This window comes from Bhargavaea beijingensis, assembly GCF_900101985.1.
GTDB classification, from domain to species: Bacteria; Bacillota; Bacilli; order Bacillales_A; family Planococcaceae; genus Bhargavaea; species Bhargavaea beijingensis.
Window position 1 is genome coordinate 1 of sequence record NZ_FNAR01000001.1, and the last position, 57345, is coordinate 57345.

62 protein-coding genes (1 of these 62 only partly in view) are annotated in these 57345 nt (G+C 54.5%); 56 read left to right on the top strand and 6 right to left on the bottom strand.

Annotation, left to right across the window (positions count from 1 at the left end; translation table 11 throughout):
• Positions 1 to 567 precede the first annotated feature (567 nt).
• The 11 genes from BLT01_RS00005 to BLT01_RS00055 all read left to right on the top strand — a co-directional run bounded on the left by BLT01_RS00005 (position 568) and on the right by BLT01_RS00055 (position 13197).
• Entirely contained in the window at positions 568 to 4248 is a 3681-nt protein-coding gene (locus BLT01_RS00005) for a nitrate reductase subunit alpha (protein ID WP_092092588.1), read from the top strand.
• On the top strand, positions 4238 to 5824 hold the full coding sequence (gene narH, locus BLT01_RS00010; RefSeq protein WP_092092594.1) for a nitrate reductase subunit beta: 1587 nt from the start codon (positions 4238 to 4240) through the stop codon (positions 5822 to 5824). The genes BLT01_RS00005 and narH overlap by 11 nt, the downstream gene beginning before the upstream one ends.
• Entirely contained in the window at positions 5817 to 6383 is a 567-nt protein-coding gene (narJ, locus tag BLT01_RS00015) for a nitrate reductase molybdenum cofactor assembly chaperone (protein WP_092092598.1), read from the top strand. Before narH ends, narJ begins: the two co-directional genes overlap by 8 nt.
• On the top strand, positions 6376 to 7056 hold the full coding sequence (gene narI, locus BLT01_RS00020; protein ID WP_092092602.1) for a respiratory nitrate reductase subunit gamma: 681 nt from the start codon (positions 6376 to 6378) through the stop codon (positions 7054 to 7056). The genes narJ and narI overlap by 8 nt, the downstream gene beginning before the upstream one ends.
• A 51-nt stretch (positions 7057 to 7107) precedes the next feature.
• A complete protein-coding gene (locus tag BLT01_RS00025; protein WP_092092607.1) occupies positions 7108 to 7563 on the top strand; it encodes a GAF domain-containing protein in 456 nt (151 codons plus the stop codon).
• 29 nt (positions 7564 to 7592) lie between these two features.
• A complete protein-coding gene (locus tag BLT01_RS00030; protein ID WP_092093879.1) occupies positions 7593 to 8624 on the top strand; it encodes a sensor histidine kinase in 1032 nt (343 codons plus the stop codon).
• A gap of 8 nt (positions 8625 to 8632) precedes the next feature.
• Positions 8633 to 9280 carry a response regulator transcription factor gene (locus BLT01_RS00035; RefSeq protein ID WP_092093883.1) on the top strand — a complete coding sequence of 216 codons (648 nt, stop codon included), beginning with the start codon at positions 8633 to 8635 and terminating at the stop codon, positions 9278 to 9280.
• Positions 9281 to 9402: 122 nt separating this feature from the next.
• Positions 9403 to 9930: a hemerythrin domain-containing protein gene (locus BLT01_RS00040; RefSeq protein WP_092092611.1), complete on the top strand. Its 528-nt coding sequence runs from the start codon at positions 9403 to 9405 to the stop codon at positions 9928 to 9930.
• 183 nt (positions 9931 to 10113) lie between these two features.
• Positions 10114 to 11631 (top strand): nitrate/nitrite transporter, encoded by a 1518-nt coding sequence (locus BLT01_RS00045; RefSeq protein WP_092092612.1) that lies wholly within the window; start codon positions 10114 to 10116, stop codon positions 11629 to 11631.
• Between the two features lie 33 nt (positions 11632 to 11664).
• On the top strand, positions 11665 to 12684 hold the full coding sequence (locus BLT01_RS00050) for a ThiF family adenylyltransferase (protein ID WP_092092616.1): 1020 nt from the start codon (positions 11665 to 11667) through the stop codon (positions 12682 to 12684).
• A gap of 18 nt (positions 12685 to 12702) precedes the next feature.
• On the top strand, positions 12703 to 13197 hold the full coding sequence (locus tag BLT01_RS00055; protein ID WP_092092619.1) for a MogA/MoaB family molybdenum cofactor biosynthesis protein: 495 nt from the start codon (positions 12703 to 12705) through the stop codon (positions 13195 to 13197).
• A 115-nt stretch (positions 13198 to 13312) separates the two neighbouring features.
• Here BLT01_RS00055 and moaC read toward each other — a convergent pair whose 3' ends face one another.
• The gene (gene moaC / locus BLT01_RS00060; RefSeq protein ID WP_092092622.1) at positions 13313 to 13801 is read right to left on the bottom strand and encodes a cyclic pyranopterin monophosphate synthase MoaC; all 489 of its coding nucleotides are present in this window, start codon (positions 13799 to 13801) and stop codon (positions 13313 to 13315) included.
• Between the two features lie 72 nt (positions 13802 to 13873).
• Here moaC and BLT01_RS00065 point away from each other — a divergent pair, with 72 nt between their 5' ends.
• Genes BLT01_RS00065 through moaA form a run of 6 tightly spaced genes read left to right on the top strand, consistent with a single transcriptional unit; the run spans position 13874 to position 17880 of the window.
• Entirely contained in the window at positions 13874 to 15118 is a 1245-nt protein-coding gene (locus tag BLT01_RS00065) for a molybdopterin molybdotransferase MoeA (protein ID WP_092092625.1), read from the top strand.
• Positions 15106 to 15630, top strand: a complete 525-nt coding sequence (gene mobB, locus BLT01_RS00070; protein ID WP_143020567.1) for a molybdopterin-guanine dinucleotide biosynthesis protein B — start codon at positions 15106 to 15108, stop codon at positions 15628 to 15630. Before BLT01_RS00065 ends, mobB begins: the two co-directional genes overlap by 13 nt.
• Positions 15617 to 16057 carry a molybdenum cofactor biosynthesis protein MoaE gene (locus BLT01_RS00075; protein ID WP_092092630.1) on the top strand — a complete coding sequence of 147 codons (441 nt, stop codon included), beginning with the start codon at positions 15617 to 15619 and terminating at the stop codon, positions 16055 to 16057. Before mobB ends, BLT01_RS00075 begins: the two co-directional genes overlap by 14 nt.
• On the top strand, positions 16054 to 16287 hold the full coding sequence (moaD, locus tag BLT01_RS00080; protein WP_092092634.1) for a molybdopterin converting factor subunit 1: 234 nt from the start codon (positions 16054 to 16056) through the stop codon (positions 16285 to 16287). The genes BLT01_RS00075 and moaD overlap by 4 nt, the downstream gene beginning before the upstream one ends.
• Complete coding sequence (gene mobA / locus BLT01_RS00085; protein WP_092092638.1) at positions 16287 to 16847, top strand: molybdenum cofactor guanylyltransferase; 561 nt, start codon at positions 16287 to 16289, stop codon at positions 16845 to 16847. Before moaD ends, mobA begins: the two co-directional genes overlap by 1 nt.
• A gap of 16 nt (positions 16848 to 16863) precedes the next feature.
• On the top strand, positions 16864 to 17880 hold the full coding sequence (gene moaA / locus BLT01_RS00090) for a GTP 3',8-cyclase MoaA (protein ID WP_092092642.1): 1017 nt from the start codon (positions 16864 to 16866) through the stop codon (positions 17878 to 17880).
• A 222-nt stretch (positions 17881 to 18102) separates the two neighbouring features.
• On the opposite strand, the gene BLT01_RS00095 is transcribed toward moaA, so the two are convergent.
• Both BLT01_RS00095 and BLT01_RS00100 read right to left on the bottom strand, forming a co-directional pair.
• Entirely contained in the window at positions 18103 to 18351 is a 249-nt protein-coding gene (locus BLT01_RS00095) for a hypothetical protein (RefSeq protein WP_092093888.1), read from the bottom strand.
• 62 nt (positions 18352 to 18413) lie between these two features.
• The gene (locus BLT01_RS00100) at positions 18414 to 19259 is read right to left on the bottom strand and encodes an aminoglycoside N(3)-acetyltransferase (RefSeq protein ID WP_092092647.1); all 846 of its coding nucleotides are present in this window, start codon (positions 19257 to 19259) and stop codon (positions 18414 to 18416) included.
• Positions 19260 to 19349: 90 nt separating this feature from the next.
• Between BLT01_RS00100 and BLT01_RS00105 the strand changes: the two genes are divergently transcribed.
• From BLT01_RS00105 to BLT01_RS00200, 19 genes are all read left to right on the top strand, one after another.
• Positions 19350 to 20777 carry an aldehyde dehydrogenase family protein gene (locus BLT01_RS00105; protein WP_092092652.1) on the top strand — a complete coding sequence of 476 codons (1428 nt, stop codon included), beginning with the start codon at positions 19350 to 19352 and terminating at the stop codon, positions 20775 to 20777.
• Between the two features lie 942 nt (positions 20778 to 21719).
• Positions 21720 to 22940, top strand: a complete 1221-nt coding sequence (locus BLT01_RS00115; protein ID WP_092092662.1) for an ABC transporter permease — start codon at positions 21720 to 21722, stop codon at positions 22938 to 22940.
• Positions 22937 to 23602, top strand: coding sequence for an ABC transporter ATP-binding protein (locus BLT01_RS00120; protein WP_092092667.1), 666 nt, complete (start codon positions 22937 to 22939; stop codon positions 23600 to 23602). Before BLT01_RS00115 ends, BLT01_RS00120 begins: the two co-directional genes overlap by 4 nt.
• A gap of 427 nt (positions 23603 to 24029) precedes the next feature.
• Positions 24030 to 24428 carry an immunity protein YezG family protein gene (locus tag BLT01_RS00125; protein ID WP_176764969.1) on the top strand — a complete coding sequence of 133 codons (399 nt, stop codon included), beginning with the start codon at positions 24030 to 24032 and terminating at the stop codon, positions 24426 to 24428.
• On the top strand, positions 24376 to 24903 hold the full coding sequence (locus tag BLT01_RS00130; protein ID WP_176764970.1) for an immunity protein YezG family protein: 528 nt from the start codon (positions 24376 to 24378) through the stop codon (positions 24901 to 24903). The genes BLT01_RS00125 and BLT01_RS00130 overlap by 53 nt, the downstream gene beginning before the upstream one ends.
• On the top strand, positions 24884 to 25297 hold the full coding sequence (locus tag BLT01_RS00135; protein WP_092092681.1) for an immunity protein YezG family protein: 414 nt from the start codon (positions 24884 to 24886) through the stop codon (positions 25295 to 25297). The genes BLT01_RS00130 and BLT01_RS00135 overlap by 20 nt, the downstream gene beginning before the upstream one ends.
• 174 nt (positions 25298 to 25471) lie before the next feature.
• On the top strand, positions 25472 to 27115 hold the full coding sequence (locus BLT01_RS00140; protein WP_176764971.1) for a T7SS effector LXG polymorphic toxin: 1644 nt from the start codon (positions 25472 to 25474) through the stop codon (positions 27113 to 27115).
• A gap of 12 nt (positions 27116 to 27127) precedes the next feature.
• Positions 27128 to 27541 carry an immunity protein YezG family protein gene (locus tag BLT01_RS00145; protein ID WP_092092690.1) on the top strand — a complete coding sequence of 138 codons (414 nt, stop codon included), beginning with the start codon at positions 27128 to 27130 and terminating at the stop codon, positions 27539 to 27541.
• Between the two features lie 207 nt (positions 27542 to 27748).
• Positions 27749 to 28147, top strand: coding sequence for an immunity protein YezG family protein (locus BLT01_RS00150; protein ID WP_092092694.1), 399 nt, complete (start codon positions 27749 to 27751; stop codon positions 28145 to 28147).
• A gap of 28 nt (positions 28148 to 28175) precedes the next feature.
• Entirely contained in the window at positions 28176 to 28586 is a 411-nt protein-coding gene (locus BLT01_RS00155; protein ID WP_092092699.1) for an immunity protein YezG family protein, read from the top strand.
• 68 nt (positions 28587 to 28654) lie between these two features.
• Positions 28655 to 29062, top strand: a complete 408-nt coding sequence (locus tag BLT01_RS00160; protein ID WP_092092705.1) for an immunity protein YezG family protein — start codon at positions 28655 to 28657, stop codon at positions 29060 to 29062.
• Entirely contained in the window at positions 29059 to 29469 is a 411-nt protein-coding gene (locus tag BLT01_RS00165; protein WP_092092709.1) for an immunity protein YezG family protein, read from the top strand. Before BLT01_RS00160 ends, BLT01_RS00165 begins: the two co-directional genes overlap by 4 nt.
• A gap of 15 nt (positions 29470 to 29484) precedes the next feature.
• Entirely contained in the window at positions 29485 to 29895 is a 411-nt protein-coding gene (locus BLT01_RS00170; RefSeq protein WP_092092714.1) for an immunity protein YezG family protein, read from the top strand.
• Between the two features lie 21 nt (positions 29896 to 29916).
• Positions 29917 to 30324, top strand: coding sequence for an immunity protein YezG family protein (locus BLT01_RS00175; protein WP_092092718.1), 408 nt, complete (start codon positions 29917 to 29919; stop codon positions 30322 to 30324).
• A 51-nt stretch (positions 30325 to 30375) separates the two neighbouring features.
• Entirely contained in the window at positions 30376 to 30879 is a 504-nt protein-coding gene (locus BLT01_RS00180; RefSeq protein WP_092092722.1) for a GNAT family N-acetyltransferase, read from the top strand.
• A gap of 139 nt (positions 30880 to 31018) precedes the next feature.
• Positions 31019 to 31843, top strand: coding sequence for a M55 family metallopeptidase (locus BLT01_RS00185; RefSeq protein WP_092093892.1), 825 nt, complete (start codon positions 31019 to 31021; stop codon positions 31841 to 31843).
• Complete coding sequence (locus BLT01_RS00190; RefSeq protein WP_092092726.1) at positions 31840 to 32763, top strand: S66 peptidase family protein; 924 nt, start codon at positions 31840 to 31842, stop codon at positions 32761 to 32763. Before BLT01_RS00185 ends, BLT01_RS00190 begins: the two co-directional genes overlap by 4 nt.
• A gap of 188 nt (positions 32764 to 32951) precedes the next feature.
• Positions 32952 to 33680 carry a gamma-glutamyl-gamma-aminobutyrate hydrolase family protein gene (locus BLT01_RS00195; protein ID WP_092092731.1) on the top strand — a complete coding sequence of 243 codons (729 nt, stop codon included), beginning with the start codon at positions 32952 to 32954 and terminating at the stop codon, positions 33678 to 33680.
• Entirely contained in the window at positions 33667 to 34593 is a 927-nt protein-coding gene (locus BLT01_RS00200; RefSeq protein WP_092092736.1) for a dipeptidase, read from the top strand. Before BLT01_RS00195 ends, BLT01_RS00200 begins: the two co-directional genes overlap by 14 nt.
• A 98-nt stretch (positions 34594 to 34691) precedes the next feature.
• Here BLT01_RS00200 and BLT01_RS00205 read toward each other — a convergent pair whose 3' ends face one another.
• Positions 34692 to 35054, bottom strand: a complete 363-nt coding sequence (locus BLT01_RS00205) for a DUF3899 domain-containing protein (protein ID WP_092092740.1) — start codon at positions 35052 to 35054, stop codon at positions 34692 to 34694.
• A gap of 130 nt (positions 35055 to 35184) precedes the next feature.
• On the opposite strand from BLT01_RS00205, the gene BLT01_RS00210 reads away from it, so the two are divergent.
• The 16 genes from BLT01_RS00210 (at position 35185) to glsA (ending at position 50627) form a co-directional block, all read left to right on the top strand.
• Entirely contained in the window at positions 35185 to 36837 is a 1653-nt protein-coding gene (locus BLT01_RS00210; RefSeq protein WP_092092744.1) for a peptide ABC transporter substrate-binding protein, read from the top strand.
• A gap of 94 nt (positions 36838 to 36931) precedes the next feature.
• Positions 36932 to 37864 carry an ABC transporter permease gene (locus tag BLT01_RS00215; protein ID WP_092092749.1) on the top strand — a complete coding sequence of 311 codons (933 nt, stop codon included), beginning with the start codon at positions 36932 to 36934 and terminating at the stop codon, positions 37862 to 37864.
• Entirely contained in the window at positions 37861 to 38913 is a 1053-nt protein-coding gene (gene opp3C / locus BLT01_RS00220) for an oligopeptide ABC transporter permease (RefSeq protein WP_092092753.1), read from the top strand. The genes BLT01_RS00215 and opp3C overlap by 4 nt, the downstream gene beginning before the upstream one ends.
• Positions 38914 to 38924: 11 nt before the next feature.
• Positions 38925 to 40004, top strand: coding sequence for an ABC transporter ATP-binding protein (locus BLT01_RS00225; protein ID WP_092092758.1), 1080 nt, complete (start codon positions 38925 to 38927; stop codon positions 40002 to 40004).
• The gene (locus tag BLT01_RS00230) at positions 40001 to 41044 is read left to right on the top strand and encodes an ABC transporter ATP-binding protein (protein WP_092092763.1); all 1044 of its coding nucleotides are present in this window, start codon (positions 40001 to 40003) and stop codon (positions 41042 to 41044) included. The genes BLT01_RS00225 and BLT01_RS00230 overlap by 4 nt, the downstream gene beginning before the upstream one ends.
• A gap of 351 nt (positions 41045 to 41395) precedes the next feature.
• Positions 41396 to 41875: an acyl-CoA thioesterase gene (locus BLT01_RS00235; protein ID WP_092092768.1), complete on the top strand. Its 480-nt coding sequence runs from the start codon at positions 41396 to 41398 to the stop codon at positions 41873 to 41875.
• A gap of 208 nt (positions 41876 to 42083) precedes the next feature.
• Positions 42084 to 43037, top strand: coding sequence for a hypothetical protein (locus BLT01_RS00240; protein WP_092092773.1), 954 nt, complete (start codon positions 42084 to 42086; stop codon positions 43035 to 43037).
• 142 nt (positions 43038 to 43179) lie between these two features.
• Positions 43180 to 43914, top strand: coding sequence for a sulfite exporter TauE/SafE family protein (locus BLT01_RS00245; RefSeq protein WP_092092776.1), 735 nt, complete (start codon positions 43180 to 43182; stop codon positions 43912 to 43914).
• Between the two features lie 163 nt (positions 43915 to 44077).
• The gene (locus BLT01_RS00250) at positions 44078 to 44878 is read left to right on the top strand and encodes a hypothetical protein (RefSeq protein WP_092092779.1); all 801 of its coding nucleotides are present in this window, start codon (positions 44078 to 44080) and stop codon (positions 44876 to 44878) included.
• Positions 44879 to 45238 carry a GntR family transcriptional regulator gene (locus tag BLT01_RS00255; RefSeq protein WP_092092783.1) on the top strand — a complete coding sequence of 120 codons (360 nt, stop codon included), beginning with the start codon at positions 44879 to 44881 and terminating at the stop codon, positions 45236 to 45238.
• Positions 45235 to 45957, top strand: coding sequence for an ATP-binding cassette domain-containing protein (locus BLT01_RS00260; RefSeq protein WP_092092787.1), 723 nt, complete (start codon positions 45235 to 45237; stop codon positions 45955 to 45957). The genes BLT01_RS00255 and BLT01_RS00260 overlap by 4 nt, the downstream gene beginning before the upstream one ends.
• A complete protein-coding gene (locus tag BLT01_RS00265) occupies positions 45941 to 46870 on the top strand; it encodes an ABC transporter ATP-binding protein (RefSeq protein ID WP_092092790.1) in 930 nt (309 codons plus the stop codon). The genes BLT01_RS00260 and BLT01_RS00265 overlap by 17 nt, the downstream gene beginning before the upstream one ends.
• Positions 46848 to 47825, top strand: coding sequence for an ABC transporter permease (locus BLT01_RS00270; RefSeq protein ID WP_092092794.1), 978 nt, complete (start codon positions 46848 to 46850; stop codon positions 47823 to 47825). The genes BLT01_RS00265 and BLT01_RS00270 overlap by 23 nt, the downstream gene beginning before the upstream one ends.
• Before the next feature lie 139 nt (positions 47826 to 47964).
• A complete protein-coding gene (gene murI / locus BLT01_RS00275) occupies positions 47965 to 48759 on the top strand; it encodes a glutamate racemase (RefSeq protein WP_092092797.1) in 795 nt (264 codons plus the stop codon).
• 83 nt (positions 48760 to 48842) lie between these two features.
• Positions 48843 to 49397 carry a M15 family metallopeptidase gene (locus BLT01_RS00280; protein WP_092092802.1) on the top strand — a complete coding sequence of 185 codons (555 nt, stop codon included), beginning with the start codon at positions 48843 to 48845 and terminating at the stop codon, positions 49395 to 49397.
• A gap of 300 nt (positions 49398 to 49697) precedes the next feature.
• A complete protein-coding gene (gene glsA, locus BLT01_RS00285; RefSeq protein WP_092092807.1) occupies positions 49698 to 50627 on the top strand; it encodes a glutaminase A in 930 nt (309 codons plus the stop codon).
• Between the two features lie 151 nt (positions 50628 to 50778).
• Here glsA and BLT01_RS00290 read toward each other — a convergent pair whose 3' ends face one another.
• The gene (locus BLT01_RS00290) at positions 50779 to 51606 is read right to left on the bottom strand and encodes a helix-turn-helix domain-containing protein (protein WP_176764972.1); all 828 of its coding nucleotides are present in this window, start codon (positions 51604 to 51606) and stop codon (positions 50779 to 50781) included.
• On the opposite strand from BLT01_RS00290, the gene BLT01_RS00295 reads away from it, so the two are divergent.
• Together BLT01_RS00295 and BLT01_RS00300 are read left to right on the top strand one after the other, a co-directional pair.
• Positions 51568 to 54099: a hypothetical protein gene (locus BLT01_RS00295; RefSeq protein WP_176764973.1), complete on the top strand. Its 2532-nt coding sequence runs from the start codon at positions 51568 to 51570 to the stop codon at positions 54097 to 54099. The genes BLT01_RS00290 and BLT01_RS00295 overlap by 39 nt on opposite strands.
• A 13-nt stretch (positions 54100 to 54112) precedes the next feature.
• On the top strand, positions 54113 to 54988 hold the full coding sequence (locus BLT01_RS00300) for a lantibiotic dehydratase C-terminal domain-containing protein (RefSeq protein WP_176764974.1): 876 nt from the start codon (positions 54113 to 54115) through the stop codon (positions 54986 to 54988).
• A 244-nt stretch (positions 54989 to 55232) separates the two neighbouring features.
• Here the strand turns inward: BLT01_RS00300 and mscL are convergent, their stop codons facing one another.
• On the bottom strand, positions 55233 to 55622 hold the full coding sequence (gene mscL, locus BLT01_RS00305) for a large conductance mechanosensitive channel protein MscL (protein WP_092092826.1): 390 nt from the start codon (positions 55620 to 55622) through the stop codon (positions 55233 to 55235).
• Between the two features lie 214 nt (positions 55623 to 55836).
• Here mscL and BLT01_RS00310 point away from each other — a divergent pair, with 214 nt between their 5' ends.
• Both BLT01_RS00310 and BLT01_RS15480 read left to right on the top strand, forming a co-directional pair.
• Positions 55837 to 56058, top strand: coding sequence for a WYL domain-containing protein (locus BLT01_RS00310; protein WP_092092830.1), 222 nt, complete (start codon positions 55837 to 55839; stop codon positions 56056 to 56058).
• 161 nt (positions 56059 to 56219) lie between these two features.
• A protein-coding gene (locus BLT01_RS15480; protein ID WP_092092834.1) for a M28 family peptidase crosses the window boundary here: on the top strand, positions 56220 to 57345 show its 5' portion. It continues 221 nt past the right edge of the window; the window shows 1126 of its 1347 coding nt (coding positions 1-1126); the start codon lies at positions 56220 to 56222; its stop codon lies off the right edge, out of view.

The window sequence follows — 57345 nt, forward strand, 5'->3', positions numbered from 1 at the left end:
ACTCATGGTCACCCACAGCATGGACGAAGCCTGCCGCACCGCGGACCGCATCGTCCGGATCGAAAAAGGCCGCATGACCGAACTCCCGATACCTGAAGCTTCCCTTTGAAGAAGGGAGGCTTTTTTTATTGCCAGTTGCGCAGAATGGGCGGGAGGGTGCAACTTGGGGAGGCGATTTGCAATAAGGGTTCTGACTTTGCCACATAGACTTGCGACTTGCCACATGGACTCCGAAGTTGCCACATGAACTGCAAACTTGCCACATGGACTCCGAAGTTGCCACATGAACTGCAGACTTGCCACATGGACTCCGAAGTTGCCACGTGAACTGCAGACTTGTCACATGGCCCCGCGACTTGCCACAAGACCGGCCCCCCGGTTATCTTCCTGACAATTCTGCCCCGCCTGCAAAATTCCGCTTTTCACCGCTCGATAAAGGGAAATCCCGCCCTCCGATAGGTCTTTCCCTAATGGAATGGGGGCTGGCGGAGACGGATAATGAAACTATCAGAATAGTATCACCAGTATTCTGCCCAATTGTCCTGTCCAAAAAGGAGTGTCGGATAAATGAAAAAGAGAAGATATGGCCTGAACTTCTTCAAGCCGGTGGAGAGCTACTCAGGGAACTGGTCGATCCTGGAGGCGAAAAGCCGGGATTGGGAGAACATGTACCGCCAGCGCTGGTCCCATGACAAAGTCGTCAGGACGACGCACGGCGTCAACTGCACCGGTTCCTGCAGCTGGAAGGTGTTCGTCAAAAACGGCGTCATCACTTGGGAAAACCAGCAGATCGATTATCCGTCCTGCGGGCCGGACATGCCGGAGTTCGAGCCGCGCGGCTGTCCCCGGGGGGCCACATTCTCGTGGTATGAGTACAGTCCGCACCGGGTGAAGTACCCGTACATGCGCGGCCGCCTCTGGAAGCTGTGGCGCGAGGCGCTTGCGGAACACAACGGCCATCCGATCGATGCGTGGGCAAGCATCGTCGAGAATCCGGAAAAGGCGATGAGTTATAAGCGTGTCCGGGGCAAGGGCGGCCTCATCCGCGTCGCCTGGGACGATGCGTTGCAGCTGATTTCGGCGCAGCTGATCTACACAATCCGGAAATTCGGCCCGGACCGGATTGCCGGCTTCACCCCGATTCCGGCCATGTCGATGATTTCCTACGCGTCCGGCGCAAGGTTCATCTCACTTCTCGGCGGGGAGATGCTGTCGTTCTACGATTGGTATGCGGACCTTCCGCCGTCCTCGCCGCAGATCTGGGGCGAGCAGACGGACGTGCCGGAGTCGTCTGATTGGTACAACGCGGGCTACCTCATGATGTGGGGCTCGAACGTGCCGCTCACGCGGACACCGGATGCGCATTTCATGACCGAGGTGCGCTACAAGGGGACGAAGGTCGTTTCGGTCGCGCCGGACCTTGCCGCGAACGTGAAGTTCGCGGACAACTGGCTCGCGCCACACCCGGGCACAGACGCCGCGCTCGCTCAGGCGATGACCCATGTCATTCTGAGCGAGTTCTACCAGGAACGGAAAGAGAAGATGTTCATCGACTACGCGAAGCAGTACACGGACATGCCATTCATGATCCTGCTCGATCCGCATGAGGACGCCCTGAAGGCCGGGCGCTTCCTCCGGGCGAGCGATTTCGGCAGCGATACGAAAAACGCCGAGTGGAAACCGGTCATTTTCGACGAGGCGGGGGGCGAGTTTGTCGTTCCGAACGGGACGATGGGCCAGCGCTGGGAAAAGGACGGCAAGTGGAACCTCATCCTCGACAAGGAGGACGGCACGCGCATCGAGCCGGCACTGTCCGTCGAGGGCCACGGCGAAGAATGGAAGGAAATCGACTTCCCGTTCTTTGATGACTCCGGCGACGGCACGTTCCGCCGTGTCATCCCGGCGAGGAAAGTGCGGCTTGCGGACGGCACGGAGCAATACGCGGCGACCGTCTATGACCTGATGATGAGCCAGTACGGCGTGCGCCGGACGGACAGCCCGTACGACGCAAAAGGTTATGACGACGCAGAATCGCATTACACGCCGGCCTGGCAGGAGCGCATCACCAGTGTCAAGGCCTCGGTCGTGACGCAAATCGCCCGCGAGTTCGCGCAAAACGCTCTGGACACGGGCGGCCGCTCGATGATCATCATGGGCGCCGGAATCAACCACTGGTTCAACTCCGACACAATCTACCGATCGATCCTGAACCTCGTGATCCTCACTGCTTCCCAGGGCGTGAACGGCGGAGGCTGGGCGCACTACGTCGGACAGGAAAAATGCCGGCCGATCGAGGGCTGGTCGACGCTTGCCTTCGCAAAAGACTGGCAGGGGCCGGCCCGGCTCCAGAACGGGACTTCGTTCTTCTACTTCGGCACCGAACAGTGGCGCTACGAGGAAGGGGACACCGAATCGCTAAAGTCTCCGCTCGCAGACAAACTGGACTACCGCCACCCGGCCGACTACAACGTCATGGCCGCGCGGCTCGGATGGCTGCCGAGCTATCCTCAGTTCAACAAAAACAGCCTGCTGTTCGCCGAAGAGGCGGCCCGCGAAGGCAAGACGACAAATGAGGAAATCATCGAACGGGCGGCGGATCAGATCAAGAGCCGCGAAGTCAAGTTCGCAATCGAGGACCCGGCAGCGCCGGAAAACTTCCCGCGCACGATGTTTGTCTGGCGCTCGAACCTGATCTCAAGCTCCGCCAAGGGCCAGGAATACTTCATGAAGCACCTGCTCGGCACGGCTGATGCGCTAATGGCGCGGCCGAACGAGGACGTGAAGCCGGAAGAAATCATCTGGCGCGACGAAGTGGAAGGCAAGCTCGACCTGCTTGTCTCGCTCGACTTCCGGATGACGACGACACCGCTCCACTCGGACATCGTGCTGCCGGCGGCGACCTGGTACGAAAAGACCGACCTGTCTTCGACCGACATGCATCCGTTCGTCCACCCGTTCAACCCGGCGGTTAATCCGCTCTGGGAATCCCGTACCGACTGGGACATTTTCCGCGGGCTGGCAAAGGTGTTCTCAGGGATGGCGGAGACCCATCTGCCGGGCGTCTACAAGGACCTTGTCAGCACGCCGCTGAACCATGACTCGGAAAGCGAGATTTCCCAGCCGCTTGGCCTTGTCCGCGACTGGGCAAAGGGAGAAGTGGAGGCGGTCGTCGGCAAGACGATGCCGAACCTGAGCATCATCGAGCGTGACTACACGAAGATTTACGACAAGTACATCACGCTGGGTCCGAACCTGCAGGTCGGCAAGACCGGCGCGCACGGCGTCAGCTTCTCTGCAGCCGAAGAATACGAAGAGCTGAAGCGCATCAGCGGTGTCTACCACGACGAGTCGATCAAGAGCGGCCTGCCGAAGCTCGAGACAGCGCGCCAGGCTGCCGACGCGGTGCTTCATCTGTCGTCCGCGACAAACGGGCGCCTGTCGCAGAAAGCCTACAAGGAAGCGGAAAAGCTTTCCGGCGTGGAGCTGGCCGACATCTCGGCGGAACGCGCGGCGGAGCGGATCACATTCCAGAGCATTACCGCACAGCCGCGGGAAGTCATCCCGACTCCGGTATTCAGCGGATCCAACAAGTCCGGGCGCAGATACTCGCCGTTCACGACGAATATCGAGCGGCTCGTGCCATTCCGGACGCTTACCGGCCGCCAGCACTTCTATATCGACCATGAGATCTTCCTCCAGTACGGTGAGGCGCTCCCGGTCTACAAGCCGACGCTTCCGCCGATGGTGTTCGGACCGAGGGACAAGGAAGTGCGGGGCGGCAAGGATTCTCTCGTCCTCAGGTATCTAACCCCACACGGCAAGTGGAACTTCCACTCCATGTACCAGGATAACCTGCACATGCTGACGCTGTTCCGCGGGGGGCCGGTCGCCTGGATGAACAACGAGGAAGCGGCGGAGCACGGCATCTCGGACAATGACTGGATAGAAGTGTATAACCGGAACGGCGCGCTCACTTGCCGGGCGGTCACGAGCCACCGGATCCCGCGCGGCACATTGCTCGCCTACCACGCACAGGACCGGCATATCCAGACGCCGGGGTCGGAAATTACGGACACGCGGGGCGGCAGCCATAATGCGCCGACGCGCATTCACATGAAGCCGACGCAGATGGTCGGCGGCTATGCCCAGCTCAGCTACGGATTCAACTACTACGGGCCGATCGGAAACCAGCGTGACGAATACGCCATGATCAGGAAGAAAAGGGAGGTCAACTGGCTTGAAGATTAAAGCTCAGATTGCAATGGTGATGAACCTGGACAAGTGCATCGGCTGCCATACGTGCAGCGTCACTTGCAAGACGACGTGGACGAACCGGAAAGGCGCGGAGTACATGTGGTTCAACAACGTGGAGACCAAGCCGGGAATAGGCTATCCGAAGCGTTGGGAGGACCAGGAAGTGTACAAGGGGGGCTGGCAGCTCCGCAACGGCACACTGGAGCTGAAGTCGGGGAACCGCCTGTCGAAGGTGGCGCTCGGGAAGATCTTCTACAACCCGGATATGCCGGAGATGCGCGACTTTTACGAGCCGTGGACCTACAACTACGACCATCTCGTCACCGCGGGCGAAGGCGAGCACCCGCCGGTCGCGCGCGCCTACTCGGCAGTCACGGGCGAGAAGATGGACCTTGAGTGGGGCTCCAACTGGGAGGATGACCTCGCAGGAGCCGATGTGACCGGGCCGCTGGACCCGAACATTCAGAAAATCGAGGAAGAGATCAAGTTCAACTTCGAGAAGTCGTTCATGATCTATCTGCCAAGGCTTTGCGAGCACTGCCTGAACCCGAGCTGCGTGGCCTCCTGTCCGGCAGGCGCAATCTACAAGCGTGACGAGGACGGCATCGTGCTCGTCGACCAGGAAGCATGCCGAAGCTGGCGCTATTGCACGACCGGCTGCCCGTACAAGAAGGTCTACTTTAACTGGCAGACGAACAAGGCCGAGAAGTGCACATTCTGCTTCCCGAGAATCGAGGAAGGCCTTCCGACGGTCTGCTCGGAAACGTGCACCGGCCGGATCCGCTACCTGGGCGTCCTGCTGTATGATGCGGACCGGGTGCTGGAGGCGGCATCTACACCGGACGAGAAGGACCTGTATCGCGCGCAGTGCGACCTGTTCATGGACCCGCACGACCCGGAAGTGATTGAGCAGGCGCGCCGCGACGGCATCACGGAGGACTGGATCGAGGCCGCTCAGAACTCGCCGGTCTATAAGCTTGCAATCGAGCACCAGCTTGCATTCCCGCTCCACCCGGAATACCGCACGCTCCCGATGGTCTGGTATGTTCCGCCGCTTTCGCCGATCATGAACTACTTCGAGGGCAAGGATTCAATCAAGAACCCGGACATGATCTTCCCTGCGATCGATGAAATGCGCACGCCGATCCAGTATCTCGCGAACATGCTGACGGCGGGTGACACGGAGACGGTCAAGGGCTCGCTCCAGCGCATGGCGATGATGCGCCAGTACATGCGGGCACTGTCGTCGGGCAAAGAATTCGACGAGTCGCGGCTTGAGCGGGTCGGGCTCACCGCGCTCCAAACGGAAGAAATGTACCGCCTGCTCGCAATCGCGAAGTACGACGACCGATTCGTCATCCCGACTTCCCACAAGGAAAACCGGATGAACACGTACGACATGCAGGGTTCTGCGGGCTTTGGCGGCGACACGATGGGCCTCGGCGCGATGGGCACCGGCGGCGACGGCTGCGACGGCTGCGGCCCGGCAAGCCCGGGCGCCGGCGTGGCTGCAAAGACCGGAAAGGAGATTTACGAAGAGAACTTCTACGGGGGAATCTGGCGTGATTGATAACCGGAAGCTGTATACGTTCAAAGATTCATTCGGATTCTTCGCCAATCAGCTGACGTGGCCGGACAAGCGGAACTTCCATCCGGACCACGCCGGGGAGGAGATCGGCCCGGACCATCCGGCGAGGGCCCACGTCCTCCGGTACTGGGAAGAGATCCAAAAATTCAGCCTCGACGAACTGAGGGAACTATACACCGCGACCTTCGACTTCGAAGAGGACTGTGCGCTGTACATGACCTGGTTCAAGTTCGAGGATGCCCGTGAGCGCGGCCAGATGCTCGCGAAGCTGAAGGTGCTCTACGAAATGTACGGCCTCGAGATGCCGGACGAGGAGCTGTCCGACTATCTGCCGATCATGTGCGAGTTCCTGTATGCCGCCGAGTGGCTGGATGACCCGCGCACGCCCGACAGTTTCCGGATCCTGATGGGGGTCCTTGAAGACGGCACCTACCACCTGATGAAAGCACTCGAGAAGGAGGAAAGTCCGTATTTCCACCTCATCAAGGGGCTGCGGGAAACATTCAAAGCGTGTTTAGAGGAGGCGCCGGCTCATGGTTGACCAGTTTTTGTGGGTGATATTTCCGTATATCTGCATCGCGATCTTTGTCGTCGGGCATATCTACCGCTATAAAGTGGACAAATTCCACTGGACCGCGAAATCCAGTGAATTCATCGAGAAAAAGCAGCTGATGGTCGGGAGCCTCCTGTTTCACCTTGGGATCATCCCGGTCATCCTGGGCCATATCTCGGGGCTCGGTATCCCGAAGGAATGGATGCGGGCTCTCGGCGTCAACGACCATATGTATCACCTCGGCGCCATCTGGATCGGCGGTTTCTTCGGATTCGTCACGCTTCTCGGGATGTTCATTCTGACGTTCCGCCGGTTTTCGATCAAGGCCGTCCGGAAGCTTAGCTCGGCAAGCGACATGGTCGTCAACACGCTCTTGCTGATCATCGTGTTCATGGGGATGTACGCGACGATTGTGACGAACGCCGTGAATCCCGCATTCGACTACCGGGATACAATTTCCGTCTGGTTCCGTGACCTGTTCCTTCTGCGGCCAGACCCGTCGTACATGATGGGTGTTCCGGTGTCGTTCCAGATTCATATCCTGGCCGCATTCCTCATTTTCGCGCTTTGGCCGTTCACGCGCCTCGTGCATGTCTGGAGCGTCCCGCTGTCGTATGTCGGCAGAAGTTACATCCTGTACAGGAGGCACAAGGTGAATTAAGCTGAAAGGAAGAATGAACGCCGATCCGGCGGGAAACGGGAGAGGTCCGCGATGAATGAACCGACAATCTACCAGAATGTGATCGACAGGCTCCGGGAACAGCTCGGTTTCGATTTTATGGCACTGGCGATGGAAGACGCTCCGAGCGGCTTTTCGGTCCGCTGGCGGGTGGCTTCAGGGAACCTGAACAACCGATACCGCCGGATCGTCCTCCGGTCCGGCAGGGGCATTGCCGGCACCGTTTTCAAGACGGGAAAGCCGCTGCTCGTGCCGCATGTCGATCCCGGCAGGCATGTGCCCATCGTGCTTGACTATCCGATCGTGAATACCGAAGGGCTGACGAGCATCGCCGCGGTGCCGCTTTACGACAGCGGCCGCGTAAAAGGCGTCCTGCTGGGCGGCTACCGGGGCGGCCGCGCGGAAATGACGGAAGCGCTTTGCCTGGAGATGGCAGCAGCATCGGCTTCCGTTCCCGGGTTTGACGGGAAGGAGCTGGTGAGCCGGTGAGCGTAAAGCAGGACCTGCTGAATGAGCTGATGCTGAAGATGTTCGACAAAAGCAGCGAAGCCATCCTGTTTTTTGACGGAGAGGGCAGGGCACTTGCCGCGAACCCTGCGGCGGAAAAGATTCTCGACCGCGACGTGCTGAGGGCGCTTCTCGACGGCAAGGAAGGCGCGCTCTGCCGCGCCTGTGCCGGGTATGTGGATGAGAGCGGCCAGGTGACTTGTGAGAACTGCTATTTCCATCACCCGGAGCGCAGCGATTTCACGTCGTTCCAGCTGTACCTGAACACGAAGGGACAGGGCCTTGTGCCATACGCCTCATCCTTCCATACCGTCGATGCGGAAAATGACATCCGGGTATTCATGCTGCGCGACATGACACGGCAGCAGCGAATGCAGGAAAAGGCTTATCAGAACAAAATGATGAAGCATATCATCGACGCACAGGAAAACGAGCGCAGAAGGATTTCCCGGGAACTTCACGACGGGGTCGCACAGGAGCTCATGAGCGCGGTCGTCGACCTCCGTGTTCTCAAGTACATGACGGGTGACGCGGATGTGCTCGCCAAGGTGAAAGAAACCGAGGCATCGTTGTCGAGGCTCCTGGAAGATATCCGGAATCTGTCAGTTGAGCTGCGCCCGGCCGCCCTTGACGATCTTGGCCTCGATGCGGCGTTCCGCTCGCATTTCAAGCGTCTTGAAGAAATGTTCGGCCTCCTTGTTGACTACACATCCGACCTGCCGGTGAAGCGGTATGAAAACGAAATTGAGACGGTCGTCTACCGGGTATGCCAGGAGGCCATCCTGAACGCAATCAAGTACGCGGATGTGGACACGGTGTCGGTCACGCTTAAAGGTGAAGGGAGCCGGCTGCTTCTGACGGTCCGCGATTCAGGCACAGGGTTCACTCCGGGGGATCAGCCTCAGGGAACGGGACTCGGACTGTACGGCATGAAAGAGCGCGCGGAACTGGTCGGCGGCACGCTTGAGGTGGAGGCTGCTCCGGGCGCCGGCACGACAATCCGGCTGAGCGTTCCGGCGTTGCCGAGAAGGGAGGCCCGCTGATGGATAAGGTGTCAATTGTCATTGCGGACGACCACGCCGTCGTCCGGAGCGGCTTCTCGATGATCCTTAACTTCCAGAAAGACATGGAGGTTGTTGCGACGGCGGCAGACGGCCTTGAAGCCTATAAGATGGTCGCGAGGCACCAGCCCGATCTTCTGATCATGGACCTCAGTATGCCGCCGGGGGAAAACGGGCTGATTGCGACCGGCAAGATCAAAGAGGACTTCCCGGACACGAAAATCCTGATTTTGACGATGCACGACGACGAGGAGTATCTGTTCAACGTCCTGAAAAGCGGCGCGTCCGGATACATGCTGAAAAATGCGCCGGATGAGGAGCTGCTGCACGCCATCCGGACGATCCGGCGCGGCGGCACATACATCCACCCGAAGATGGCGACCTCACTCGTGCGCGAATTTGTCAAAGCCGACCCTGCCACGGCGCCGGACGACCCATACGAACTCCTGTCCAAGCGTGAGCTGGAGATTCTCCCGCTTGTCGCCAAAGGATACCGCAACAAGGAAATTGCCGAAATGCTCTACATCTCCGTCAAGACCGTGGAGGCGCACAAAGCGAAGATCATGGAGAAGCTGGGCCTGAAAAGCCGCCCGGAACTCGTGGAATTCGCCCTCAGGAAAAAGTTGCTGAACTTCTGACGGTTAAGGCGGTTTGCCGGTTTAGCCGATCAGTTTTCTGCAGGGAAGGCGCCGGGCAAAAAGAGTGTTCCGGACCGGAGCGCAGCCATAGTTTCTAGACAAACAGGCAGGAGGCATCCCAGATGGCAAACGGACAGCTGCAGTTTACGGAGCCGGCGGTGAGGCTCCTGGAAAACGAACACCGCTACCTCATGCACCTCGCGGAGGAATGGCACGCCATCGTCCTCCGGTTCGAACGGGAAGAAGACATGGACCGGGCAACGGCGCTTGCCCTTCTTAACGAACTGAAAGCGAAACTCGTCGAATTCCTCGACCCGCTGAAAAACCATACCGACAAGGAAGAAGAACATTTCTTCCCTGTCCTCGGAAGCTATATCGGCTTTGAGCAAGGGCCGATTGTCGGCATCCAGGAAGAGCACGGGGAGATCGACGCCTATATCGGACACTTTTTCCACCACACGCGCGGTGATCTCTCGGAACTGACCCTGGACCAGATCAGAAAAATTGTCGGCGATGCCGGTGAGGCGTTTGAGGTGATCACGGTCCATTTCGTGAAGGAGGAGACGGTCCTATTCCCGATGGCCGAGCGGCTGCTCCGGGCGGACGATCTTGACGCGCTCGCCGAAAAACTGAACACGCTTATCGTCTGATGGGCAAAAGCCGCTGTCACAATTTCGTGGGCGGCTTTTTTCTCATACAGGGATTCCCCCGAGAGGGACAGGGAAGCCCCTAATTAACCGCGCAAGAGCAGGCATTTAAAATAGAATTATAGAAAATGATGTCGATAAACTTGCAGCACCTGCAGTCAAAACTCTATCGAGTAGGTGAAACAGATGATCAAGAAGATTCAGTTGCCGCTCCAGACGGCAAACCTCGTGGTCGGTTTCATGGTATGGGTGATTTTGTCTTCGCTTATTTCATTTATCACGCAGGACATCAGTGTGCCGCCGGAGCGCCTGGCGATTGTCACCGCAGTGCCGGTCGTGCTCGGCTCGATCTTGCGCATGCCGTTCGGCTACTACGCCAACTTTGTCGGCGCGCGCACCCTGTTCATGTGGAGCTTCATTCTCCTGCTGTTCCCGGTCTGGTACATCAGTGAGGCGGACACTTTCACGGATTTGATCGTCGGCGGCCTGATCCTCGGCGTCGGCGGTGCAGTGTTCTCTGTCGGGGTCACTTCGCTGCCGAAGTACTATCCGAAGGAAAAGCACGGACTCGTCAACGGGATCTACGGGGCGGGGAACATCGGGACGGCGATCACGACCTTCGCCGCGCCGATTATCGCCGGCCAGATCGGCTGGCAGCCGACGGTCAAGCTGTTCCTCATCCTGCTGGCCGCATTCGCCCTTCTGAACTTCTTTTTCGGTGACCGCAATGAACCGAAGCCGGACGTCCGGCTGTCGATGTTCGAGCAGATCAAAGGGATATCGGGCAATCCGAAGCTCTGGCTGTTCTCACTGTTTTACTTCATCACGTTCGGCTCGTTTGTCGCCTTCACCGTGTACTTGCCGAACTTCCTCGTCGGGAATTTCGGGCTTGACAGCGTGGATGCCGGCATCCGGACGGCGATCTTCATCGCGGTCGCGACATTCCTGCGTCCGGTCGGCGGCTTATTGGCCGACAAGTTCCAGCCGATGTTCCTGCTGATCGCGACGTTCTCCGTCTACACGGTCGCGGCAATCATCCTGGCGTTCTCGCCGTCGATCGGACTGTACACGGTCGGCAGCATCGCCATTGCCATCAGTGCAGGGATCGGCAACGGGGTCATCTTCAAGCTTGTGCCGTTCTACTTCGCCAAACAGGCGGGGATCGCCAACGGTTTCGTTTCGATGATGGGCGGCCTGGGCGGATTTTTCCCTCCGATCCTCCTCTCGATCATCTATTCGATGACCGGTGCCTATTCGATCGGATTCATGCTGTTGTCCCAGGTGGCGCTCGCCAGCCTCATCCTGGTCGTCTGGCTGTACTACTCTGACCGGCTGTCGCTGCAGGCGGAAGTATTCCGCTCGACCGGCCAGGGCGTGCTCGTGACGGATGCCGGCGGCAAAATCCGTGCGGTCAACCCGATGTTCACGAAGCTGACGGGGTATACGGAAGAAGAGGCGCTCGGCAACAATCCGAACATGCTGTCTTCCGGCCGTCAGCCGCAGGAATTTTACAGGAACATGTGGAAGCAGATAAAAGAAGAAGGCATGTGGCAGGGTGAAATCTGGAACAGGAAAAAGAACGGGGAAGAGTACCTGCAATGGCTGAACATCGCGGCCGTCAGAGACGAGACCGGCGAACATGTGCGCTATGTGGGAACCTTCAGCGACATCACGAAAGAACACGGACAGAATTTCCGGCGATGACCGGACCCTGTCCGGAAACAGGGGGCAGCTGACGTGGACGGACGGTATTCGAGGCAGACATTATTCGGGCCGATAGGGGAAAGCGGACAGGAGCGCATGGCGTCGGCCAAAGTGACGGTCATCGGCTGCGGCGCGCTCGGCACCGCCATCGCCGAAACGCTCGTGCGGGCCGGCATCGGGGAACTCATCCTGGTCGACCGCGACTATGTTGAGCTTTCCAACCTTCAGCGCCAGACGCTGTTCACCGAGGCGGACGCCGCGGATATGCTCCCGAAAGTAATCGCCGCAAAAAAGCATCTGACGGAGATCCGGAGCGGTGCCGCCATCCGGACGTATCTCGTCAACGCCGACGGGTCGCTGATGGAGACCCTCGCGTCGGAAAGCGATCTGATCATGGACGCGACGGACAACTTCGAGACCCGCCTCCTCATCAATGACGCTGCACACAAACACGGCATCCCGTGGATCCACGGGGCGTGCGTCCGTGGCTCGGGGACGGTCTATCCGTTTATCCCGGGCCGCGGCGCGTGCTACCGCTGCCTGCTGCCGATGATGCCCGCCACGGGTGCGACATGCGACACGGCGGGCATCATCCCGCCGGCCGTATCCGCAACAGCCGCGATCCAATGCGCGGAAGCGATGAAATGGCTGACCGGAAACGCAGCGGCCCTGCGTACAAAAGTGCATCATTTCGACTTGTGGGAAGGCACGCATCTGGATATCGGCGTTTCCCGGATCCGCGACCCGGAGTGCGCCACCTGCGGCAAGTCGCCGGCGTTCCCGGAGCTGGGTCCCCGGCGGGCAGGGGACGCCGCGGTTCTGTGCGGACGTGATGCTGTTCAGATTCTCCCCGGTCCGGAACGCGCCGTGTCTCCGGATATCGGTGAGGAAATCGGGCGCCGGCTTGATCCGGACGCCCGCCGGACGCCATATTTTACAGAATTTCGGGCTTTCGGCCGCCGGTTTGTCCTGTTCAGGGACGGCCGGCTGCTGATCCATGGTGCCCGGACGGCGGATGAGGGGAGAACCCTGTATCACCGCCTGTTCGGCTGAAGGAAAGGGGGAAGCCTGTTGGCACACGGACAAGAACCGAATGAGATCAGGATTGCGATTCTTACGGTGAGCGATACGAGGACAGAAGACAACGATACCGGAGGTGCGCTTATTGAGCACTTCGCGGAACTTGCCGGCCTGGCTGTTGCCGGCCGCGGGTGGGTGGCGGATGACACCGGAAAAATCCGCAACGTAGTGACCGCGGTGCTCGCCGACCCGGACATCGACGCCATCATCACGACGGGCGGCACCGGCATCGCCGAGCGCGACGTCACGATCGAGGCGATCCGCCCGCTTTTGTCCAAGGAACTCGACGGCTTCGGCGAACTGTTCCGCTACTTGAGCTTCGCCGAAGATGTCGGCACGAAAGCGATGCTGAGCCGGGCCGCCGCCGGCACCGCCCAGGGAAAGGCGGTCTTTATCCTTCCGGGCTCGCGCGGCGCAGTCCGCCTCGCCATGGAGCGCCTCATCATTCCGGAAATCCGCCATGTTGTAGCGGAGCTGAGGAAATAGGGACGAAGGTGAAGCGGCCTGATTACTTAACGTCCGGGAATCGGACTTATACAGCCGGGCGTGATGTTCCGGCACTAAAAAACCGCCCTATCAGGCGGTTCCGTTCAAACACCACTTAATCTCTTTTGTAATCCCCCGACTTGCCGCCGGTTTTCTCCAGCAGCATCGTCGGGCCGATGATCATTTCCTTGCCGGCGGCCTTGCACATGTCATAGATGGTGAGGGCGGCGGCGGAGGCGGCCGTGAGGGCTTCCATTTCAACGCCGGTCTGGCCTTTCGTCCTGACGCTCGCTTCGAGGAGCACTTCATAATGCCCGGCTTCCTCGTCAATGTTCCATTCAAATGAGATGTCGATGCCCTTCAGCGGGAGCGGGTGGCACATCGGGATGATCTGCGGTGTGTTTTTTGCCGCCATGATGCCGGCAACCTGGGCGACGGCGAACACATCGCCTTTCTTGTTCGTTCCTTCGCTGATCTGGCGGTGGATGGTTTCATTCACCAGAATGGAAGATTTGGCGGTGGCGGTTCGGACAGTCTCGGCTTTATCAGAAACATCGACCATGCGGGCGCGGCCCTGGTCATTGAAGTGAGTGAGTTCAGACATGTGAATTCTCCTTCCGGCGGATTGTAATCAGTGTAAATCGAGTATAGCAGATGCAAACAGGAGGCGGTCATGATGGTGGAAATTCGGAAACCGATACAGGTCGCAGAGGCGGTGGAGCGGGTGCTCGCGCACGCGGTTCCGGCTGGTACGGAAACAGTCCCGCTTGAGGAAAGCGCCGGCCGGATTCTGGCCAGTCCGGTGACCGCTTCCCATCCGGTGCCGCCGTTTGACCGGTCGCCGTATGACGGGTTCGCGATTCGTTCGGAAGATACCGCAGGCGCATCCGGCAGTAGCCGGATTCCATTCACTGTCATCGATGAAATCCCCGCAGGGAGCGTTTCGAATAAGATACTCGGCGAAAAACAGGCCGTCCGCATCATGACCGGCGCGCCGCTTCCGGAAGGGGCGGACGCGGTCGTCATGTTCGAGCAGACGGTGGAGGACGGGGACACATTCTCGATCCGAAAGCCGTTCAAGCCGCTCGAGAACGTCTCGCTGAAAGGCGAGGATCTGGCGGAAGGCGAGGAAGTCGTCCCTGCCGGAAGCTTCATCCACGCGGGAACGGTCGCTGTGCTCGCGACGTTCGGCTATACGCAGGTCAAGGTCGCCAGGCGCCCGGTCGTCGGGATTCTCGCCACCGGCACCGAACTGGTCGGCGTCGGCGATCCGCTTGTACCCGGCAAGATCCGAAACAGCAACGGCCCGATGATCGCGGCCCAGCTGCGCCGGATGGGCATTGATTGCCGGACATACGGCGCACAGGCAGATGACCCGGATGCCGTTGTCGCAACGGTGGAGCGGGCGCTTTCCGAGACGGACGCCCTCATCACGACCGGCGGGGTATCGGTCGGCGACTTCGACTATCTGCCGGCTGTCTACGGGCGGATCGGCGCGGAAGTGCTGTTCAACAAAGTCGCGATGCGGCCGGGCAGCGTGACCACGGTCGCCGCGGGCGGCGGCAAGCTGCTGTTCGGGCTGTCGGGCAATCCATCGTCCTGCTTTACCGGCTTCGAACTGTTTGTACGTCCGGCGCTTCTCAAGATGATGGGTGCAAACAAGCTGTTTTTGCCGCATACGAAAGCGGTGCTCGGCGAAGATTTTACGAAAGCAAACCCGTTTACCCGCTTTGTCCGCGCTGTGTATGACGGTAAAACTGCATCGCCCGCCGGCTTCAACAAGTCCAACGCGGTGTCTTCGATCGCCCGCGGCAACGCGATGATCGTGCTGCCCGGCGGCACGCGCGGGTTCAGGAAAGGCGACGAAGTCGATGTCCTGCTGCTCGGCGTCGAGGAAGGCAGCGCCCAGTGGATACTGTAAGGGTGCTTCAGGTCGCCGGGTTCAAAAACAGCGGCAAGACGACAATGATCCGGGCGCTGATCGCGGAAGCCGCGTGCCGCGGATTCCGTACGGCCACGGTCAAGCATCACGGCCACGGCGGAACGCCGGCTCTGCCGGATCAGGAAACAGACAGCATGCAGTTTTTCGGGGACGGGGCGGCAGCTTCCGCCGTGTCTGGCGGCGGGGTCATCCAGCTTCATTTGAGAGAAGCGGAGACCGGTCCTCTTCCGTTGATCCGTCTGGCGGCCGCAGCCCGGCCGGACCTTGTCCTCGTCGAGGGGTTCAAACAGGAGCCGTTCGAGAAAATCGTTCTTCTGCGGAGCGGGGAGGACTGGCAACAGCTGAAAGGCCTGCCGGGCATCCGGCTCGCCGTCACGGCTGGAACGGACGCGCCCGGCGCACCGGAAATCATTGCAAGGGAAGACAAAGAAGCCATCCGCGGCTGGTTCGGCCGCTGGCTAAAAGGGGGGACGGGTGATGTCCATCTATGAAATTACCGATAAGCCGATCGACCCGCAGCGCTATGCGGACCATGTTCTCCGTCCCGAGGCAGGGGCGGTCGTCACATTCACCGGCCATGTCCGCGAGTGGACAAAGGGCATCCGGACGCTTTACCTGAGCTACGAAGCGTACGTGCCGATGGCGGAAAAGAAAATGGCACAGATCGGCCGGGAGATCGGAGAGAAGTGGGAAGGGACGCGCATCGCGATTGCCCACCGGATCGGCGAGCTGGACGTGGGCGAAGTTGCCGTCGTCATCGCCGTTTCCTCGCCCCACCGGAAAGCCGCTTACGAGGCCAACGAATATGCCATCGAACGCATTAAGCAGGATGTGCCGATCTGGAAAAAGGAAATCTGGGAAACAGGCGAGCAGTGGATCGGCGACCAAAACAAAAAACCGGAGGTGCGCAATCCATGATCAAACTTTTATATTTCGCGGGCATCCGTGATCTGACGGGTGTCCCGGAGGAACAGGCTCCACTTGCCGGCAGGACGGTCGGAGAACTGATGGAATGGGCCGAGGACAAGTACCCGGGCATCCGCGAAGGCGGCGCACGTGTTGCGGTCAATGAAGAATATGCTCTTGACGGGGACGTTCTCACAGAAGGGGACACAGCGGCGTTTATCCCGCCGGTCAGCGGCGGCTGATGACGACGGGAATTGTCCTTGCGGGCGGCCTGTCCAGGCGGTTCGGCTCGCCGAAGGCCTTTGCGGAACGGGATGGCCGGCTGTTCTGGGAGCTGGCGCATGATGCGCTCCTGGACGGCGGCTGTGATCATGTCATCATCTCTGCCCGGCCGGAGCATTTGGGACGGTACGGCGGGGCAGACGCCATTACGGACCATCCGGAGGTTGCCGGAGCCGGCCCGCTTGCCGGCATCTTTACGGCGATGAAGCTGCGGCAGTCGGATGAATTCGCCGTCCTGCCGTGCGACATGCCCGGCATCGGACCGATGGAAGTGCGCAAGCTCATTGCGCTGGCCGATGAGGACGCAGACGTGACCGCCGTCCGTACGAAAGACCAGCCGATCCCGCTGTTCAGCGTCTGGAACGGGGCGCTTGCGGATCTGATCGGTGAAGCACTTGCGCGCGGCGAGCGCGGCGTCATGCCGTTTCTCGCCTCTGTGGAGACGGAGTGGATCGATGCGCGGGAACTGAATCCGGACCTTTCCGTATTCAGCAACATGAACAGACCGAACGAGCATTAAGAAGGAGGAAGCGAACATGACCCGACAACCTTTGACCGACCGGTTCGGGCGGCCGATCCGTGATCTGCGGATTTCCGTCACCGACCGCTGCAACTTCAGATGTTCCTATTGCATGCCGAAAGAGGTATTCGGGGATGACTACGTTTTCCTCCCGAAGTCTGAGCTGCTCACCTTCGAGGAGATCCACCGGCTGACACGCCTGTTTGCGGACGCCGGCGTGAAGAAGATCCGCCTGACCGGCGGCGAACCGCTGATGCGGCGGGGGCTTCCCGACCTTGTGGAGCGGATCCTGTCCGTCGGCGGAATCGAAGACATCGGCCTCACGACAAACGGGCTGCTGCTCGGCGCGCATGCCCGGCCGCTTTACGACGCGGGCCTGCGCCGTCTGAACATCAGCCTTGATGCACTCGATCCGGTCATTTCCGGTAAGCTGAACGGCCGCGGCGTCGATCCTGCGCGCATACTGAAACAGATTGACTACGCCAAAGAAGTAGGATTTGACATCAAAGTGAACATGGTCGTGAAAAAAGGTGTCAACGACTCGGAAATCCTGCCGATGACCGCTTATTTCAAGGAACGCGGCATCACGCTCCGGTTTATCGAATTCATGGATGTCGGCAACGACAACGGCTGGAGCTTCAGGGACGTCGTCACGAAACAGGAGATCTTCGAACGGCTCAGCGGGGTATACGACCTTGAGCCGGTCGGGCAGGACTACTACGGCGAAGTCGCCAAGCGCTACCGCCACCGGGACAGCGGAGCGGAAATCGGCTTTATCACTTCGGTGTCGGAGTCGTTCTGTTCCACATGCACCCGCGCCCGCCTGTCATCAGACGGCAAGCTGATCACCTGCCTGTTCGCAGAAGGCGGATTCGACCTCCGCGGCCTGATCCGGGACGGAGCGACCGATGAAGAACTCATGGCCGCCATCGCGGGAGTCTGGGAAAACCGCGCCGACCGCTACTCCGACGAACGCACCGAACAGACCGCGCGCAACCGGAAGAAAATCGGCATGTCGTATATCGGCGGCTGAAACAGGAAAACAGGGCTGACACACGGAGCGGAATGATCCGCCTTGGGTGTCAGCCCTGTTTAGATAAGTGCTTATGTTAACGTCTCAGCCCAGTATGTCAACGTTTCAACCCAGTATGTTAACGTTTCAGTCGACTATGTTAACGTCTCACTCCAGTATGTCAACGTTTCCCGACAGCCAGCATCCGCCCCATAAAAAAAGCCGCAACGATGCGGCCATTTGTCAGCTGTTGATCGAACCGGTCTGTTTGTCATCCTTTGCCGCCTCGTAATTGCCGGATCCCACACGGCGCTTGATTTCCTCTTCGGTTAGGGGTTCAAGCACGGTCTCATCAGTCGGAAGGTCGATTGCGCCGGCCTCCATCTCCATGTTCTCTACCCGCGCAAATCCAGCGTTGGTCTGCCGGCCCAGCTCTTCGCGGAGTTTCCGGTCTTCGTACGTTTTTTCCATGAACGGTTCCTTCTTTGCCATATCCATCCCCCACTTCATTCGATTTCTCCTAAGTTTACCCTACTATTAGCCCGCTAAAACGATCACTCGGCCTTCTCTGCCTGTGCTACTTTTTTCTTTTCCCGCCATTTCGTGATCCACGCCACCCCGAAGTCGACCAATGTGTCCATGTCGATCACCCGGGTATCCGCCTGGCCAATCTTGCAGCGGGTCACGGCTTCCGGATGTTCACGCTCGAATGCCATTCCGAGCGGCGGGAAGTCGTCGGATTCCAGATCCGCCATGTCGTATTCGACCCATTTCCTCTCGCCGCCCACCAGCATGGCCGCGCCGTCCCGGTATGTCTCGAGGCCCGGAGCCCGGTATTCCGACAGATGCAGTGCCGTGCAGGAGTCGTAGCCGGTCCCGATGAGCAGGATCTTCATACCGGAGCCGTGCATCTTCCCGAGCGGGGAACCCTCCCCGAAGGAATCCTCCAGCGGGTGATCCCGCATCCATTCTGCTGCGTCACGGCCCCAGGTGATGAACGAATGCGCCGGATGCGGGCTGCGGACCGTCTTCGGATGGCGGTGGAGACACTCGGGGACCTTGCCCATCCCGCGCAGATGCGTCAGATGAGGGTCATAGGCCGGTAGCGTGCGGCGGATCGGCTCGTGCCATTCTTCCGGGACCGGCGGCATCATCCAGTGCCTCGGGTCAGAGTTGTCAGAGGACTGGGCAGGCATGACGACCGTCCCGTCCGCCGTCACGGTTTCAAGCAGCGCCTCGACAAAGGCCTGCTCTCCGCCGGATATCCAGCCGACCTTTTTCAGCGACGTGTGGACGATGATTCTGTCGCCTTTCCCGATACCCGCATTGCCCAGATGCTCTTTGATCGTCTTTTTTGAAATGAATTCCCCTGTCCGAAGCACAACATCCAGTTCGTTCATCGTTCATTCCCCCGTATTCGTTTTATTCAGAGTACCTTATTTGGATGCCCCGCGGAACGGGTATAGAATGGTTTTGGGAGGTGTTGGGAAATGGAAACATGGAAACTGTGGATCAATGGGGAATGGAAGGAAGCGGCGCGTACGTATGAATTGAAGTCGCCGTATTCCCAGGAAGCGATTGCAACGGTTGCAAAAGCGGATGAAGAAGATGTGAAACATGCAATTGAAGGTGCCCATGAGGCGTTTCTCGAGTTCAGGAAATGGCCGGCATACGAGCGGGCCGAACTGCTATACCGTACTGTCGATTTGATCGAAGCGCGGAAGGAAGAGCTGGCGCAGCTGCTGGTGAAGGAAGCGGGCAAGCCGATCAAGACGGCACGCGGCGAGATCGACCGGACGATCGCGACGTACCAGTTCTCGGCGGAAGCGGCCAAGTCGCTTTCCGGCGAGACGGTGCCGATGGACGCGGCACCAGGTGTGACGGACCGCATCGGCTGGACAAAGCGGGAGGCGCTCGGCGTCGTCGCGGCAATCACGCCGTTTAACTTCCCGTCGAACCTGGTCGCGCACAAGCTCGGACCGGCATTTGCCGTCGGCAACACGGTCGTCCTGAAGCCGGCCACCCAGACGCCGCTTTCTTCTCTGGCACTGGCCGAGATCTTCAAGGAAGCGGGCCTGCCGGATGGCGCCCTCCAAATCGTCACGGGGAGCGGCAGCGAACTGAGCGACCCGCTCATTACGAACGACCTCGTGAAGAAAGTGACATTCACCGGGAGCGTGCCGGTCGGACTCGAGATCAAGTCGAAGGTTGGCCTGAAAAAGCTGACGCTCGAGCTTGGGTCGAACTCCGCACTGATTGTCGAACCGGACGTACCGCTCGAGAAAATCATGCCGCGTGCCGTCACCGGCGCATTCGGCTTTGCAGGACAGGTGTGCATCTCGCTCCAGCGCGTGTATGTGCATGACGACATTTACGATGAATTCGTGGACCAATTCGTCGCTGAGACAGAGAAGCTCAAAGTCGGCGATCCGGCGGATGAAGCGACTGATGTCGGCTCCATGATCCACCCGGGCGAGGCGGACCGCGCTATGGAATGGATCGAAGAAGCGAAAAAAGCCGGCGCGACCGTCCGCACCGGCGGCGAGCGCGTCCAGAACGGCATAGCGCCCACCGTCATGACAGACGTCACACCGGACATGAACGTCGTCTGCAAGGAAGTGTTCGCCCCGATCGTCACGATCATGAAATACTCGGACCTCGACGAGGCGATCGACCTCGTCAACGACTCCGAATACGGCCTGAACGCCGGCATCTACACGCGCGACATCGAATCTGCGATGAAAGCCGCGGATGAAATCGAAGCCGGCGCTGTCATCATCAACGACATCCCGACTTTCCGCGTCGACAACATGCCGTACGGCGGCGTCAAGATGAGCGGCTACGGCCGCGAAGGCGTCAAATACGCCATCGACGGCATGACCGAGCTGAAGTTCATTACGGTGAAGACAGTAATATAAAAAGTAATTTGACCGAATAAATAGCGAGTAGAAAAAAGAGCGGAAGCGGCCTAATACCGCCTCCGCTCTTTTCGATTACATGATGGTTGAAAGGCAGGCCCTTAGAATAAGTTAAGATTTCTATACAGGATGAATGTATTGCGCCACCACGACGGTGGACTAAGGTCCAGTTGTTACAGTAATTTTGTTGAGGGAATAAATATAAATTAAAAATGGGTGAGATGTTCACAATAACCAAAAATAGGTTTAAAGCATCATGTGGTGGAAAAGGTTGGTGTGATAATCTTGTTTACATAAAGAATCAACAGAACCTGTCACTTTGCTGCTATAGGCTGTTTTATTTAGTAAAGTTCTGCCGTTTCGTTCTCGGAACATCTATGAGATTGATTTATTTATTAAATGAATGATAGGAAATGATTTCGGGTCCGATAGGTATTTTCCTACAGGGCCCGATTTTTGAAATAGTGCCGCATTACTTATAGATGCCATCTTTAAGGAGTAGGGTATGAAATATTCTTTGTTTAGACTTATCGACGTTCTTGAGGCGTGTGCGATCTATCTAATCTGCTTTGCTTCAAACTTAATCTTGATTTATGTACATACTTTGAAGTTAGAAGGTTCTTCTGTTTTAGAGTCTTTTTTAGACAGCATTACAGATTATCAACTTATGATAAGTGTTTTTCTTACATTCATTATAATTGTTTTTCACTATCAATTCTTAAACCGTAGAAAAACAGAAATTTCCTGCCGAATTCTTGTAGGAGATACAATGGTAAATATTATTATCCGATATATCTTGAATAGCTTAGCCATTTTAGCGTTTAGCTTTCTGCTATCACTTTCATTGAACTTCTATTTAGGACTGAAACTATCCAGCAATCTCTACTTAGTTTTTATTTTTATAATATACATACTATTTAGTGCAGGTCAGGTGAAAAAAGTATGAGGATTTTAAAATTTTTTATAACTAAAATCATTTTGAAGAGATGGATACTTGTTTTGGGCATGGTACTCTTACTTTTGTTAGCTAATTATCTTACTTTTACTGCTGCTCGTTCAATGATTTCAACTTTTCAAGGTTATCAAGAAATAGAAACTCTGAATCAGGAAGGAACTTTTATTGCTAATCTAGATCCAAATAGTGAAGCTGATTTTGATCGAATTGAAATAAATGATACACAAAAAGTATATGAGTATTTAAATAGCAATTATACTTATGCTCTGCAAGTCGATGGTTTTGTCACTTCGTTAGATAATAAACATGATATGGAAGTTTCTTTCAATTATATCAATGAAGAGGCATATAAGACAAAACAATTTGGATTATCTCAAGGAAACCACTTAAACTTCAACTATCAATTTAATAAAGAAGAAATACCTGTTTTAGTAGGTGCAGGTTTGGCCACAACATACCCTGTAGGGTCAAATATTGAGATTACAGATCCTGTCACCCAACAATTAGTCAATTTAAAAGTTCAAGGGGTCTTGGAGAAGAATACTCATCGTTCTAATTTTTATGCTCCTAATTCCAAAAATTATTTTAATTTCTCAGTTTTTCTACCTATTAACGAAGAATTTATTCAAAGTGCAGGTCTTGATCTCCACGTTAATGGTTTGATGGACATTGTTCTTCTTGATTCGACAAAAGAGCAAGCATTGAATTTAAAAGAACTGATCCAAGAAAATACAGGTTTGGAATTTAACTTTTTTAATCAACAAGAAAATCTTAATTACTTTGAAGATTATTATATTAATTCATTAAAAATCATCTGTATAATCACCCTTATTTTGCTGCTAATCCTAGTTTGTTTGGCTACCTGGAATACTTTGGTGAGCATTCGTTTAATGATAAAAGATTTTACAATCCATTTATTAGTCGGATTAAATCATTCAAAACTAAGAGCGATTTTTTACAGTTATTTTGGATTGTTGTTTTCTATTAATCTGGCGATCCTATTTGTCATAACAGCTTTTAACAGATACGGCTTTTGGTTAAGCAAAAACTCAATATTGGCGACTTACGGAGTATTTGGGTTAATAAGTATGGATTGGTTTGCTTTACTTATTGTTCTTTTAATAGATCTTATTATTGGATTTGCGATTGTTGAACTTGCGATAAGGAAAATTAAAAGTATTCCGATCTCCGTGGGGGTGTTAGATTGAATAGTATAATTAAATTAGAAATCCAGAAAAAAACATTCAAGAAGAAAGGATTTTCTATCTTAAATGATTTTGAGTTGGAAGTTGAACCTGGGGAAAGGCTTTCTATTATAGGGGAGTCTGGAGTTGGAAAAACTTCTTTGCTAAATATTATCGGTCTGCTTGATACACAATATCAAGGGAGCTATAAGCTTTTTGGTTCATCTGTTAAGGATTTATCACAAAATAAACTAGCTGAGTGGCGTAATCAAAAAATTGGTTTTGTTCTTCAGGAGTCCGCACTAATTAATTCTTTGACCATAGAGGATAATATTAAATTGCCCCTTATGTATGCAAATGTTGAAAAAGACCCAACTGTCCAAGATCACTTTAAACAAATTACTAATAAAATTGGAATCGAGTCCATTTTAAAAAAGAAACCGCTTGAGTGTTCTGGTGGCCAACGATCTAGAGCTGTTTTTGCCAGGGCTGTAATGATGAATCCCCAAGTAATTTTATCGGATGAACCAACAGCGTCTTTGGATTCAAAAAATAAAGAGAAAATGATTGATTTGCTTTTTGAGATGAATAAAGAATTTAATACGACTGTTATTACTGTGACTCATGATTTAGATTTAGCCAATCGTCATGAACGAATCATTACTCTTGAAAGCAGTGAGGGTTAATGAAATTTGGCAGATTTGACTGGTTTTTATTGCTTGTAGTGATCGTGATTTCAGCAGCTGTTTATAGTGCTTATAACGGAGAACTGCCAAACGGCTACCTGGTTTTGATAATCCTGTTTGTCGGTTTGACCATAGGTGTTTTGAAGAGAGTGCTGTTCAGGTCTAAACAGTGAGCGTTTTATACAATTGGTAACCGTTCGTATAGACAGGGTAAAGACTCAGGCAAGCGAGGTAATTATTAGAATCCAGCAGGTAACAACCCGTCAGAAGCCGGAAGTGGACATCCCTCTTCCGGCTTTTTGGTGCTTTCAAACCAAAAAGCCCGGGTCTTTCCTCCTCTTTTCTTCCAACTTAGGAAACCCCGCCGCGCCCTCAGACGTATCCCGTAGAATAAAGGTATGGCGCAATCGAAATGGGGATTGATGTTATGGAGACTACCTACCAGAAAATTGCTGATCAAATTCAAAGGATGATTCCCGAGAAGTGGAGTTCAGTATATTTGTACGCGGAAAAATGGGCTGATTATGACACGGTATATTTTTATTACTTTCCTGAAAACGATAACAAAGCCCGTTTGCATTATGAGATTACTGAGCAATTTCAAGTGAATTCCACCGAGTTTGATCAACTGGAAGACGATCTTAGTGATACGGTATTACAGTTATATGAAAAACAGATGAGTCAAGAAGAAGAACCGTGGACCAGCATGACGTTCATACTTAAGAGTACCGGTAAATTTCGAATCGAATATGGCTATCAGGATCTATCACTACTTGGACCAGTTGAAAAGAGGAGACTTTGGAAAGAAAAACACTCAATCAATTAAGAATTTGGCAGAATGGCACAGTGAGGGGGATACCATGGACAAGGAAAAAGAGGAAAACCTCTATACTTACATTGCAAATACAGTGCTTGAGATGATTCCGGGAAAGTGGGATTGGATAAAGCTGTACGCCGAGTATTGGGATGGGTACTATAAGTGCTATTTCTACTACTCTCCTGCAGGCAGCGGCGAACACGTATACAGTCTGGATATCCCTAATCAATACGAGGTTAGTCAGGAAACATTTGATCGCTTGGATGAGCAATTATATGGATACATCAAAGCCCTCTGGAACGAATTCAAAAACCAGGGTGAGACCGCCTGGACGAACCTGACACTTTCTTTGCAAAACGATGGAAAAATGAAGATCGATTATGATTATAGCGACCTGTCAGACCTTAACCCTCTTGAAAAACGAAAATGCTGGGAGTCTAACTATCTTCTTGGGGGAGTGACAAGTGACTGCAGAACAGATTGATAAGTGCTATAAAAAAATTGCGCACCAGATCAGCACGATGATTCCCGAGGAATGGACCACTGCGAAGCTTTACGCTGAAAGTTGGCCAGGGTACTTCACTGTATACTTTTATTACGATCCGGTAAGTACCAACCGGCCGATTCTGAATTTAGATCTCCCGGACCTTTATTCAGTTGATCCGGATGAGTTTCTTCTGCAGAAGCGTCGGTTGAGAAGGACGGTTCTTGCTCTTCAACAGTTGTTCGGCGAAGAGAAAATGGAAACATGGACGAACTTCACGTTTATCTTAAATCATGACGGCATGTTCCAGGCCGAATACGGCTATGAAGACTTAACAGAATTGGATCCGGGGGAAAAGCGGGAGGCTTGGAAAGCCAAATACGGGATTGAATAGAATAATCATCTAAAAAACCGGAAGGGGTATGATCCCTTCTGGTTTTTGGTGCTTTCCGCCTAATGCGCCCGGGTCTTTCCTCCTCTTTTCTTCCAATTCAAGAAACTTCGCCTCCCGCTCAGCCGTATCCCGATAGAATAGAAGATAATCACGGGATAAAAGGAAGGGATGGGAATGGGGATCCAACTGCCTGTTTCGTTGGCTCATATAGGATTTTCCTTGGCCAATCGGCCGGATAAAGTGTTGGATGTTCGATTGCTGGAAGAGGGGCTGGACCGGAACAGGGAGATGCTCACCAGGCTGAAGGGGGAACTGGAGCCGCTTCTGGCACAGACAGAGAAGCTGATCTCAATGGGAGAGGCGTTCAAAGGGGAGGGCGGTTCGGCGATCCTGGGGTTTTATGAAGCCTGCCACATCCCTTTTCTGAAATATGCCATCATGTTCTGTGATGAGGCGACATCTGTCATGGCCCGTATCTCTTCGGCGCTGTCTGCACTTGAGCCATCACCTGACGGCTACATCGATGAGCCGTTTCTTGAGGCGGAAGTGGAACAGGGCCTTATCGAAATCGGCCGTCTGACGGACAGACTGACCAACGAGACCAATGCCATCATGGACAGTGTATCGGACATCGTTGCCCTGCCGCATCTGGACGACAGTGTCGTACAGGAAGGTATCCGCGACAGCCGGAAAAAGAAAGACGATACCGTCAATGACCTGAATCAATTCGATGCGGAGTCGGTCGGCTCATTAAGCGGACTATTCGACGGCGCCAATCAGATGACAGATTGGATCAACCGATTGGCGGGCCTCTTTCAGGAAGGTGCATTGCTAACAGAATTTGAGCAGTCTCAGTGGAAAGTCCTTACCTACAACAGTAAAGTCCGCTCCACTATCGAAGATTCAGAAGCGGAGGCAATGAAGGCCTGTGCGCCTGGGGATGAACAGCTCCTGGTCGGCACAGAGGTCACACCGGCAACACTCAAGGTCCTTGAGGCCGGGAAAAAAGAAACCATCGAACGTTCGGCCTATGGTAACTACGCCAGCCTCCGGTTCCATGTGTATGACAATGGACTCGTCATCAAGGAGTATGCCAACCACTCAGGCGATGTGAAATTTGAAGTTGCGGCAGAAGTCGAAAAAGAATTCGTAGACGGCGGCGTGCGTGAATTGGACAACATGTTTGATGAGACACCACTGGCCTTTATCCACTACGTAGACCCAAGGAGCCTTCTCAGGAAAATCGGCAAAAAAGGAATTCTCGCTCTGACAACGAATCGTAAGCCTGTCAAAGTCAAGGACACACCGTCCAAGAAGAATGCCGATTCATCAAAGGTAACCGTCGTACCTGTAGAATACGGAAAACAGTATACACGGCAAAACCGAAAGAAAGTGCTTAGGGCGAATGTTGAATATATAAGTTCTCATGGATATAAGTATCAAACGGACAGTTTAGGGAGAATTCAAAGTGCTAGTGGTAAGCTGACAAAGGGCCAGGCCAAGCGTAATCAGTATGCTCAAAGTAATGTTGGAGGAGTAGACCGAAAAGGAGATGACCATGGTGGTCATTTGATTGCCAGTATTTTCAATGGTTCTGGGGACATTGATAACCTTGTTCCTATGAATGGCAAATTGAATCAAGGTGCATACAGATCAATTGAAAACCAATGGAAGAAGGCTCTTGATGCTTCTCCCCCAAAGAAAGTTGAGGTGAATATTCGGCCTGTTTATGAAGGTAATTCGAATAGGCCCGTTGAGTTTGAAATTGAATACAAAATTGACAACGAAAAATTTGATGCCGTACTTCCTAACTATTAAGGAGTGACCATAATGACTACAGAACAAATAGACAAGTGCTATGAAGAAATTGCGCAACAAATCATCGAAATGATTCCTGAGGAATGGAGCACTGTGAAGCTCTATGCTGAAAGTTGGCCAGGCTACTCTACCGTTTACTTCTACTACGACCCGGTAAGTAACACTCATCCGATTCTAAACTTAGATATCCCGGACCTTTTTTCAGTGGATCCAGATGATTTTATTCTGCAGAAACGTCAGCTGAGAAGGACGGTTCTGGATCTTCAACAGATGTTCAGCGAACAGGAAATGGAAACATGGACGAACTTCACGTTTATCTTAAATCATGACGGCACCTTCAAGGCCGAATACGGATATGAGGATTTAACAGAATTAGACCCGGGTGAAAAACGAGAGGCTTGGAAAGCCAAATACCGGATTGAATAAGAACGATGACTAAAAAACCGGGAGAGGGTATGTTTTCTTTTAATTTTTTGCGCTATCCGCCCATTGGCCCGGGCTTTCCTCATCTTTTCTTCCAAATTAGGAATCCTCGCGCTTATCCGTAACTCGGTAGAAGAGAAGATAACGATAGGATAAATAGAAAGAGATTGGAATGAGGATCCAACTGGCTGCTTCTCTAAGGAGGAGAAAATGAAAGAAATCTACCAAGAAATCGCAGGTTTAATTGATGAGATGATTCCGGAAGAGTGGAAAAACGTAAAACTCTATGTAGAAGGATGGGAAGGATACTCTACAGCCTATTTTTACTATTACCCTGAAAGCAGTGAAAAACCCATATTGAGTTATACCATTCCAGAGCGCTTTGCTATTGATAAAATGGAATACCATCAGCAGGAACGCAAGATTAGACGTACCGCTTTGTCCATACAGAAAGCGTTCGAGTCGGATGGACAAGAGCCTTGGACGAATCTCACTTTCATTCTCAACCGTGATGGAACATTCCATGTCGACTATGGCTATGAAGATTTGACGGAAGCAGACCCCGGGGAGCAGCGCGAAGCATGGAAAGCCAAGTACGGAATCGAATAAACGACAAACTGGAAGGAAGGCGGATCAAATGACGGATGAAAAGTTGAAAGTCTCTGATCAGCAGATTACGGACACCGTCATTGAAATGATTCCGGTGAAGTGGACACTGGTAAAACTCTACGCCGAAATGTGGGATGATTTTTCAACCATCTATTTCTACTACTTTCCGGACAACGGGGCAGAACCTGTACTCAGCCTCAGCATTTCCCGCCTGTTTGAGGTCGACAGGGATGAATATACACGACTTAAACGCAGGCTGCGAAAACAGATTGAACAATTGCAGGATGTGTTTATGGCCAACGGTCAGGAGTTGTGGACGAACTTTACCTTCATCCTGCATTCAGACGGCGAGTTCACGATTGACTACAGTTACGAAGACCTATCCGATTTGGATCCGGTCGAGAAGCGCGAGCGTTGGGAAGCCAGGCATATTCAGTGACAAAGGTGGGGTTGCATATCTTCGATTAAACCCATTCATGAAAGGGATGATTCGCGATAAATGACCGGATAGCAAACTTCTATCAGGAAATTGCTGAAACCTTGAATGATCTCATTCCTGAGAAGTGGGTGAACGTCCATCTTTACGCTGAAGGCTGGGAGGGTTATTCCACGGAGTATTTTTATTACAAACCCGCGACCGGGGAAACGCCTGTCCTGAGTTACGACATTCCGGAACGATTCACTTTGGATGAAGAAGATTTTGAGGACAAGGAAGACAAGCTGAGAAAACTCGCACTTTCCCTTCAACAAATGTTTATAGAGCAGGGGCAAGAGCCATGGTCGAACATGACATTCATTCTTGAACGCAACGGGAAATTTCATATCGAATATGGCTATGAGGGTATGTCTGAAGTCGATCCCGGAGAGCAACGCGAAGCGTGGAAGGCCAAGTATGGGATTGAGGCGAGAACATGAACACATCAAAGATGGAAGAGTTGTATCAGCAAATTGCCGATACAATCATTGGCATGATCCCGGAGGAATGGAACTGGGTCAAGCTCTACACCGAATATTGGGATGGGTATTATGCCTCCTTCTTCTTTTATGCGCCCTCCCATGGCGGAGAATCGGTGTACAGCCTGGATATCCCTGATCGGTTCGAAGTGGACGAAGAGCTTTTTAATCAGTTGAAAGAAAGCCTCTACAATCACCAAAAATCGCTATGGATGCAGTTCGCGGGTCAGGAACCTTGGACGAACCTCACATTCTCATTGACAAGCGGCGGGGACATGATGATTGAGCACGGTTATGAGGACTTATCTGACCTTGATCCGATTGGAAAGCAGGATCGCTGGGAAGCAAAGCATGTTTTCGACGAGTAACAGGGAGTGAAGCATTTGACCCGGAAAGCGGAAGAGGTCTATCAAGCACTCGCCAATCAGTTGAATGACCTGATCCCTGAGCAATGGGAAAAGGTTCTTCTTTATGTGGAAGATTGGGATGATTCATCGACCGCCTATTTCTTTTATTATCCTGCAGAGGGCACAGGTCCAGTGCTCAGCCATGACATCCCGGAGCGCTTTGAGATGGACTCGGATGACTTCGAAATGAAGGAGTATGAACTTGGCGAAACAGGGCTTTCCCTTCAGCGGGTTTTCAGAGATGACGGACAGACACCGTGGACAAGCTTCACGTTTATCCTGGAGCAAAACGGTCAGTTCAAGGTGGACTACGGCTATGAAGATTTAAGTGAAGTCGACCCCGGAGAGCAGCGTGAAGCGTGGAAGGCCAAGTATGCGATTAAATAAGTTGGACTGTGGGTGAAATTGATGCCAGACCAAAAGGAAATCTTCCAAGAGGTCGCTCATGCTTTAAATGACCTCATTCCAGAAGCGTGGAACAAAGTATTCCTGTATGTCGAGGGATGGGAAGACTTTTCTACCGAATACTTCTATTACTATCCGACTGATGGAAGAGCGCCGGTTCTGAGCCATCACATCCCCAATCACTTTGATCTGGACGAAGAAGAATTTGAGGACCTTGAAAGTGAACTGACAGATCAGGTTCTTTCACTGCAAGATGTTTTTAAAGCGCAGGGACTGGAGCCATGGACAAGCCTCACGTTTATCCTTGAGAGCAACGGCAAATTTCATGTGGAGTACGGCTACGAAGATCTCAGAGATCTGGATATGGTGGAGCAACGCGAAGCCTGGAAGGCCAAGTACGGGATTGAATAAGTGAGGTATCAATGAATATACATACCAGAGAACGAGTGAAGGGGAATTTTGATGGAGATCCGACTGTTAAACGGGTCCGACGCCCGCTCGTACCAGCAAGTCCGTTTAAGCGCCCTGAAAAACAAACCGGAAGCCTTTGGTTCAACGTTCGAGCGGGAAACTGCTTTTCCGCTTGAGTTTGTGGCAAGCCGATTAAAGCCCAGTGAAGATCAGTTTGTCCTGGGGGCATTTCAGGACGGCGGGGTCTTGGCCGGTATCGTGACGTTCAAGCGTGAAGAGTCCCCTAAGATGAGACATAGGGGAAACGTATTCGCTATGTATGTCGCACCGGAAGCAAGAGGCGGGGGCGTCGGAAAGGCCTTGCTGGAAGAATTGATCAGGCGGGCCAGGGAAGCTGACGGGCTGGAGCAGATCCATCTGGCGGTCGTTTCTGACAACGGCCCGGCCAAGAAACTGTACACGTCCCTGGGATTCGAAATCTATGGTACCGAGCCCCATGCCCTGAAAGTGGGCGGGAAGTATTATGACGAAGACTTGATGGTTCTGAGATGGTGAGCAAGAAAAACGGAGGCCTATGCGGCTTCCGTTTTTTTCGCTTCAGCGGGAAATCGCATTGTCCGTCACCCCTCATTCTGCTAAAGTGGACTTGTATTTCGAAAACGAAAATAGTTCTGAAAAGAAAGAAGGCGAACCGATGAACATTTATCTTTCGGTTGACATGGAAGGGATTACGGGCATCCCGGATTACACGTTCGTCGATTCAACCCAGCATAACTACGAAATCGGGCGAAGCCTCATGACGGGGGACGCCAATGCGGTCATCAAGGGGGCGCTGGCCGGCGGGGCGGAGCATGTCCTCGTCAACGACAGCCACTCGAAGATGAACAACCTGCTGCCCGAGAAGCTGCATCCGGAAGCGGAGCTGATCAACGGCGGTGTGAAGCTGTACTCGATGGTGGAAGGCCTCGACAGCACGTATGACGGTGTCATCTTCACGGGCTACCATTCCCGTGCGGGCCAGCCGGGGGTCATGAGCCACTCGATGATCCATGCAGTGCGGAACATGTGGATCAATGAGCAGGAAATCGGGGAAATCGGATTCAATGCGTACATCGCGGGCTACCACGGCGTGCCGGTCATCATGGTGGCAGGCGATGACGGGGCTTGCCGCGAGGCGGAAGAACTGATTCCGGGCGTGGTGACGGCAGCGGTGAAAACGTCACTGACGCGCTCCGCGGTCCGGTCCCTCTCGCCGCAGAAAGCGCAAGAATTACTGAAGGAAAAGGCGGCGGAAGCAATCGCGAACCGCGACAATGTCAAGCCGCTGACGCCTCCTGACAACCCGGTGCTCCGCATCGAGTTCACGAACTACGGCCAGGCTGAATGGGCCGCGTTCATGCCGGGCTGCGAAATCGAACCGGGGTCGACGGTCGTCCGGTTCGAGGCGAAAGACATCCTGGAAGCGTACAGCGCGATGCTCGTCATGATCGAGCTTGCGCTGCAGACCACCTACCGATGACGGAACTGATCCGTCCGGAGCGGCTCAAGCGGGGCGACACCGTCGGCATCATCGCCCCGTCCAGCCCTCCGAAAACCGAACAACTGACCCGCTCGCTCGCTTTCCTGGAGTCGCTCGGACTGAACTGGAAAATCGGAAAGGCTGTCGGAAAAAAGGAGCGTTATCTCGGGGGGACCGACCAGGAGCGCCTGGATGACCTGCACGCGATGTTCAGAGATCCTGAGGTCAAAGGCATCATCTGTGCCAGAGGGGGCTACGGCTCCGCGCGCTACCTTGAGAAGATCGACTACCAGATGATCCGCGAAAACCCGAAGGTTTTCTGGGGATACAGTGACATCACTGCGCTCCACCAGGCCATCCATATGTATTCGGACCTGGTGACGTTCCACGGGCCGATGCTTGAATCAGACGTCGCCAAGGATGACTTTGATCCGCTGTCGGCCAAACTGTTTGCCCAGCTGTTCCAGCCGCTCGAGCTGCACTATGACGAATCGGTCTCGCCGCTTACCACTTATTCAGGGGGAAGCGCTCGCGGACAGTTGATCGGCGGCAACCTCTCCCTGATCACCTCGAGCATCGGCACAAAGTTCGCGCCGTCGTTTGACGGAAAGCTGCTTCTTATCGAGGACACCGACGAAGAGCCGTACCGTGTCGACAGTATGCTGACGCAACTTAAGCAGTCGGGTGTGCTGGAGCGGGTGGCCGGCATCGTCATCGGAGACTTTAAATATCCTAAGAATCATAAGGACGACTTCTTTTATGAAGAGGTATTTGAGGACTTTTTCCGGGGGATCGGCAAGCCGGTCGTATCCGGCTTCCGGATCGGCCACTGCCAGCCGCATTTCGCGGTTCCGCTTGGCGCCGAGGCCTACCTGGACGCAGAAGCAAAGTCGCTCACCATCCTGCCGGGCGTGGAGTAAGGCAACAAATGCTGCTCGGGCCTTGAAGCATCGGCAGGACCGTTTGAAAGCACTCAGCACCGGATTCGAAGCACTCGCTTGGCTGTTCGAAGCACTCGCGCAACCTTTCGAAGCACTCTTCCGACTGCTCAAGATGTATCAGGCTAATATTAGAATCAATCAAGCTTAATATAAGGGGGAAATTCATCGTGAAACCGCTTATCGGCATTACAACCCATGTGGAGCTCGACTATAAGCACGTCCTGAACCACGACTACATCACCGCTGTCCAGCGGGCAGGCGGCATTCCGATGCTTATTCCGATCGGCACGCAACACGATGCGGGCCGGATTTTGGACGCGCTCGACGGGCTCGTCGTCTCCGGAGGCGGTGACATCGACCCGACGCTGTTCGGCGAGGAGCCACACCCGAAGCTTGGAGAGATTTCGCCTGGCCGGGACGCATCGGAGCTGGCGCTCATCAAGGGGGCCCTGGAGCGAGACATGCCGCTTCTCACCATCTGCCGCGGCCTGCAAATCATGGTTATCGCCGAGGGCGGAGATATGTATCAGGACATCTACTCTCAGATCGACCGGCAGCTGCTCCAGCACAGTCAGCGTGCCAACCGGGTTCATCTGTCCCACTTTGTTGAGACGGCGGAGGGAAGCATCCTGCGGGAGGCCGCGCAGGCAGAGAAGTTCCGCGTGAACTCCTACCACCACCAGGCGGTGCGCGATGTGAAGGCGCCGTTCGCAATCTCCGGTGTCGCATCAGACGGTGTGATCGAGGCAGTCGAAAGCACGGAGCACCGGTTCGCGGTCGGCGTCCAGTGGCATCCGGAAGCACTTGCCGCAGCGGGGGACAGCACATCACTCCGTCTGTTCGAGCGGTTCATCGAAACGGCAAAGGAAGGGGCGGGAATCATTGCAAATCATTGACCTGCACTGCGACGCATTACTGAAGCTGTATGAAGCGGACGGCAATATCCGTTTTGCGGATGCGCCGGAACTGGACACGAACCGGGAACGCCTCCGGAAGGGCGAGGTAAAGCTCCAGGCGTTCGCCATCTTTATCTGGCCGGGCATGAAGACGGAAGAAAAGTTCCAGGCCGCACTCGATCAGGTGCACTGGTTTTACACGGATGTCCTCTGCAACAACCCGGACATGAAGCTGATCCGGGACTGGTCGGATATCGACTCATTAAAAGAAGGAGAGACGGGGGCACTTCTTACGCTTGAAGGCGTGGACGCAATCGGCAACGACCTGAAGAAGCTGTCCATCCTCCACCAACTCGGTGTCCGCTCGGTCGGGCTTACCTGGAACAACGCGAACCTCGCAGCGGACGGCGCGGGCGAACCCCGAGGAGCCGGCCTCACGGCATTCGGCCGGGAAATCGTCCGGTTCAACAACGAGCACCAGATCCTGACCGACGTATCGCACCTTTGCGAGAAAGCGTTCTGGGACGTGATCGAAACGGCGGATTACCCGATCGCGAGCCATTCGAACGCCCGGGCTGTCCGTGACCATGTCCGGAATTTGTACGACGACCAGGCAAAGGCGCTGTTTGATAAGGGGAGCATGATCCATGTGGTCTACTGCCCGGCATTCATCAAGGAAGGCTCTTCGGTGACCATCGATGACCTGATCCGTCACATCGATCATTTCTGCAGCCTCGGCGGCGAGAAGTTCGTCGGTCTCGGCTCTGACTTTGACGGAATCACCGACAAAGTGGAAAACCTGTCCGATGCCTCGATGCAGCAGAACCTTATCAACGAATTGCTGAAACGTTATTCGGAAGATCAGGTCAAAGGCTTCGCTTACCGGAACTTCCTCGAAAGCCGCCCAAGATGATGAAAAGACAAGGACCGCTGTTGCGGAACCTTGTCTTTTTACTTTTCCCGACGCCAACCGACATATTTCCCGGGAAATAGCCACGGGCATCGGCACGCTTAATCAATTGCCAGGATGGAAGCGATGATGCTGACGGTAAACAGATACAGTCCGAACAAAAGCACCGGACGGTAAGGGAGAGGGGCTTTCCTGAACTCAGGGTCTTTATTCCTGCCTTCCGCTTCCCTGATGTAGCTCTCTTTCCTGTTCAGCGAGCGGAAGAACTTTCTCCAGTTTCTTGTAAAAGTCTCTGTGACATCATGCCTGGCGATGTAAAGAATGCCTCCCGCCAGCAGGATCAGAATGCTTGTCCAAAATAGAAGATCTGAGGCCCGGACGGGATCCGGGGTGCGTGTCATCCACGACCAACCGACAAACATCGGGGGGATGACGAAAATAACCGGCATATAACGTCGATTCATGTCCGCCCTTCTTTCATGCTTAAAATTAGCAACGATTTAAACTATCTAAATTGTGAAAAAAGATATTGCTATATATCCGTAGTATACGTAAAATAGAATTACATTTCGATAGAGACGAGGGGGAAATGGCATGAATAAAAAGTGGGTATATCGCTTCATGGCTCCGGCCGCAGCGGCTCTGATCCTTGCGGGCTGCAACTTCAGCGGCTCCGGTGATGAGGCGTCCGGCGATTCGGAAGGCGGAAGCGCCGAAGGGGACGGCAACTCCGCGCAGGTGATCACGCTGAGCGAACAGTCGGACATTCCTACAATGGACTCCACAAAGGCGCATGACTCAATCGCCTTCAACGTCCTGAACAACATCAACGAAGGGCTCTACCGCCAGAATGAGTCAAACGATGTAGAGCCGGCAATGGCCGAAAAGCACGATAAAAACGAAGATGAAACCGTTCACACGTTCACGCTGCGCGAACAGAACTGGAGCAACGGCGAGCCCGTGACGGCCCAGGACTTCGAATATGCCTGGAAGCGCGTCATGCGTGAAGCCGGCCCGTACAATTACATGCTCGTCACGGCGGGCATCAAAAACGCCGAAGCGATCATGAATGAAGAAAAGGATGCCGATGAACTCGGCGTCAAGGCAATCGATGAAAAAACCCTTGAAGTGACACTTGAAGCGCCGAACCCGCTGTTCGAGACACTGCTCGCGTTCGCGACCTTCCTGCCTCAGAACCAGGCGTTCGTCGAAGAGCAGGGCGACCAGTATGCGCTTGAAGCTGAAAACGTTCTCTCCAACGGTCCGTTCAAGTTCACCGGATGGCAGCAGGAGCAGGGCTGGACTCTTGAAAAGAATGAAGACTACTGGGATGCCGAAAACGTCAAGCTCGACAAAGCCGAGTTTGTCGTCGTCAAGGATCCCCAGTCCGGCGCCAACCTGTATGAAACCGAGAAAGTCGACCGCGTGAAGCTCACGTCTTCCCTTGTAGACCAGTACAAGGACAACGATGGATTCACAAACGAGAAAGCGTCCGGCATCGTGTTCCTGCGCTTTAACCATAACCACGAAGTGCTGAGCAACGTGAACATCCGCCGCGCAGTCAACATGGCGATTGACCGTGACGGCCTGGCTGACGTCATCCTGAAAGATGGTTCGACACCGCTTTACGGTGTTGTTCCTGAAGGCTTCTACACTTCTCCAGAAGGTACTGACTATCGCGAGCTGAACGGTGACATCAACAAAGGCACCGCTGAAGAAGCAAAGAAATTCTGGGAAAAAGGCCTTGAGGAAACCGGCATCGACAGCCTGACCGTTTCCCTGAACATCGCGGATACGGATGAAATGAAGAAAGTCGGCGAATATCTCCAGGCACAGCTGGAAGATAATCTGCCAGGATTCAAGCTGGAACTGAAGGCGGTTCCGTTCGCCCAGCGCCTCGAAATCGAGAAGGCGATCGAGTATGACCTCTCCCTCTCGACATGGGGCCCTGACTACGCGGACCCGATGACTTACCTCGACATGTGGGTGGACGGCAGCTCTGCGAACCGGATGGACTACAGCAATCCGAAGCTGGATGAGCTTGTAGCCGAAGCACGCACGGACACGGACCTCAGCAACCGCTACAAGACCCTCCTCGAAATCGAGAAGGTCCTTCTTGAAGAAGATGCCGCGGTCGCACCGCTTTACCAGCGGGGCAATACGTACCTGACACGCCAGAGCATCGAGAACCTCGTCATCCACCCGGCCGGCGCGGACCTCTCGCTCAAGTGGGCATCGGTCAAGTAATCCTTTTATAGCAGCAGACAAGCGGGGAGCCACTGGTGCGGCCCCGCTTTTCTTGTATTCCGCAACACCCATCTGAAGCGAGGTGACCCACATCATGAAACGCTATCTCATACAACGCTTTGCCTATGCCCTGATCACGCTGTTCATTATTGTGACCGCGACGTTCCTGCTCATGCAGCTTCTACCGGGCACGCCGTATTCCAATGCTGAAAAGCTGACCGAGTCGCAACGGGCCATCCTGGATGCGAAATACGGTCTCGACAAGCCGGTGGCGATCCAGTATATCACCTATATCGGCAATCTGGTCCAGGGCGATCTCGGCTATTCATTCCAGTACCAGGGCCGGACGGTAATGAGCATGATCGGTGACCGCATTGGTCCTTCCGCGCTGATCGGCCTGCAGGGACTCGTGTTCGGCACGATCATCGGCCTTGTGCTCGGCATTATTTCCGCACTCCGCCACAACACCGCGGTCGATTACGTATCGGTGACCATCGCCGTTCTCGGCATGTCGATTCCGTCATTCGTCTTTGCGGCGCTTCTCCAATACTATATCGGCGTCAAGCTCGGCTGGCTGCCGGTTGCGCTGTGGGAGAACTACCAAAGCACCATTTTGCCGTCGCTTGCCCTGTCCGTGACGGTCATCGCGACCGTCGCCCGGTTTATCCGGAGCGAGATGCTCGAGGTGCTCGGGCAGGACTATGTCACAACGGCCAGGGCCAAGGGGCTGAATGAGTCCGGCGTCATCTGGAAGCACGTCATCCGGAACGCTCTCATTCCGGTCGTCACGATGCTCGGACCGCTCGCTGTCTCGATCATGACGGGGACCCTCGTCATCGAGAAGATCTTCGGCGTACCGGGACTCGGCGAGCAGTTCACACTGTCGATCCTCGTGCTCGACTACAGTGTCATCATGGGCATCACGCTGCTTTACAGTGCGCTCTTCATCTTCGTCGTCTTCTTCGTCGATGTGCTGTACGGCCTGCTTGACCCGCGGATCGACCTGAAAGGGGGAAGCAAGGCATGACGACCATCCAGCCGAATGACGGAGACTTCAAGAATCTCCGCAGCCAAGACCGTCCGGCGGAACCGTCCGTGGACCTGTTTGTCCCGAAACCCCTTGATGCAACGGTTCGGGAGGAACTGGCGGCACCTGCGCCGACTTTCTGGAAAGAGGCGAGAGAGCGGCTGTTCAAAAACAAGGGTGCGGTCGTCTCGCTCGTTCTTCTGATCATCCTCGGCGCCATGTCGCTGATCGGCCCGTCGATGAACGAGTTCACTTACCGTGAGCAGCATATCCCGCACTCGAACCTCCCGCCGAAAGTCGCGGGGCTTGAATGGCTCGGCTTTGACGGGAAGGATGTGAACGGCGTCGACCAGTACGCCCAGCGCGGCGTCGAGACCAACTACTGGTTCGGCACCGATGAATTCGGGCGGGATTTGTGGACGCGCGTCTGGAAGGGGACACAGATTTCCCTCTTCATCGCACTCGTCGCTGCATTTCTCGACCTTGTGATCGGGGTCATCTATGGCGGCATCTCCGCCTATTACGGGGGTCGCATCGACAACGTCATGCAGCGGATCATCGAGATCCTGACCGGGATTCCGAACCTGATCGTGATTATTCTCTTTATTCTGATACTCGAACCGGGCATCCGTTCGATCATCCTCGCGATGATCATCACCGGCTGGGTCGGGATGGCGCGGGTCGTCCGGGGCCAAATGCTCCAGCTGAAGGGGCAGGAGTTCGTCCTCGCCTCACGGACGCTCGGCGCCTCGGATTCCCGGCTGATGAGGAAGCACCTGCTTCCGAACGTCATGGGGCCGATCATCGTCACCGTCATGTTCACGATTCCGACCGCAATCTTCTTCGAAGCATTCCTGAGCTTTATCGGCCTCGGGCTGCAGGCGCCGCTCGCCTCGCTCGGGGTGCTGATCGAGGACGGCTATGATGCCATCCGCTCGTTCCCGTATAAGCTGCTTATTCCAGCGGTCGTCATCAGTCTGGTCATGATCTGCTTTAATCTGTTGGCAGACGGGCTGCGCGACGCGCTCGATCCGAAAATGAGAAAGTGAGGGGTCAAAAAATGGACAACCACATCCTTGAAGTCAGCAACCTGCATGTTTCATTCAAGACCCGCAACGGCGAGGTCCCGGCGGTCAGGGGCGTCAACTTTTCTCTGAAAAAAGGGGAGACACTCGCGATTGTAGGCGAATCCGGCTCCGGCAAGTCGGTGACGGCGAAGTCGATCATGCAGCTGCTGCCAAAGCAGAACACGATGGTTCCCGAGGGCGAGATCCGCTATGAGGGGAAAGACCTTCTGAAGTTTTCCAAGAAAGAGATCCAGAACGTCCGCGGGTCGGACATTTCGATGGTCTTCCAGGACCCGATGACGTCGCTGAACCCGACGATGAAAATCGGCAAGCAGATCATGGAGGGGCTTTCCCGCCATATGAAGCTGACGAAAAAGCAGGCTCGCAAACGGGCCAAGGAAATGCTCGAGCTGGTCGGCATCCCGAACGCCGAAGCCCGGCTTGATGCCTATCCTCACCAATTTTCCGGAGGGATGCGGCAGCGCGTCGTCATCGCGATCGCGCTTGCCTGCAATCCGAAAGTTCTCATCGCCGATGAGCCGACGACGGCGCTTGACGTGACGATCCAGGCACAGATTCTCCGGCTTATGCGCGGGCTCCAGGAAAAGATGGACACGGCGATCATTCTGATCACGCATGACCTCGGCGTCGTCGCCAACATGGCCGACCGCGTCGCTGTCATGTATGCGGGGGAAGTGGTCGAGCAGGGCACATTGGATGAGATATTCTACAGTCCGCAGCACCCGTATACGCTCGGTCTGCTGCGGTCAATGCCGAACCTGGACGCACCCCGCACCGAGCCGCTTATCCCGATCCCGGGTTCCCCGCCGGATCCGGCAATGCTCGGGATGGGCTGCCCGTTTGCCGCGCGCTGCCCCTATACGATGAAGGTGTGCCACGACTACCATCCGGATTATACGGCAGTGAGCGGCACACAGGCCGTTCGCTGCTGGCTGCAGGATGAGCGCACGCCGGAAGACCATGTGCCGGAAGTGATCCGGCAAGGCCGCCAGAAGTCGGAGATCGCCGCCGACCAGGCCGCCATCGACGCAGCGGGAGGAGTGCCGGTATGACACATGAATTAAAAGAACAACACACCATGAATGCCGGGCAGGACGATCTGCTTGTTGTGAGCGACTTGAAAAAGCATTTTCGCCTGAATCGGAAAACCGTCCTGAAGGCGGTTGACGGCATCAGTTTTTCCATCAAAAAGGGCGAGACGCTCGGCCTTGTCGGAGAGTCCGGATGCGGCAAGTCGACGGTCGGCCGGACACTCACCCGGATTTATGAGCCGACTGATGGAGAGGTCCATTTTGACGGCCTGAAACTGAAAGGACGCTTGGACGGGAAGACGAAAAAGCGCATCAACCGCGATGTGCAGATGATTTTCCAGGACCCGTATTCGTCGCTGAACCCGCGGATGACCGTTTCGGAAATCATTTCGGAAGGCCTAGTCATCCACAATCCGGACATGTCCCCGAAGGACCGCGAAAAGCGCGTCCATGAACTGCTTCAATTGGTCGGCCTGAACAAGAATCATGCCGGCCGCTATCCGCATGAGTTTTCCGGCGGCCAGCGTCAGCGGATCGGCATTGCGCGTGCGCTTGCCGTCGAGCCGAAATTCATCGTCGCCGACGAGCCGATCGCGGCTCTTGATGTCTCCATCCAAGCCCAGATCGTGAACCTGCTCAAGGCACTGCAGGAAGAGCGCGGACTCACTTACCTGTTCATCGCCCACGACCTGTCGATGGTCAAGTACATCAGCGACCGCATCGCCGTCATGTATCTCGGAAAAATCGTCGAGCTCGCGGAGAGCGAAGAGTTGTACGAAAAGCCGCTTCACCCGTACACCCAGGCCCTCTTGTCGGCGATTCCGCTGCCGGATCCTGAAAAGGAACGCACCCGTGAGCAGGTCATATTGTCGGGCGACGTCCCGAGCCCGACTGACATCCCGTCCGGCTGCCGGTTCCGCACCCGCTGTCCGTTCGCGATGGACAGCTGCGCGGCGATCGACCCGGAATTCCGAGAAGTCGAACCCGGCCACTCCGTCGCCTGCCACCTGTACGACCCGGAAATCATGGCGAAGGAAGGCAAAGAACTGAAAACAGTGTGATGATGGAACTCCCCGGCGCGCCGGGGAGTTTTCTCTTGGAGATAAGGGAGTTGGCAAGGGGAGTCGGAAATGCACTTCGCAATAAGCGGTCTGTCATTTGCAATATGTCCCGGCGAATTGCCGCAAGGGACGGTCATTTGCAATATAGGCCGGCGAATTGCCCCAAGGCCTTCCGATTCGCAACATGGGCCACCGATTCGCAACATGGGCCACCGATTTGCCACATGGACCTGCGACTTGAAATAAAGAATTCAAACACTTTCCTCATGCAATGCATCCCGGGCCCGATTCGGGTATACTGTTGCGTACCAGGCCGGATCCAGGTCCGGATAGAAGAAGAGGTGTTGCCATATGTCAGAAGCGATTCCGATGAGCCGGTCACGGACAAGGACAACGAAACTTGTCATGCCGCCGGATACGAACCATCACGGAACCATTTTCGGCGGCCAAGTGCTGGCTTATTTGGACGAAATGTCCGCCATCGCCGCGATGAAGCATGCCGGAGCGGCGGTCGTCACTGCATCGATTGACTCGGTGGACTTTGTTTCGCCTGCGAGAGTCGGGGATGTGCTCGAGATTGAAGCCGTCGTGTGCTCGACCGGACGGACATCGATGGAGGTGTTTGTCCAGGTGCACTCGGTCGATATCGTCACAGGCGCCCGCAAGCTGACGACTGAATCGTTCGTCACGATGGTCGCGATGGATGAAGAAAACAAGCCGACCCCGATCTCCCCGGTTTATCCGGAGACAAAAGCGGAAAAAGCCCTTTTCGACAAGGGGCCGGCACGCCGGGCAAACCGGCAGGAACGCCAGCAGATCAAGCATTCTTGACAAACAGAGCCGTGCAGCGGGGAATACCTGCCGCACGGCTTTTATTAAACCTTAAACCCGGCCGCCGCGGCCCGGATGACATCCGGGCCATTTTCATCACCCTTTTGCAAAAGCATACCGCTGTCAAAGGAGTGTTGATTTCAGGAGAGAATTGGAAATATGAAACTTCACGGTGGTAAAATCGTAGGTAAATCAGGGGGTGCTTGGAATGATGAGGGAAGCCATCTACGACCGGCAGACCGAACTCCGGATGCGTATGACGGAGAGGGACCGGATGAAAAAACGATATGAAGCAAAAGAGGCCGAGCGCGCCGAAGCCAAACGCAATTATGACCGGTTAAAGGCGAGGCTCACCAAAGAGCAGCAGGACGTCCTGAAGCTCGGCCAGTTTTCGTTCGCCAACAAGTTCCGCCAACTGACCGGCAAGATGGATGAAATCATGGAAAAGGAACTGAACGAGGCCGCGGAAGCCGAGCTGAAGTTCAATGAAGCCGAAAAAGTGCTCATGGACCTGGAAGAAGAAACGGCCGCGCTAAAGCAGGAGCTCGACCGGCCGGATTATGAGTTCCTTGATGACGACTGGGAAGCGTTCGTGCAGGAAAAGGAATTGTGGATGCGCAACAATGACGAGACCGCAGTCAAAAAGCTCCAGCAGGTGGCCGATGAACGGGCGATGCTGCAGTCGCTGCGAAGGGAAATCGAGGAAGCGATCCATGCCGGCCAGGATGCCGGGCGGGTGCTGCAGTCCGCGATGAGCCAGCTCGGCAATGCGGAAGGGATGTCGATGTGGGACACGTTTCTCGGTGGCGGCATGATTGTCACGGCGATGAAGTACTCCAGCATCAACAGCTCCGACGACAAGATCCATCGCGCACAGCGCGCGCTGCGCCGGTTCCAGTCAGAGCTCGCGGACGTCGAGGAATTTGACCGGCAACGCCTGACTGTCAACAAGGGCGATTTCCTGAACTTCACGGACTTCTTCTTCGACAACATGTTCACGGACTGGATGGTCCATTCGCGCATCACCGATGCAAAAGGCGAACTGGACCGGGTCCTCGCCGATGTCGAGCGGGTGCTTCGTGAACTCCGCGATCGGCTTACCCGTACCGATGAAGAGATTGCCCGTCTCGCCGCTAGGGAGCAGGAGATCATTCTGTCCTGAACAAAGCAGGCCTGTGATTCAAAGGCCTGCTTTCAAATGAATGAATGATAAAAAATTCTTATGTAAGTACATAAAAACAATCTAATTTCCTTATCGGACAGTTCGTCGTATACTAATATTACCAATTTAAGGGGGTGCGGTGATGGAATACATCGGACTGTTTTTTATCGGGCTCGTGGCGGTGACGATCGGGACGCTCGCCGGAGGCGGCGGGCTGATCACGCTGCCGGCGATGCTGCTGATCGGCATACCGGTCCACGCCGCAGTCGGGGCGAGCAAGATCTCCAATACGGTCAGTTCGCTCTCGACGTTTCTGACAATCCTCCTGAGGAAGAAAATTTCGTTTAGGGAACTGTACTGGATCATGCCGGTGTCCGTTTCGGGCGGTCTTGCCGGCGGGTTTATCGCGAACGGACTGAGCGAGGGGACGATGCTGACGGTTGCATCGGTGCTGCTGGTCGCGGCTTTTATTTTCTCATTCTTCTCAAAAGGGGATTTCAGCGGTGATGCGAAGCTGACCCCGAGCAAGACCGCCGTTTCGAGTCTGTTTGGTGTCGGCGTGTATGACGGGCTTTTCGGGCCCGGCCAGGCGACCATCCTCCTGCAGTTGTTCGGCCATTTGAACATTTCCTATATCCGGGCGATCGGGTTCGTCCGGGTCGCCACGTTCTCGAGCGCATTCGGAGCGGCGATCGGCTACATTACATCGGGCCACATCATCTGGCCGGTCGCAATCGCGCTGATGCTCGGATCGCTGACCGGCGCACGGGTCGGCGTCCATATCGCAGAAAAGATCAATCCGCGGTTCGTCAAGCCGATTCTTCGCTTGGTCACGCTTCTGCTGATTGTCGAGATTGTGGCGGAGAACTTTCTATAAGGTGTAAACAAAGATGCCAGACCCACCCGGGGCCTGGCGTTTTTAATTAGGAAACCAACTTTTTCAAAAAATCTCCATGAAAGCCTTGCGCCTTTCCTGAATACCAGTGTACTATATAACTAATGCACCGGTACACGGATGAAAACCAAAGGAGTGGAGTTTTATGAGCCGATGGAAAGGGCTCTTGTGGAAAGAATGGGTGCTGGCACGTCCCGGGATGGCGCTTCTTGTCATCGCCACCGTGCTCAGCATCGGGGTGGCACCGTTTTTGCTGCAGCGTTATGTGGTGCCTGATTTCCCGGTGATGAATATCGCCGCGATCATCATGGGCTTATGGATGGTGGCACTCAGCTACATGCCGGCCGTAAGTCTAGTGATCAGCCTGACGACTGACATGAAACGACCGGATATCTGGCTGCATTCTCCGGTGCCAACCAGTGTTCTGATTGGGGCAAAGGCGTTTTTCGCCGTGTTGATGACGGCCGTGTCCATGCTGCTTGTCTTTGGTGTGCTGGCATTGGCAAACCTCTTCATCCTCATCTTCAGCGGCAGTTCCGGGCTGCCGGAAAGTGTCCCGGCCGGCTGGTTCGTCGGGTTCCTGGCTGAGATCGGATCCGTATCGCTTTTTCTCGGCATGATCCAGATGGGACTCGTAATCCTGTTCTGGACGATCTATCAGTGGATGAAAAAAGCCAACAGGGTCATCGCCATCGTGATAACGGGCGCGATGCTCATCGGAACCTTATATATCTGGGACAAAATCACAACGTGGGGACCGTATCAGAAACTTGCCGGGTACGGCGAGGTGCCGTTCAGGTATTCGGAAAAGCTGAACCGGATCAATGACTGGGCGCTGGACATCACAGGAGTAGTCACGGCAAGCGGCATGCTTCTTGCCGTGATTGAGACTGTCTTCTGCGTGTTGCTCGCCATCTATATCTTTAACCGGAAGGTGGCGCGATGAATGAGTTTTGACTTTCTGCCGGATAAACCGATCTACCAGCAGCTGATCGACCGGATCACGGGTGACCTGATCCGGGGCATCCTGCAGCCGGGAGAAAAGCTGCCTTCGGTCAGAGAATACGCGGTCGAGGCCGGCGTCAATGCCAATACGATGCAACGTGTGTACAAGGAGCTGGAGGGGATGGGCATTACCGAAACGAAGCGGGGCCAGGGGACGTTCGTCACGGAGAACGCGGAACGGCTCGGACAGCTGAGAGAGGAGAAGAAGGCGCAGCTGATCGATGACTTTATCCGGGACATTGAGGCGCTTGGCTTCACGGAAGAAGAGATTGCGGAGTCCATGAGGAGGAGAGAGCGATGATCGAGATCAAGCGGGTGACCCGGTCATTCGGCCGGCGCCGGGCGCTGGACGGTGTAACCGCGACTTTCGGGCGGGGGAAAATCATCGGCCTTGCGGGGAAAAACGGAAGCGGCAAATCGACACTCCTGAAAATCATGGCGGGCGTCATGGGAGCAGACTCGGGGGAGGTCTTGCTGAACGGGTTGCCGATTACCCGGACGCTGGCGGGAAGTCAGATCGCCTATATGGCGGATGCCGATCTGTATTATCCGTACTTTACAACAGATGAGTTGCTCCGCTTCCAAGAGTCGCAGTACCCGGACTTCTCGATGGAAAAAGCGCTTGAAGCAGCGGAATTCCTGAACGTCGACCGGAAAACCAAGCTGAAAAACCTCTCAAAAGGAAACCGGGGCCGTGCCAAAATCGTAGCGACATTAGGGAGGGAAGCCGATGCCTATCTGCTTGATGAGCCGTTTTCGGGACTTGATCCGATGGTCCGGGAAATGATCGTGAAGGGGCTGATCCGGTTTACCGACCCCGAGCGGCAGACCGTCATTATGTCTACGCATGAGCTGCATGATGTCGCTCCGCTCCTCGATGAAATCGCCGTACTCAAAAACGGGCGGATCGCCGCCCATGACCAGGTGGAAGACATCCGGATGGCGCAGCCGGGCGGCCTGGCCGCATACATGCGAACACTCTACGAAAAGGGAAGTGAGCCGTTTGGCAAACCAAGCTGAGCCGATAGTGGAACTAAAGCGCCTTTCGAAGACGATCCGCGGCAAGAAAATTATTGACGATCTGAACTTGCAGTTGTATCCGGGCCAGGTGACCGGATTTCTCGGGCCGAACGGCGCGGGAAAGACGACAACGATCCGCATGATGGCGGGGCTCATGAAGCCGACTTCGGGTGAGGTGTTTGTCGCGGGCAAGTCCGTACAGAACGATTTGGAGGCGGCGATGTCCAACGTTGGCGTCATCGTAGAAAATCCGGAAATGTACAAATACATGACCGGGTACAAGAACCTCGTCCATTTTGCCCGCATGCACAGGGGCGTGACAAAGAAACGCATCATGGAAGTGGTCCGGCAAGTGGGTCTTGAGAACCGCATCCATGAGAAGGTCGGTACGTATTCGCTCGGCATGCGCCAGCGCCTCGGCCTTGCACAGGCGCTGCTGCACGATCCGAAGTTTCTGATCCTCGATGAGCCCACCAACGGCCTTGATCCGGCGGGCATACGGGAATTCCGGACGTATCTCAGGAGCCTCGCGGAAAAAGCGGGTGTCTCGATCTTCGTCTCGAGTCACCTGCTGTCCGAGATCGAGCTGATGTGTGACCGGATCGCCGTCATCCAGAATGGCAAGCTGATTGATATCCGGGAGATGAAAGGAGACACGCGGCCGCACCATTACATAGAGGCACAGCCGGCGGACCAGCTCAAGGCAGTCCTCGAATCAAAGGGCTACGAACCAGTTGAATCCGGCGCCGGATTCATCATCGAAGAAGGTACGGAGCGGATACCGGAACTCGCAAAAAGCGTGATTGCCGGCGGCCTCAATCTGTATGCGGTCCGTCCTCACCGGAAGACGCTCGAAGACGAATTCATCGAAATGACGGGAGGCGGACAGATTGCTGAAACTGCTGCAAAATGAATGGATGAAGCTTTGGAACAAAAAAGCGACATGGACCATGGCCATTCTTCTCGTCGTCGGTATTGCCGGAATGATGGGCCTGACCAAGTGGATCTCCACAATGGAAGGAAACCGTGCAGAAAGCGGAGACGTCGCGGCTGAGGGCCAGGCGGACGCGCCGGACTGGCGTGTGATGGCGGAAGCCGAGCACGCGGATATCTCCGCGCAGCTCGCTGCCCCTGGCCTTTCCGACTCCCGCGAGACAGACCTGAAAGAAGAGCTCCAGATCGTGGAATACCGGCTTGCGGAAGGTGTGGAGCCGCACGGCAGCTTCAGCCGGCAGCAGATGATCAAAGACTCATCGGGTATCGCTACGCTTGCCATGCTGTTCGCCATCATTGTCGCGGCCGGCATCGTCGCGACAGAGTTTTCTGACGGGACGATCAAGATGCTCCTTGCCCGCCCGGTCAAGCGGTGGAAAGTGCTCACTTCGAAGTTCGCGGCCACGGCTTTGTTCGGCGCGCTGCTCACGCTGGTCGGCTTTGTGGTCTCGGTCGTGATGTCGTATCTTCTGTTTGCTGCGGACGGAGGGACGGAGCTGGCGGTGCAGGGCGGGGAAGTGACTGAAGTCTCGGTATGGACGCTGACGCTTTACCACCTGTTCCTCGCTTTTTTGAACATCATCGTCTACACGACGTTCGCCTTCATGATCGGCAGCGTATTCCGTTCGGGCGCGCTCGCCATCGGGCTGTCGCTGTTCATCTTCTTTACCGGCAACACGGTTTCGGCGTTGCTGAGCCGCTATGAAATCGCCAAGTACCTATTTTTCTCCCACGATCTCGTGGCACTCGCACAGGGCATGACGTTCATTGAAGACGTGACTCTGCCATTTGCCGCTGCGGTGCTCGGCGCGTACGCCGCCGTGTTCCTGATTGTCAGCTATCTCGTCTTTTCAAAGCGGGACATCACCGCGTGAAACCAGGCCCCTCCGTCATGGACGGGGCCTGTTTTTGTGCTTCAGGGAACCCAAACAGCACCGAATACGTTACAATGGAAGGATCATTCTATTTTGCTTTTTTGTGAGGAGCAAAAAGATAAGTAAGAGGGTTAAAACGATGAAAAGAATAGCAATTATCGACTCCGGAAGCGGGGGGCTGACTGTTGCCAATGAGCTGTTCGGCCGGCTGCCCGATGAACGGATCATATATGTGGGCGACCACGGAAACTGCCCGTACGGCAACAAGAGTGCGGATGAGATCAAAAAACTCGTCTTCGGAGTCATCCGATTTTTGGAGCAGTTTGAGCTCAAGATGCTCATTGTTGCCTGCAATACGGCATCGGCTCTGATGCTGGACGAGCTCAAAGAAAGGATGGATGTCCCTGTCATCGGGGTCATCGAGCCGGGTGCAGAAATGGCCGCCCGGGCGACGCTGAACCGGCGGATCGGCGTCATTGCCACCCAGAGGACGGTGGAGTCCCATATGTACCGGAAGAACATCCTGGAAAACCGGGATGGCCTGGGTGTTTATGAACAGGCTTGTCCGAAACTCGTCTCTTATCTGGAGAACGAAGGAACGCTTGAAGAAGCCATCACGGAAGCCCTGGAAGAGTATCTGGATCCGCTCCGCGAAAAACAGGTGGACACGCTCGTGATGGGCTGCACCCACTATCCGCTTGCCGAGCAGCAGATCCGCCGTGTATGGGGGCGCGACGTCAATCTGGTCGACCCGGCCCGTGCGACGGTCGCACATGCGGCAAAAGTGCTGAGGGAAAACGGAGATCTGGCAGTTGCACCTGAAGGGGAGCACCTTTTCTGCACCACAGGGGACGTCACGGATTTTGACGAAAAAGTTAAGAGGTGGACCCCTATCAGCCGGCCGGTTGTCCGGCATGCGGAAACCGGATTTTAAGACGATAGAGAAGGGAGGCTTCCGGAATCGGAAAAAAGAACGGGAAAAAGCATCCTGCCGCCCTCGCAGGCAATGTCGCGGGCATGGTGATCGCTGCGGTGGTGGCGGCCGGGATCTGGATGTTTGTTCAGCGTGAACTTGATTTTCGTGAAGAATTGGAGACGCGCCCGCTTCCGGAAGGCCTTCATCCGATTGTCGGGCAAAAGACGGAAGAGCTTGCCGGTATGGCCGCAAAGCGGGGGATCCGGATTGAAATCACCGACGGATTTCGCTCCCATGATGAGCAAAACCAGCTTTTTGCACAAGGGCGAACCGCTTACGGACCCGTCGTCACCCATGCAAGGGGCGGCCAGTCGTATCATAACTATGGACTTGCAGTCGATTATGCGATCCGGACGACGGACGGCCGCCTGGTCTGGGATACCGGCTACGACGGCAACGGCAACGGCAAAAGCGACTGGTTCGAAGTCGCGGACATTGCCAAGGAAATCGGCTTTGAATGGGGCGGCGACTGGAGCGGCTTCAAGGACTATCCGCATCTGCAGATGACATTCGGCCTGTCCACATCCGAATTGGACGCCGGCTGGCGGCCGGAGGACACAGACAAGTATGAAGTCATGGCCGGAAAATCCGAATAGAAAAGGGACTGTTCCGCAAACCGGCATAAGCCGATGCGCGGAACAGTCCCTTTTAATGTCCAGAATCAGTCGTTGCTGCCTGTGAAAGTCAGGACAAGGCCTGCAATCGTACCGATGCTGATGAACCCGAATAAAATGGCCAGGATAATAACGAACCACATGTCAGTCTCCACTCCTTTGCAGGCAATTCAGCTTCATTATATCATCAGCCCGCGAGCCCGGCAACGAACGGCTGGCTTGATGAGTGCATGAACGGGTAAACTGTCGGCAGGATGTCATTATTAAAAGGAGTGAACTGCCATGGATTGCCGTTCCGACGAGGAACTGTACCAACTGGTGCAGGAGTCGAAAGTACATACGATAGAAGGAAAAGTCGCAGACTATATTCCCGCGTTGGCCAAGGCGGACCTGAGCTCGCTGTCCGTCGCAATGGCGTTTCCTGACGGAAGTTGCTATTCCGCGGGGGACATCGAGACAAAATCGACGCTCCAGAGTATCTCGAAGGTGATCGCACTTGCGCTTGCGCTCCTCGACAACGGAGAGGAATACGTCTTCCAGCGAGTCGGCATGGAACCGACAGGAGACCCCTTCAACTCCATCATCAAGCTCGAGACGATCGCTCCCCACAAGCCGCTCAACCCGATGATCAATGCCGGTGCCATCGCCGTCTCGTCGATGATCAAAGGCGATAGCATCGAGGAGCGGCTCGGACGGCTGATCCAGCTGACCGAGCTCATCATCGGTGAAGAAGGCATCGGCTACAACGAGGAAGTGGCCCAGTCAGAGCTCGAGACTGCCGACTTGAACCGGTCGATGGCGTATTACCTGAAACAGCACAGCGTCATCGAAGAAGAAGTGGAGACGGTCATCGAACTTTACACGAAGCAGTGCGCAATTGAGCTGAACTGCATCGGGCTCGCCAAAGTCGGGCTGCTTCTGGCCATGGACGGCAAGCACCCGGACACCGGCGAAATGATCTTGCCGCCGCGGGTCGCCAGCATCTGCAAAACCTTCATGGTCACCTGCGGCATGTACAACGCCTCCGGAGAATTCGCCATCCGCGTCGGTGTTCCGGCCAAATCCGGTGTCTCAGGCGGCATCATGGCATCCGTCCCGCAACGTTGCGGCATCGGCATCTTCGGACCCGCCCTCGACGACCGCGGCAACAGTGTCGCCGGCTGGGACCTGATGGAGAAAATGTCCAAAAAATACGACCTCAGCATGTTCTGACAAACCGAAAAACGGCTGCTCCCGCCCTGAAACAAAGGCGGAAAGCAGCCGTTTTTCCTCGTTTCCGAAAGAAAATCCAAAAAAAACGTCGATATGCGTAAGTACATATTTCTGTTGCTAAAAACTGTGTAGAGTAGTAGGTAGGAAAGATTCAGACACTCCCGGCCGCCAGATACTGCATCTTGTGCTCCTGTAAAATTTTCTTGTAATAGTCGAGACCCAGGAGGTCGAAGAAAAATAGCGCCCTTTGGTAATTCTCCGAAATCTCGGAGTCTGGATGGCCGAGTTTTTCAAGAATCGCTCCTTTTTGGTAGTAGAGCTGACCAAATACTGACATCTCACGTTGGGCAATTGAAAGACGAATTCCTTCTTCGGTTACATCTAACGCTTTGTCATAATTTTTCTGTTCATACCGTAATTTTCCTACGTTATACAAAATCGTGATTTTCATAACTTCATACTCATCTGAAGCCATTTGCTCTTGTAGTATTTCTTCAAATATCTTCATACTTTCATCGAATTTATGATTTTCAGCAAGAATGATTGCTATAGCATTCTTGATACGTGTTTTGAGAAGAACGTCCATTCCATCGATTTTTACATCTGTCAGTCTATAGAGTTCAGTGACGCAATATCGGTAGTCATGCTTTTTCAAGTAGTAAAGACAGACAAAATAATAAGACTCGAGATATGTCTTGAGTTCAGGGTGTAGAAACTTTCCACTGTTTAACTGCAATTGAGTGTATTGGTATAGCCCTTCGTAGTCTTTTTTCGCTGAATAGTTTTTAACTTCATCCAGCATTTTTTCTTTTTCTTCAAAGTCGTCATGAATTAGGACTTCGAAGAAGTATGAAAGAGGTAATTTGAGCTTCATTGATATGGCCTGCATCGTATCAATACTTGGATAAGAATCACCTTTTTCCAGGCGGCTAATCTCCGATTGGTTACAAATGCCGTCTGCCAGTTGCTTTTGGGTCATCTTGCGGATCTTACGCCATTTCCGGATCTCCATACCGAGGCGAACCTGATTCATTGTCCATCACCCTTTTGGCAAATGGTACAGCCGGATGCCAGCTGTCCTCTCTCTATAGTAACGGAAAATTTCCGCAGTTTGTCAACTGTGTACGAAAATATGTTTGCTGTCCAAGCCACGAAGAAAGGATTGAGGAAGATGAAACTGGAACTGAACCGAACAGAAACTTCCGTCCGTTTATCAGAAGTTGCCGTTGCGCAGGTGCATGATCTGCCGGCTTCAGTCATTGACTCCCTTGTCCTATCTGCTTCGATGAACCTGATCCAACGGCTGTCCCGACATCGGGCCGCTGTCTCAGAAGCTTGGAAATCCGTCGAGGTTGTACTGACCAGAACCGGGATGCAAACAGTTGAAGAACTTGAGCGGAAATTGCCCGAACTGTGCGAAGGAGATTGGGAGATTGTACAGTTGTGGGTTAAAAGAAAAGCGGAAATGGATGATGCCCTCGAACGGTTCAAGCTGATCTACCGGATGGGCAAAGAACAGGCTGATGCAAAACTTGCCCGCATGACAAAAATTCCTGCTCTCCACCGAAAACTTGTCTTGCAGCATCCGCAGTTGCTTGATGACGCCGTGGAATTGCAAGAAAGCACCATTGACACCATCCTTACGTATTTACTGAATTCAACTGTAGAAAGGACCGAATCCGGTACAACAGAGGTCCGTTTCCGCTTGGGGGATAAATCGGCCAATGTAATGGAAGAAGTCTTGTCGCAGGTCCGCGTCAGGCAAATGCTGGTTGACTGTTGGATTCATGCTTTAGCGTGTGATGACAGCCTGAACGAAGGGTTTTCCTTCAGAGTGAACGATGGGCTCGTCCACCATAAAGGGAAGGCGGGACTGCTTGTCGCAGATGGCATTGAAGTCGGTGGTTCCCCGATTATTAATGAATACGTTTATCGGGTTGACCATCAAGCTGCTGGCCATCTGAAGAAAGGAACTGTACGAAAAAAGAAAGATTGGATTCGTTCACTACAAAAAGCCGGCGGAAAGATGGCCTTTACGGATTTGTTGTCGAAAGAAATTCTGTTGCCCGTGTTGCCTGAAAAACAGGCAGAGATATCCCCGCTCAAGGGCCTTGGGGTGATGGTTACAAAATTTAATTCACCAAAAGCGAGAAGGCTCCGCAGATGTTTTTTGCTCCTAGAAGTCCTGCTGAATAAAATGGAAACCTGTAGTCCGGCTGCTTTGAAGGAACTCCGGAAAAAGGCTGATCGCGCAGTTGAAAGAATTAACGGGATTCTTCGGATACACCTGACAGGCCGGTTGGCAAAGGGGGATTGGTTCACGGAGCACCAATCCTGCAAAGAAAAGCCGATCGGTCTGCCTGAATCTGTTCTAGAAGACTTGGTGTCTTACGCAAAAGAGCCGGGGGTTTCCATTGTCCGTTCAAGAGTCACAGATACTATAACCAGCTGGTTTACAGAACAGTACGGCCGTGGTGGCGAATGCAGTGAAATTCTCGCATTCCTTACCCAGTGCGTATCAAGGCTGGATGCTGCAGAGGAAGCAGCAATTGCCGAGGAAGATGCCAAACGGGCTGCCGAAGGAACAGAAATCCGGAAACCGTTCGGTCCGTCTGAGCTGGTACCATATGGCACGCTTTCGTTCCGTGTGGCGGCCCGTTCCGAACAGGCATTGAAACGGGGGGACTACCAGATCCTTGCCGAGTGCTTGCAGGACGGAATCATAACTGAGGAAGAACAGTGGGTACGGGAGTTGCTGCCGAATGCTGAGCCGCTCTGGTTCTCATACGGATCCGGCTGGACGGGCGGGGAGAATCGTTATGGCGGACAACGGTTGCTCTGGCCGACAGACCGCCAGTATGCAGGCAGAAGCGGAACGTTCTTGACGTTGCACGATCTCAAAATCTCCCATGACCAAGAGTCTGATACGCTCACCATCCTAGGTCCCGAAGGAACCCCTGTCGCCCCTGTGTATAACGGAAAAATCCCCGTTCATCAGCTTCCGGAATGCGTCCGGCTTTTCCTGAAGCTGAGTAATCCATGGGTATACATTAAAAACGGTCAGAGCGGCAAGATGAGACCGGGATATGCCCAGCGGCAGACAGCTGGCCGGGTAGTAAAGGCTCCAGCAGAATGGCGGATACCCACTAAGGAAATTCCGTTAAGGAAAACAGGGGAAGCTGAATCGGACTATTACCTCCGCTTCCATGACTGGCGGGTGCGAAAAGGGATACCGAGAGAGGTGATGTTTTCGGTGGTCGACGCGAAATACCCGACAGCTGCCTGCAACGGCACCAAGGAGCGTTACATTCACTTCGGCAGTCCGCGCCTATTCGGGCGTTTCGCGGAATCTTTCTCGGAAGGTGATCTGCTGATTTTGACCGAGGTGTTTCCGGAGCGTGGTGCACATGCCATCGGTCGATCCGGTCAGCCATGCGTCACAGAGTTTAAGGTAGCTGTAAAGTGGGTTTGAATGGAGGATGAACATGCAGCGAGAAAAAGAATGGCACATCTATCGGTTCTATCCAAAATATGAATACCATCTGGACGAAGTGATCCATCAGATTGTTATGCCGCTGGCGTCTGATCTGACTGGGGAGGTCCACTACTACTATTACCTCCGTCGTGAAGATCATCATGGGCATCACGTTATGGCCGGGTTCCTTCTTTGTGATGAAGTGGCTGAGCGGTTGCGTTACCGCATTCGGCATGACTGCAATCTGCTGCTCCATGAGATCGGGGAGGAAAAACCAAAACGAAGAAGAGGGCGGCCGCTGGCTGGGGGTCCGGCTGAGCAGCAGCCGGCTGTCCGGCCATATAAACGGGAACCGGTTTTCGGAGAAAATTCCGCAGCGGGCATTGTATGGCCCGATTTGCTCCTTAAAAGGTCGACTGACCTTGCCTTCTTTATCATTGAAAATGAACTGCTGGGAGGCCCAGACCGTGCGGCGGCAGTCACACTTCTGATGCATCAGGCGATCCGGTCCGGGCTTTGCAGTACAGCTGCGGCTACCCGATTCTTGGAAAAGTATGCAGACCACTGCATCCAAACTTGTGCAGACCCGGCTCTTGAAGAAAGTTTGGATCAGGCGGTGGCAATAAATGAGCGGGAGTTCCGCAGTCAGTGGACTCGTTCGCTTAATAACGTCCACCTGCTCCGCACAATCCGGCCGTTCATCGAAGAGTTGACTTCTGTTCGCCATCAGGTGGAGGAACAGCTGATTCCGTCTCCGCCCTTCGAAGAATTCTTGTTCCACTACCTTCATGATACAAATAACCGCCTGGGAATAAGCCATGAGGAAGAGGCGTACATCGCGAAACTGCTACATAAGTCACTTGAAGAAAGTTCTAAATATGCATAATTGCATATTTACATTGAATCTTTCATGCTATACTGGACTAAATCACACGGAAGGATGGATGGGAAAATGAAGAAAAAAATCTTCATGACAATCATGATGGGCGCATGTGTATTTGGCCTCGTCTTGGGCGGAGTAAACCCACTTACAGGAATTCCTTACGAGCTTGTTACAAGGTAATATAATAGCTATTAAAACCCGCTCCCCACGGAAAGATCCGTATCGGGAGCGGGTTTCTTTTGTTTTCTCAGCTGTTTTTTTGTTCCTTCAGCAAATCGCGGATCTCGCGGAGCAGTTCTTCCTGAACAGTCAGCTCTTCTTCCGTCTCTTCCACCACTTCCTCTTCCTTCTCGCGCTTCAGCTTTGTGAGGAGGCGCAGGGCCATGAAGATGGCGAAGGCAATGATGATGAAGTCGAAGACGTTTTGCAGGAAGATGCCGTAGGTGACTTCCGCGTTTCCGACAGTTAACTTCAGTCCGGTGAAGTCGATGCCGCCGACAAGAATCCCGATGAGCGGAGTGATGATATTCTCAACAAGGGAAGAGACGATTTTCCCGAAGGCGGCACCGATGACGACGGCGACGGCCAAGTCGACGATGTTTCCCTTGAACGCAAATTCCTTAAAGTCATTCCACATGCTTTTCACCCCTTACGGTTTGGAGTATGGCGCCGCTTGGCGGCCCGCGCACCAGTTTAGCCTAATCGAATAAAGAATGGAAGAGGCTAACAGAAAAGAATTCGCCAATCTTCAGCACGGCAGAAAATACCTGCGCCCTCCTGAGTGAAATGGGTTGTGAAGAAGAAGAAGTTCGCATATAATGGGAACAAACGTTCTTGTTGGAGGGAACAGGATGCACGGACTGTTGATGAATTGTATGAAGCGGCACCAGCTGGCCGACATGATCTATATCGGATCGGACGGAAGCATTACAAAACGGCGTGTACGCCTGTTGCGCCTCCGGCAGGACACCGTGACGGCGTTTTGCTTCCTCAGGCAGGAGCGGCGCACCTTTAAAATTGACCGGATTTTGTCTGTCCGGCCGGTGTATGGCCATGAGAAACAACCGGGATAATAAGTAACAGGACCTTTGTCGCCGACGGTTGCGGGTCTTTAGACCTCTAGTGTCGAATCTTGAATGTGAGGTTGTAACCGTTTTCATTTCTCTGGCAGGAGGATAGAGTCTCAAAAACGAATCCCTCGGATGGAACAAGAATCGAAGAGGGGGAATGGAAGATGAAGAAAAGCAGATTTGCGGCACTGACGCTATCGGCGTCACTGTTGCTTTCCGGTGTCGTGATGATGCCGGCGGATTTTGGAGGGCAGGCCACAGCCGAGGCGGCGAAGCCGGGCAATCCGGCGGCATTTGATCAGAAGATCATTTCGAGGATTGATGCGGAGCGCATCTATTCGGATGTCCGGTACTTGAGCGAAACGATCGGGCCTCGTGTTGCCGGGACCGCGGAGGAGCGGGAAGCGGCTTCCCTGATCCGTGAGCGGCTGGAGTCCTACGGCTATCAAATTGAAGTCCAGGAATTCAGCATCCCTGACAAGATGGTAGGGCACTTGGCTACATCGAACGGTGACGAAGTGAAAGCAACCTTCCCATCGGGTTCCGGGGAAACACCAGAGGAAGGGCTGACAGCCCAGCTCTACGATGCAGGCTTCGGCTATCCGGATGACTTTACGGAAGCGGCGGAAGGAAAGATTGCGCTGATCAGCCGCGGCGAGCTTTCGTTCCGGGATAAGATCGACAATGCTGCCGCTGCAGGAGCAGCCGGTGTGATCATCTATGACAATAGCGAGGCCTCGGGGCCGCCGAATCTGAGCATCGGCGGGGATGCGCCGCTTCCGGTCGCGGGTATCAAGAAAGTGTCCGGCGAAGCGTTGCTTGAAGACGTCGTCGCCACTGGCGGGACGGTCACACTGAAAGTGGATGCACTGACCGGACAGACGTCCCAGAATATCATCGCGACTCGCGCACCGAAGAATGTCAGCAATCCGGACATCGTCCATGTGTCGGCTCACTTCGATAGCGTGCCGCTGGCGCCGGGTGCTAGTGACAACGCTACAGGGACCTCAACCGCGCTTGAAATCGCCCGCGTGCTGAAGAGTTATCCGATTGACAAGGAAGTGCGCTTCGCGTTTGTCGGGGCAGAGGAGATCGGCCTGGTCGGTTCCGCCCATTACGTTTCGACCCTGACCGAAGATGAGGTGTCCCGCAGTATCGCGAACTTCAATATGGACATGGTCGGCACCGCTTGGGAGAATGCGACCGCCATCTATATGAACACGCTTGACGGCCTGCCGAACATCGTCACCGAGGCCGCGCTTTCCGCGCAGGAACGGATCGGCACGCCTT

Bases quoted from the DNA above. Each gene is read 5' to 3' on its own strand.
- BLT01_RS00075 (WP_092092630.1), top strand. From the start codon at position 15,617: ATGTCCATCTATGAAATTACCGATAAGCCGATCGACCCGCAGCGCTAT.
- mobA (WP_092092638.1), top strand. From the start codon at position 16,287: ATGACGACGGGAATTGTCCTTGCGGGCGGCCTGTCCAGGCGGTTCGGC.
- BLT01_RS00300 (WP_176764974.1), top strand. From the start codon at position 54,113: ATGCAGCGAGAAAAAGAATGGCACATCTATCGGTTCTATCCAAAATAT.
- BLT01_RS00165 (WP_092092709.1), top strand. From the start codon at position 29,059: ATGAACACATCAAAGATGGAAGAGTTGTATCAGCAAATTGCCGATACA.
- BLT01_RS00205 (WP_092092740.1), bottom strand. From the start codon at position 35,054: ATGAATCGACGTTATATGCCGGTTATTTTCGTCATCCCCCCGATGTTT.
- BLT01_RS00025 (WP_092092607.1), top strand. From the start codon at position 7,108: ATGAATGAACCGACAATCTACCAGAATGTGATCGACAGGCTCCGGGAA.
- moaA (WP_092092642.1), top strand. From the start codon at position 16,864: ATGACCCGACAACCTTTGACCGACCGGTTCGGGCGGCCGATCCGTGAT.
- BLT01_RS00310 (WP_092092830.1), top strand. From the start codon at position 55,837: ATGCACGGACTGTTGATGAATTGTATGAAGCGGCACCAGCTGGCCGAC.
- BLT01_RS00175 (WP_092092718.1), top strand. From the start codon at position 29,917: ATGCCAGACCAAAAGGAAATCTTCCAAGAGGTCGCTCATGCTTTAAAT.
- BLT01_RS00190 (WP_092092726.1), top strand. From the start codon at position 31,840: ATGACGGAACTGATCCGTCCGGAGCGGCTCAAGCGGGGCGACACCGTC.
- BLT01_RS00030 (WP_092093879.1), top strand. From the start codon at position 7,593: ATGCTGAAGATGTTCGACAAAAGCAGCGAAGCCATCCTGTTTTTTGAC.
- BLT01_RS00105 (WP_092092652.1), top strand. From the start codon at position 19,350: ATGGAAACATGGAAACTGTGGATCAATGGGGAATGGAAGGAAGCGGCG.
- glsA (WP_092092807.1), top strand. From the start codon at position 49,698: ATGGATTGCCGTTCCGACGAGGAACTGTACCAACTGGTGCAGGAGTCG.
- BLT01_RS00145 (WP_092092690.1), top strand. From the start codon at position 27,128: ATGACTACAGAACAAATAGACAAGTGCTATGAAGAAATTGCGCAACAA.
- BLT01_RS00095 (WP_092093888.1), bottom strand. From the start codon at position 18,351: ATGGCAAAGAAGGAACCGTTCATGGAAAAAACGTACGAAGACCGGAAA.
- BLT01_RS00240 (WP_092092773.1), top strand. From the start codon at position 42,084: ATGATGAGGGAAGCCATCTACGACCGGCAGACCGAACTCCGGATGCGT.
- BLT01_RS00250 (WP_092092779.1), top strand. From the start codon at position 44,078: ATGAGCCGATGGAAAGGGCTCTTGTGGAAAGAATGGGTGCTGGCACGT.
- BLT01_RS00185 (WP_092093892.1), top strand. From the start codon at position 31,019: ATGAACATTTATCTTTCGGTTGACATGGAAGGGATTACGGGCATCCCG.
- BLT01_RS00245 (WP_092092776.1), top strand. From the start codon at position 43,180: ATGGAATACATCGGACTGTTTTTTATCGGGCTCGTGGCGGTGACGATC.
- murI (WP_092092797.1), top strand. From the start codon at position 47,965: ATGAAAAGAATAGCAATTATCGACTCCGGAAGCGGGGGGCTGACTGTT.
- BLT01_RS00155 (WP_092092699.1), top strand. From the start codon at position 28,176: ATGACGGATGAAAAGTTGAAAGTCTCTGATCAGCAGATTACGGACACC.
- BLT01_RS00065 (WP_092092625.1), top strand. From the start codon at position 13,874: ATGGTGGAAATTCGGAAACCGATACAGGTCGCAGAGGCGGTGGAGCGG.
- BLT01_RS00150 (WP_092092694.1), top strand. From the start codon at position 27,749: ATGAAAGAAATCTACCAAGAAATCGCAGGTTTAATTGATGAGATGATT.
- BLT01_RS00215 (WP_092092749.1), top strand. From the start codon at position 36,932: ATGAAACGCTATCTCATACAACGCTTTGCCTATGCCCTGATCACGCTG.
- BLT01_RS00100 (WP_092092647.1), bottom strand. From the start codon at position 19,259: ATGAACGAACTGGATGTTGTGCTTCGGACAGGGGAATTCATTTCAAAA.
- BLT01_RS00210 (WP_092092744.1), top strand. From the start codon at position 35,185: ATGAATAAAAAGTGGGTATATCGCTTCATGGCTCCGGCCGCAGCGGCT.
- moaD (WP_092092634.1), top strand. From the start codon at position 16,054: ATGATCAAACTTTTATATTTCGCGGGCATCCGTGATCTGACGGGTGTC.
- BLT01_RS00045 (WP_092092612.1), top strand. From the start codon at position 10,114: ATGATCAAGAAGATTCAGTTGCCGCTCCAGACGGCAAACCTCGTGGTC.
- BLT01_RS00280 (WP_092092802.1), top strand. From the start codon at position 48,843: ATGGTGATCGCTGCGGTGGTGGCGGCCGGGATCTGGATGTTTGTTCAG.
- BLT01_RS00260 (WP_092092787.1), top strand. From the start codon at position 45,235: ATGATCGAGATCAAGCGGGTGACCCGGTCATTCGGCCGGCGCCGGGCG.
- opp3C (WP_092092753.1), top strand. From the start codon at position 37,861: ATGACGACCATCCAGCCGAATGACGGAGACTTCAAGAATCTCCGCAGC.
- BLT01_RS00255 (WP_092092783.1), top strand. From the start codon at position 44,879: ATGAGTTTTGACTTTCTGCCGGATAAACCGATCTACCAGCAGCTGATC.
- BLT01_RS00225 (WP_092092758.1), top strand. From the start codon at position 38,925: ATGGACAACCACATCCTTGAAGTCAGCAACCTGCATGTTTCATTCAAG.
- narI (WP_092092602.1), top strand. From the start codon at position 6,376: ATGGTTGACCAGTTTTTGTGGGTGATATTTCCGTATATCTGCATCGCG.
- BLT01_RS00180 (WP_092092722.1), top strand. From the start codon at position 30,376: ATGGAGATCCGACTGTTAAACGGGTCCGACGCCCGCTCGTACCAGCAA.
- BLT01_RS00290 (WP_176764972.1), bottom strand. From the start codon at position 51,606: ATGACCCAAAAGCAACTGGCAGACGGCATTTGTAACCAATCGGAGATT.
- BLT01_RS00005 (WP_092092588.1), top strand. From the start codon at position 568: ATGAAAAAGAGAAGATATGGCCTGAACTTCTTCAAGCCGGTGGAGAGC.
- BLT01_RS00140 (WP_176764971.1), top strand. From the start codon at position 25,472: ATGGGGATCCAACTGCCTGTTTCGTTGGCTCATATAGGATTTTCCTTG.
- moaC (WP_092092622.1), bottom strand. From the start codon at position 13,801: ATGTCTGAACTCACTCACTTCAATGACCAGGGCCGCGCCCGCATGGTC.
- mscL (WP_092092826.1), bottom strand. From the start codon at position 55,622: ATGTGGAATGACTTTAAGGAATTTGCGTTCAAGGGAAACATCGTCGAC.
- BLT01_RS00230 (WP_092092763.1), top strand. From the start codon at position 40,001: ATGACACATGAATTAAAAGAACAACACACCATGAATGCCGGGCAGGAC.
- BLT01_RS00115 (WP_092092662.1), top strand. From the start codon at position 21,720: ATGAGGATTTTAAAATTTTTTATAACTAAAATCATTTTGAAGAGATGG.
- BLT01_RS00125 (WP_176764969.1), top strand. From the start codon at position 24,030: ATGGAGACTACCTACCAGAAAATTGCTGATCAAATTCAAAGGATGATT.
- BLT01_RS00040 (WP_092092611.1), top strand. From the start codon at position 9,403: ATGGCAAACGGACAGCTGCAGTTTACGGAGCCGGCGGTGAGGCTCCTG.
- BLT01_RS00235 (WP_092092768.1), top strand. From the start codon at position 41,396: ATGTCAGAAGCGATTCCGATGAGCCGGTCACGGACAAGGACAACGAAA.